The following is a 57,671-nucleotide window of genomic DNA, read 5'->3' as shown; positions in this document are numbered from 1 at the left end:
TATCCTCTGGGAATATGCTTCGATTGACCCGCCGACGAAACGATCAGGTCGCGATCGAGGCCTTACAACGCAATCAACTTTAGATCGTATTAATGGCCAAAGCCTTCCTCCAAGTCCGAGATCAGGCCGAAACAATTCGGCGACTACAGAATATACACGTTGGCCTTATTGTCAATTAAGCCATTGTATTTACTGAGGTCTTCAATTCCCAGAAAGCCCTTTCCTCCCCTATCATGATAATTCAAGACGCCGCCTGACGAGCCTCGCTCGGTGATCAGCGGTTGAATTCAAGACTTCAGATATCTTTGGCGGAGTTGGATGCGGGATCGAGGTCCGAACGGCAACATATGACTAGCGAAAGCTATCGCTAGCAACGGCGCTCGGTCGCACAAGGCCGTGGCTGTGATGGAGACATGCCCTGTTCGAGAAATGGGACCTACGGTTTCGAAGGCAGCCCGGCCTTAAACAATCCGACAAAACGCGCTAAAGCCGCGATTGGGATGAATAGACTAGCCACCATCAGTCAATTTGACGGGACAACTGGATTACTCATCCGGAGGGCCGTTGTCAGCCTTTCAACTTCCTATAGAATAGCAAATCCGGTTGCCGCGTCCCCTAGTTGTTAAAAGACCAGCACATGCTTCAACACGGTTTCGTAGCAGCCTACGGATACTTCCCGTTTGTCATCCTCTGCAGAGGGTATTGCATTTTTGGCTTCAATATTTCACGCTCGATGCAACTTCGAATTTCATCGACAGGTATAGCTCTCCTTAATCATACAGTATTGATCAATGAAGAACAAAATAGCAGACGAAGGCCTGGAGATAACGCGCTTCATCCTGGTTTGGTCAAGCCTCAGCCCAGTGTTCGTGCTTTGGGCGATTCGGGGCGTCAATGCGATCTCTGATTATTATTGGATACCGGTCTGCATCGGCTTGTTTCTGTTACCGTCCCTGATTCTTTGGGGGATATTGCAGCGGGGGCGTAATAGCGAAAACACAAAGACTATCCGGGTTTCGTCAGCCAAGGATCAGCGGGAGCACCTGCTCACTTACTTATTCGCTATGCTTATTCCCTTGTTTGATGCGAACACAGACGAAGTTCGCGATCTGACAGCGGTTGCCCTGGCGCTCGTGTTCGTCATGTTCCTTTTCTGGCACATGCGCCTCCACTACATGAACCTGTTCTTTGCCCTCTGGGGTTACCGAATATTTACAGTCGAGGCCAGGATTTCGACCACTGAAACGGACCGGAAGAGAGAGCGGCTCGTTACGTACGCGGTAATCTCGAGACGACATTTCATCCCAGACGACGACACAATAACGGGCTACCGCCTCGGTGGCCGTGTTCTCTTTGATAAGGCTTCAGATGATTGAGAATGAAATCGACATCGCCAATTTAGTGACCATGAATTTCGGCGTTGGCCTTCGAAGAAGTGGCAATATGTACTTTGTGCCAACGGATGCTGGCATGAAAGGTGCTCTCAAAGATATGATTGCCAGCACAGTCGGCGCGCTGAATGCAATTGAAGGCGCATGGCAGAAATATGATATTTCAGAAGATTACGGCGAACGGCGTCGCGTCTACTGCGAGCGGGACGACGAATATATGAAAGCGTTCTCGGAGCTTTTCGATGCCGGTACGTTGGATGATCTTACAAACCTGACTGAACACGTGAACGATATTGAATATTATTTCGCCGAGGTGACAGATAATCAAAAGCGAAAGATAGTCGGTGCCAGAAAGGCCACTCAATTTAAGGGAACGGTAAAGGCGAAAAACCGACTCGTTCGTATGGTCGACGATACCCTGTCGATCATCGAGGACGCAGTTTTCAAGCTCGACAACGAATTTGATGTCCTGATAACGGATGCCCATGTTTATATCGTGAACGATGCCAGAATGCAGCAGCTAGGCGACATAACCTCTCACGTTGCCGCAACGGCAAAAAATAAAGTCCAACATATAGAAGACACGATCAACTTCCTCGATCTTTCACGCATAAAAGAGAAGATTGAGAACCACCCAAGAGTAGCCCGCTATGCGGCGTCAATTGCGCAGAACCCTGCCTTAGGGAACTTTCAGCGCGCCAAAATAGAAGAACTCGCGGTCCAGCACGATATTGTGTTCAAGGAGCTAGACAACGGGAAACTACAGTGCCGCGTACAAGATGAGGCGAGGCTTATGGAGCTGCTGGACGCGCGACGCTACCATCTGGACTTGGCCAATAATGGGGGCGACCCATATCGCGCGACCGGCAGACAGAAAGTCTGACGTCGCATGCACATAACTCTCAACTTAGATCAAAGATGATGGATAAACCGCTGCCTTCTGCGTGACGCGCAGCGGGCCATTGCGGCTCATTTGAGTATTCCATATGTTGGCCGGCGGGACTGGTAGTCGCAACCCATTACGTCATCAAAATTGCAAAGCACACCTACTGGCTTCATAACAGAATGCAAAGCATATCATGAATCACGCCGCCCATAACAAGCTCGTATCCTTCATCTGGTCTATCGCGGACGACTGCCTCCGCGACGTCTACGTCCGCGGCAAATATCGTGACGTCATCCTTCCGATGGTCGTACTCCGTCGCCTCGACACTCTGCTTGAACCCACCAAGGCGGCCATTCTTGAGGAAGTTCGCTTCCAACGCGAAGAGATGAAATCAACGGAACTGGACGATGCGCCGCTCACGGCCGCATCCGGATACGTTTTCTACAACACCAGTAAGTGGACGCTGAAGCAGCTTCACGCGACCGCCACGAACAATCAGCAAATTCTGTTGGCGAATGTTGAGGAATACCTCGGCGGCTTCAGTGATAACGTCAAGGAGATCATCGGCCGCTTCAAGCTGCTAGAGCAGATGCGACACATGGCAAACAAGCAGGTGTTGCTCGACGTGCTCGAGAAGTTCATCTCTCCGTACATAAATTTGACGCCGCAAAACGTCGAAGACCCCGATGGCAACATCATGCCTGGCCTGTCGAACCTGGGCATGGGCTATGTCTTTGAAGAACTGATCCGGAAGTTCAACGAAGAGAACAACGAGGAAGCTGGAGAGCACTTCACACCGCGTGAGGTAATTCAATTGATGACGCATCTCATCTTCGATCCGATCTCCAATCAATTGCCGCCGGTTATGACAATCTACGATCCGGCCTGCGGTAGCGGCGGCATGTTGACCGAGGCACAAAACTATATCAAGGACCTTGAAGGGCCTATCGCGGCCAAAGGCGACGTGTATCTTTACGGCAAGGAAATCAACGACGAGACCTATGCCATCTGCAAATCCGATATGATGATCAAGGGAAACAACCCCGAGAATATCAAGGTCGGCTCCACCCTTTCTACAGACGAGTTCTCGGGCCATCGCTTCGACTTCATGCTGTCGAATCCGCCCTATGGCAAAAGCTGGAGCAGCGAGCTCAAATACATCAAGGATGGCAAGGATGTCATCGACCCGCGTTTTCAAGTTGAGCTAACCGACTATTGGGGTAACAAGGAAACGGTCGACGCCACGCCACGCTCGAGCGACGGCCAGCTGCTGTTTCTGATGGAAATGGTGGGCAAGATGAAGCCCATCGCCAACAGCGTAATCGGTTCGCGCATAGCCAGCGTTCACAACGGTTCCAGCCTGTTCACCGGAGATGCCGGCAGCGGTGAATCCAACATCCGCCGCTACATCATCGAAAACGACATGCTGGACACCATCATCCAGCTGCCCAACAACCTGTTCTATAACACCGGCATCACCACCTACATTTGGCTGGTGACCAACACCAAGTCCGAGGCACGGCGAGGCCGCGTACAGTTGATCGATGCCAACCTGATGTACCGCAAGCTCCGCAAGAACCTCGGCGACAAGAACTGCGAATTCGCGCCGGAGCATATCGAAGACATTATTGCCGCCTACACGGCCTTCCAGCCGGTTGAACGCCAACTTGATGCGAACGGCGACCCGACCGGCATCGCGGTGCAAATTTTCGACAACACCGATTTCGGCTATCACAAGGTCACCGTCGAACGGCCTGACCGTCGTCGCGCCCAGTTCAGCGCGGAACGGTTAGAACCTCTGCGCTTCGACAAGTCTCTGCGCGAGCCAATGGAACATCTGTGGGCCGAGCATGGCGACAAGGTGTATGAGCCTGGTTTCCTGAAGTCACAGGCTAAGGCAGTCCAATCCTGGTGCGCAGAGCGGGAGATCGCGCTCAACGCAAAGCAACGCGCCAAGCTTGTCGACACAGGACTCTGGCTGCGGCAACGCGAGCTGATCGGAGTCGGCCACCAGCTTATGCAGGCTGTGGGCACAGAGCAGACGGCGAACTTCAACACTTTCCGAGAACACGTCGGCAAGGTGCTGAAGGCCCGCAGGATCAAGCTGACCGCAGCTGAGAAGAACGCGATCCTGAACGCCGTCAGCTGGTATGCCGATGATGCGGAAAAGGTGATCGACAGCGTTAAGCGGTTTACCAGGGTGGAGCTCGAGGTTGTGGCAGCACGATTTGGTTGTCATATCGACGAACTTGGCGACTTCGGCCTTTATATTCAGCCTGATGGCAGCTGGCTCACCTACGAGAGTAGCGCCGATTTGCGTGATAGCGAGGCAGTGCCGCTCACGGATAGCATCCACCGCTATTTCAAGGCTGAGGTAAGGCCACACGTGCCTGAGGCCTGGATCAACCTCGACACGGTCAAGATCGGTTACGAAATCAGCTTCAACAAGTATTTCTATCGCCACAAGCCGCTACGCAGCCTTGAGGCTGTGACGCGGGACATTTTGGCGCTGGAGCAGAAGGCTGATGGCCTGATTGCTGATATCCTCGGGGTGAAGACCGCCGACCTGTCGGAGGCGGTTTGATGACCCTTGCCGCCTACTCCAAACATTCTGACTACAAGGCATCCGGTTATGAATGGGTCGGCGATGTACCCGCAGACTGGTCTGTCGAAAAGCTTGGAACCTGTCTGACCGCAGTATCTCGTAAGGGACGGCCCGACCTGCCCCTGCTTTCCATCACCCGTGAAGAAGGGGTGATTGAACGCGACGTGGACGACCAAGAGAGCAATCACAACTTCATTCCTGAGGACCTCAGCAATTACAAAGTGTTGCGGGCTGGTCAGTTCGGCATGAACAAAATGAAGGCCTGGCAGGGATCATACGGGATTTCCGCCCACACGGGCATCGTCAGCCCAGCCTACTTTGTGTTTGACATTACGCGTGAGGTCGATTCAGCCTTTTTCAACCGCGCCCTGCGCAGCAAGCTTTCCGTTTCGTATTTCGCTGCCGCGTCGGATGGCGTGCGCATAGGGCAATGGGACCTGTCCAAGACCCGTATGCGGGAAATACCGGTCCTGCTGCCGCCCTTGCCCGAACAGCGCGCCATTGCAGCGTTTTTGGATGAGAAATGCGCCAAGGTGGACGATGCCGTGCGGATCAAGGAAGAGCAGATCGCGCTGCTGCGCGAGCGGCGGCAGATTCTGATTCAACAGGCCGTCACCCGCGGCCTGAATCCCGATGCACCCTTGCGCGACAGTGGTATCGACTGGATTGGGCAAATCCCAGCGCATTGGGAAGTGAAGCGAAACTCTGTCCTTTTCCGTGAAATGAAGGTATCGGGCCATGTCGACTTGCCGATTTTGTCGGTGTCGATCCATAATGGCGTGTCGTCCGAGGAATTAAGCGACGTAGAGAACATCCGGTCGATCATCAAGATCGAGGACCGCACTGCCTACAAGGAAGTCAAAGTAGGCGATGTGGCATACAACATGATGCGCGCATGGCAAGGCGGCATCGGCGCGGTATCTGTCCACGGCATGGTGAGCCCAGCCTATGTGGTTGCTAGACCAAGCGCGGCGCTGGCAGCCGACTACTTCGAACTGCTCTATCGCGGCCCATCGTTCATTCGGCAGATGGATTCCGGCTCCAAGGGAATCACCGATTTCCGCAAGCGGCTGTATTGGGACGATTTCAAAAACCTTATGACGCTAGTCCCGCCGCGCGATGAACAGGCGGCGATTGTCCAGCACATTGCTCAAATCTCTAAAAAAACCGGCGATGCCGTTTCGATCAAGGAACAGCAAATTGCTACGCTCAGGGAATACAAGACCAGCCTGATTGACGCGACGGTCACGGGCAAAATCAAGGTGGCCTAAGGGGGGACTATGGTGAGCAACACCAAGGAAGTGGCTCTGGAACAGGCGATCCAGCGGTATCTGACTGGTACCACAACCGAGGATTTGGCTATCCAACCTGCGCCGGCAGAACCGGGCTACTTCCGGTTCGGCCAACCTTCTGATTTCGACGCTCGGTATGCGATCGACACAAACCTCTTCTGGGAATTTCTGGAGACCACACAAGGAAAAGAGCTGGCAAAACTGAAAGACCGCAGCCCCGTCGATTGGCAACGCAAGATACTCGAACGCTTTGACCGGCTAGTAAAGAAGAATGGGCTTCTGCATCTGTTGAAGAAGGGGCTTGCCGTCGATGACGCAGCCTTCACGCTCATGTACGCGGCCCCCCTCGCCAGCTCGGCGGCGAAGGTCCATGAAAACTTTGCAGCCAATATCTTCAGTGTTACCCGACAGGTCCGATATTCTGAAACAAATCCCGGCGAAGAGATCGACATGGTCCTTTTCGTTAACGGACTGCCGCTGATCACCGTAGAGCTGAAAAACGCGTGGACCGGTCAGACCGCACGCTATCATGGACAAAAGCAGTATCGCGACGGCCGTGATGCCACCCAGCCGCTTCTTCAGTTTGGCCGCGCGTTGGTACACATGGCCGTGGATACCGACGAGGTGTTCATGACGACGAAGCTTGCCGGGCCGGCCACCTTCTTCCTGCCCTTCAACAAGGGGCATAACGAAGGCGAGGGCAATCCCCCCAATCCCAACGGCCACAAGACCGCGTATCTGTGGGAAGAGGTGTTCACCAAGGAAGGCTTGGCCGGTATCATTCAGCACTTCGTGCTACTAGAAGGAAAGTCGACGGACCCTCTGGCCAAAAAGTCGATGATCTTCCCACGTTACCATCAGTTGGACGTCGTGCGACGGTTGTTGTCTCACGCTGCCACGAACGGCGTCGGACAAAGCTATCTGATCCAGCATTCGGCGGGTTCCGGAAAGTCGAATTCGATCACGTGGGCGGCGTATCAGCTAATAGATACCTATCCGGCATCTGCCAGCGTGGCGGGCGGAAAAGCGTTGGACCAACCGCTATTCGACAGCGTCATCGTTGTCACTGATCGACGTCTTCTGGACAAGCAGCTGCGTGACAACATTAACGACTTCTCCGAAGTCAAAAACATCGTCGCACCAGCCGTGCGTTCCGCCGACCTGAAATCGGCGCTTGAGAACGGCAAGAAGATCATCATCACGACGATCCAGAAGTTCCCCTTTATCATCGAGGGTATCGCCGACCTCAGCGACAAGCGCTTCGCAGTGATCGTTGATGAAGCGCATAGCGGGCAAAGTGGCAGCGCGCATGACAACATGAACCGTGCAATGGGCGGAGGCGATGCAGACCCGGACGAAGAAGACCCGCAAGATCGTATCCTGGCGGCGATGCAGTCACGCAAAATGCGGGGGAACGCCTCCTATTTCGCGTTCACGGCGACGCCGAAGAACACAACGCTGGAAAAATTTGGTGAGCGCCAGCCCGATGGGAGCTTCAAACCCTTCCACCTCTACAGCATGAAGCAGGCGATCGAAGAAGGCTTCATCCTGAACGTCCTGGCAAACTATACGACCTACAAGAGCTATTACGAAATCCAGAAGTCGATAGCGGACAATCCACTGTTCGACACCAAGAAGGCTCAGAAAAAACTCCGGGCTTACGTGGAGCGCAGCCAACAGACGATCAACACAAAAGCTGAGATTATGCTCGACCATTTCATCGAGCAGGTTGTGACGCCGAAGAAGCTTCACGGCAAGGCCAAAGGTATGGTGGTAACCCAGAACATAGAATCGGCGATCCGCTACTATAAAGCTTTGACGAAGTTATTGGCGGAACGGGGTTATCTGCTAAAGGCCTTGATTGCTTTCTCCGGCGAGAAAGAAGTCGACGGTGTAACCTACACCGAGGCCGAAATGAATGGCTTCCCAGAATCTGATACGAGGGGCAAATTCGACGAGGACGAGTATCGGTTACTGGTGGTAGCAAACAAGTACTTGACTGGTTTCGACCAGCCAAAGCTGACCACCATGTATGTCGACAAGAAGCTGCAACATGTTCTGGCTGTGCAGGCACTGTCACGGCTGAATCGCTCCGCTCCGAAACTGGGCAAGCGCACCGAAGACTTGTTTATCCTCGACTTCTTCAACAACGTAGCTGATATCAAGTCCGCCTTCGATCCATTTTACACGGTCACCACACTGTCGTCGGCGACGGATGTGAATGTGCTTCATGAGATCAAGGATGCGCTTGACGCCGTCGGCGTCTATGAGTGGCAAGAGGTAGAGGATTTTGTCGTCCGCTACTTTGCCGGCGACGATGCCCAGTTGCTGAGCCCAATCATTGATACAGCGGCCGATAGGTTCAATCATCAACTGGACTTGGCCGACAACGACAAAATCGACTTCAAGATCAAGGCGCGCCAGTTCGTGAAGATTTACGGCCAGATGGCGTCAATCATGCCATTCGAGGTTGTTGAGTGGGAAAAGCTCTTTTGGTTGCTGAAGTTCCTGATCCCGAAGTTGCACATCACGGACCCGGACCAGGACATGCTCGACGAGCTTCTGGAGGCCGTGGACCTATCGTCTTACGGACTTGAGAGAACCCGATTGAACCAAGACATCGAGCTTGACGCAACGCCAACGGAGCTTGACCCGCAAACCCCCAATCCTCGCGGTTACAGGGATGGCGAACAAGAGCGGGACCCGCTCGACGACATCATTCACACCTTCAATGAGCGATGGTTCCAGGGATGGGGCGCGACACCGGAAGAGCAACGGGTGAAGTTCATCAATGTCGTGAACGGCATCCGAGCGCACCCCGATTTTACCGAGAAATACGAGGGGAACGCCGACCCCTACAATCGCGGACTCGCGCTCGAGAAGATGATGCAAGACGTGATGCTTAGACGCCGAAAGGAAGAACTTGAGCTGTATAAGCTTTTCGCTTCTGATCCGGCGTTCAAAGCCGCCTGGAGCCAAAGCATCGAAGCGGTCCTAAGGACCGGCGTGTAACGGTTGATCAATTAAGCCGAAACGCAAACGCAATTGGAGCCGGCGAAGAATGTCAGTAACGACAACCGTTTTGTTTCAACGGCCGCAGCAGGAGATTGCGACGCTTATCCGCGATCGACTTTCCCGATCCGTCGCCACGCGTATTGTGACGGGCTTTGCTACGCCAGGCGGATTGGCTGAGATCGGCGCTCCGATACGAACGAATCCTGGCAGCCTTGAAACCTTCGTGATCGGCGCGTCGACGTATCCTGGATTTCAAGCGCTCGACAATCTTTTGGCCGCCGGCGTACCAATGGATCGGTTGCGCGTCCATTTGGGATTTAGTGCGCCTTCGGGCACGCCCAGGAACCCAGTGGTGCGCTATCATCCAATGCTGCACAGCAAAGTCTACTACATGGAATTGCCCGCTTCCAGCGCATGCGCATTCATCGGGTCACACAACGTGACGGCCTTCGCATTGGGCGGCAGCAACGGAGAGGCTTCGGTGCTTATTGAAGGTGATATGCGTGCACCCGAGTTCGCCGCTATTCGAAGCCATATCGATGAAGCGCAGAGACAGGCAACGCCCTATTCTCCAACCATGAAGGAAGGGTTTTCGTGGTGGTTTAAAGAGTATGTGGAGGGCCTCAAAGCAGAAATACGCATCCCGACCGACTGGGCGACAGTTCGCACTATTCTTGCGTTCTCACATGTTCAGGGAGGGCGCAGCCCAAGGGTCGGCGAAACAATTTACTTCGAAATCCCCGCCGGCATCAAGGAAATTGAATCACTCAAGACTGAAGTCCATTTGTTCCTCTACGACACCATGCCTGCCGATCCGATGAGCGCCATTAATACCGTTAGTAGCGCACGCAGACGCTACACATGTGAGACCATTGGAGTTGAAAACGGGCAAGGCAATCGAGAAGTATCAGTGGACTGGGTCATTGATGGTAGTTGGGCTCTCACTCCGGTGCCTTCCGCAACATTCCGCCCATCTACGCCCGCTGGCATGCAGCAGGTCCGCGCCAAGGTGGTCGCTACGTCGCTGCCATCTTACGAATATGCTTTCGAACGAGAGCGCCAGGGTTGGGACCCGGCATATTCTGAAATCGACGTAATAGATGTCTCGAAGTCGTCTTTTTCGGTGGATGTCGCCAAGCGTGAAGAGCGAGGTAATCGCCAAATTGATACATGGAGGCTCGTCACGTCGCTTGAACCTCGGTCTGGCTCGCAACCGGAAATCGATCAGACGGCCCTCAACCGCGCTACACCGGAGTCCGGAGCATTCATTCTCGTTTCCCTGCGCAGACGTCGATTCGGTGGCAAGTGACAGTTGAGGACCTCCTTGCCCGGCGATGAAATGCCGGCGGGCTCGCAACAGCCTTCGATGTACATTTCCTTTGCAATGGAATGTCCGCTGATGGTTCCGCCCGTGCAGACACCTCGGCATGGACGTGGTAGCCATATCCAGCGTTTGTGAAGACCTCGACGGAAACAAGTCCACCCCGCTCGATCTCGAAGACAAAAAGCAAGGGATTGCCGCTGTCGCTGAGGCAGGGCTCGGAATCACGGTTACTGCCACATACTCGGTCGACAAGAGCTATCAGCTTGGTGAATGTCAGCGTTCAACGTCGCGGAGAACCTGCCCGTAAGGGAAGAAACCAACCTTGCTGCCTCGCTCCCGAGATCGCCCTCGCTCGCGAACTGCTCGGCGATTTCAGCCGTTGTCGTCGGCTTTCCTGAGCGGCGCAGGATGTCGAGCACGGTGTGACGGTTGTTCCTGCCCTTGAGAAGTTCGGTGACGCGACCGCTCGCCGTTTCTCGGCACGAAGCGCGGCGTACCTTCGAAGGCGGCGCAGCCAGTTTGAAACTGGGGTCGTAAACCCTGATCACCGACTCGAAAGCGGATTTCTTAGCTTCGATGACGACGGTCTCGCGCCGCATCTCTTCCTTCTTGCCGTCGAGCTAAACCAACTTCGCTTTCAATTCGTCTACGACTTCCACCATACGCAACACTCCGAGGCACCCTCAGGAGATAGCATCAGCCTTCATCGGAATCCTGTGGCACTTGCTCCATAATGCCGCTTTGTTTGCTTTCTTGAGTACTTTCTTGTCAACGCCGCAATCGAAGCGGTGAGGCGGAGCCTGATCCCATAGATTACCAACAATGCATTATTTCACGCGGGCGAGGTTAGTGGTAGCCTTCCCTTGCGATCGCTTGCGACGTCGGCCAGACCGGGTGACATTCTACTGAACATTGCGTGGGGAACAGCTCGTGAGCAATTTGACAAGCATCACCACACTGCTGGCCGCGATCCTTTTGGCGGGTCTCTCCTTTTCGGGAGCTGCCGCCCAGGTAGCGCTTGACGATGCCTTCGCGCTCGGGGTTGTGCTTGACGGCAGATCAGAAAAGGAAAGTACCAAACGCGCCGTATTCAAAATGGTCAAGCTCGAGGCAGCGCACCAGTTATTCACTACGGACAAACCCTCCGCCATGAAACTTTTAGGGTTTGATCCAGCGAGAATGCCACCTGAATATGTGGCTGCTGGTCTAAAATATACTAAAGAGATGTTTTTCGAGGAATACTCGAAGAAAGTAGACGACGAGATCGCTGGTATCACCTTCGGTGACTTAGCGCTGAGCAAGGTCGCGAAAGTCGCATTAACTGGTGTCACGACGTATTATAGTGCGGGGGCGAGCCTTCTGCTTCGTAACACCTTGGCCGGTGGCTCCGCATTAGGCGCTGACTACCTCAATGGTATCGCGCTTCAGCAACCTGCGACGCTCTACGATTACGGCAACGAGGCCGTATTCGCAATTGCAAGACGTTCTTTTGATTATCAAAAAAGCGCCCCAATACTCGCCACCGAAATGAAGGCAACCCTAGTAAAATACGCAGACATCCAGTCCCTCGAAAAATTGAAGGAAACGCCAGAATACAAGGCGTTTGTAAACGAGAATGATCTGCAGGTAGTCGAGCACCGTGTAAAAAACTCCGAAGAGGCTATCGGCAACCTCGATAAAAAGATCGCTGATCGTATCTTTAAAGTATCTAAGTTGGAAAAGCAGAACCGTGAGCTGCTTCAGAAATTTCGAGCTGCACAAAATTCTGAAGACGTCGAAAAAACTAAAGCCGCGGAGGTCGCCCTCCGTGAAAATCAAAATGCTATACGTGCGATAAACGTCGGCTTCGCTGGGTTAGATGTATTCGCACGACTGATAGGCGCTCCAAAGCGGCAAATCCAAGCAATTCAGGCTACAGAGCGGGCCGCGGAGGCCATTTATGCCATATCGAAGGCAGCTGGGAACCCGATGACCTACATGGGCGGGTACTTCACGCTGGCCGCCGTCGCAATTTCTATGTTTCAATCCGGGGACAACAGTCAGGACGGTATCAGCACAATTCTTGTGGCTTTGAAACAGCTATCGGAACAAATTGATGAATTCCGAATGGAAATGGCCATCAGTTTCAATGCAATAGACGCCGGGTTGGCAAGAGGGTTCGCACAGCAAACTTCGTTGTTAGAAGCGATCAAACTCTATGAACAAGGGCAAACGCAAGAGCTCGTCCGACTATATGCGGCTGTTCAACAAACGCGCGAGGAGCTTCGCGCGGTGATGGACGCCTACGCCAAACGGCAACAAGAAGCGTTGTGGTCAGAATGTCTTAGCGTTCCGTTAGATGCCTCCAACCCAGCAGATGAGCAGCTCCTACGTCGCTGCTTAATTAATGCTCAACTCATGGCAGTTAGGTGGTCAAGTGATGACGTAAGCGTCGCCACAAGCATGTCCGATCTCGAAAGCAGCCTGTCTAAAGCGTCTGATACCGCACTGGCCCTCGCTCGGGTCACTCCCGTCTATGCGAATCTGAAGTTCAAAGGCAATTCTACCGTGGCCAATCCCCAGGCTTGGCTCTGGGGAGCAAACTTAACTGCGCAACTGTTAGAAAAGTATCCCGCGACATTCAAAGCCTCTTCCGTAGACAGCATTGATTCCGTCCTCGTAAAGGGAAAAGAAATACAGTATTTCTATCAAACATTATTTGCGTCACGGATTGTAAATCAGAATAAATACCATTTAGACACATCATTTATTATCGAAATTTTGCGCCAATATGTTTCGGCTTCTGAGACGTATTTGGAGACATTGTCTACTCAAATGAATAGAGTCGTATCCCCTTGGGTCGGCCCAGATCAACCTCTCCCGGAGGAGCATGTCTCCGTCGACGACATTGAAAGTGGACGCGCCTACCGGCAAGAAACCTCTCGCAGGGAGATCGATCAAAGGCGCAACGCGGAGATTGTCAACACATCATCAAACCGGAGGGCTGTACCGGGAAGAGGAGCTTTCAATCAGGATGTGTCCAAAGGCTTCTACACCGCGGCTACAGCGATGCTGCGGGCGTGTAGCGACATGAAAAAGACGCTTACCCTTCCTTCACCTCAAGATCGCGAAATTGGCCAAGCGTCATTTACGCCCGACTTAAACTTGTTAAACGGCAATGGGTTGAAGCTGGACTCGTCGGTGCTTACCCTGATTCCCAGACCAGCGCTTTGGCTGGAGCGCCTGAATCCTGGCCGTTTTACAGTAGAGTTATGCGTCGAGAACTATAGTGGCGCGTCGGCGTATAGAACTCTAAGAGGACCGGATAAACATGTGTATGTGTTTAACGTTAGCCTCACGGTCGATGTTCGCTTCGTGGTCATAGACCATCAACGCCCTGTTCAAGCACAGGGTATGAAAGTCGGCTCTGCAAAACTCTCGTTTCGATCGCAGCTTCCGCATAACCAGTTAAATCCCCAGTCTGGTTTGTATCCCGTCCTCACCCGCCTATTTCCAGGTTTTCGTGTATGGCCGGGTTTGCCGAAATACGACACCTCTATAGGGCCAGCGGCTGGCAAGCTGGACTACTATTTCGCGACTGCTGAACCGAATTCGAACGAGGCAATGAACCTTGCTTATGTTCGCGAGCTTGTCGCCGAAGAGCATCGAAAGTCCGAACGAACATTGATCGAAATGTCCAAGGTTGGCGACTTGGGCAAGAAGCGTTCCGATGTCCTAAGATGCTTTCGACAACTCATGGCGCTTCGGTTGCTAAACTCAGGAGGCATTCCCGAAGTTGATGCTTTTTTCAACGAAATGAGTTGGAGACTTTCGCTGTACCAGCCCGATCAATTGGACACCGTCCTCCTTCGCGGAGTTTCCCTCGGCGATGCGCTCCAGCGATTGTCGCTTCAACTGAGCAGACTCCAAGGGCGAGCTAGGACCATAAATGGGGTGCCACTAGGCGCTGTTACCTCCCCTGTGGATAGCGCGCTTCGCGAGCTGGAGTTGTTGAAGCAAGTACGTCAATTGAGTCAGTAGCAACGTAAGCCCCCGGTGAGGGCCGTCTTGCGAGGTTGATGCGAACATTGGAAGTCCTAGTGCAAACACTAGGAGTAGTCCTATGACCAAGCATCCGATTGAAGTCATCACGTCTGTGGAGCGCCGGCGGCGCTGGTCTCGCGAGGACAAAGAGCGGCTCGTTGCAGCCTGCCTTGAGCCTGGTGCGGTTCTTTCCGAGATTGCCCGTGCGGCCGGCATCCATGTGAGCCAGCTCTTTCGGTGGCGCAAGGAACTCTGCCGGATCGAGGAGCCGTCACTTCAGGTGGCGAACACCTTGGTGCCCGTGATCGTGTCGGAGGCCGCGCCGGCAGCCCAGCCCGCCGCCTTAGAAGCGCCAGCCCCATCGCAGTCCCGCCGGAAGCGTAGCGATGTGACGATTGAGCTGGGCCGCGGTCGTCGTGTCCGTGTGGACAGCGACATCGACACGGAGGCACTTGGCCGTATTCTCGATTGTGTGCTGGGGCGACGATGATCCCTGTTCCTGCTGGTGTGAAGGTCTGGTTGGCAACCGGCCATACGGACATGCGCAAAGGCTTTCCCGGTCTATCGCTAATGGTGCAAGAGACGCTGAAGCGCGATCCGATGTGCGGGCATCTGTTCGTCTTCCGCGGTCGTGGCGGTGGCCTAATCAAGGTCATCTGGCATGATGGCCAGGGAGCATGCCTGTTCACGAAGAAGCTGGAACGGGGACGCTTCATATGGCCGTCGGCGACCGACGGCTCGGTCGTGATTACCCCTGGGCAGCTCGGGTATTTGCTGGAGGGGATCGACTGGCGGATGCCACAAAAAACCTGGCGACCGACCTCAGCCGGATGAGCAAAAACGCTGGAATGACGGGGTCGAATATGATTCCATCAGTCCATGAACGATACGGCCGAACAGCTTCCCGACGACCTTGCCAGCGCACTTGCGGCCCTGGCGGCGGAGCGTGCCCTGCGTGTTGCTGCCGAGGTAGAAGCGGCGACTGCCAAGGCGGAAGCCGCAAGCGCAAAGGCGCTCGTATCGCACTCCGAGGCGCTGATCGCGCGGCTGAAGCTGGAGATCGAGAAGGTCCGCCGCGAGCTCTATGGCAGTCGCTCGGAGCGCAAAGCGCGGCTTCTCGAACAGATGGAACTGCAACTCGAAGAACTCGAAGCTGATGCAGGCGAAGACGAACTCGCGGCGGAGATGGTTGCCAAGGGCTCGACCGTCAGGGCCTTCGAGCGCAAGCGTCCTTCACGCAAGCCGTTTCCCGAGCATCTGCCACGCGAACGTGTCGTCATTGCTGCCCCAACAAACTGTTTCTGCTGCGGCTCGGCCAAGCTGTCGAAGCTCGGTGAGGATATCACAGAGACGCTGGAGGTCATCCCGCGTCAGTGGAAGGTCATTCAGACCGTGCGGGAGAAGTTCTCCTGCCGCGAATGCGCGAAGATCACCCAACCGCCAGCACCCTTCCATGTGACGCCGCGCGGCTTTGCCGGTCCGAACCTTCTGGCTATGATCCTGTTCGAGAAGTTCGCCCAGCATCAGCCGCTGAACCGTCAGAGCGAGCGCTATGCCCGCGAGGGGATCGACCTCAGCCTGTCGACGCTTGCCGATCAGGTCGGCGCGTGTGCCGCGGCCCTGAAGCCAATCCATTCGTTGATCGAGGCCCATGTCCTGGCCGCCGAGCGACTGCATGGCGACGACACGACCGTGCCGATCCTGGCGAAGGGAAAGACCGATACGGGCCGCATCTGGACCTATGTCCGGGATGACCGGCCGTTTGGCGGGCTGTCACCGCCTGCGGCTTTGTTCTACGCATCGCGAGACCGGCGACAGGAGCATCCCGAACGCCACCTGAAGACCTTCTCCGGCATTTTGCAGGCGGATGCCTATGGCGGCTACAATCCGCTGTTCAAGGTAGATCGCGATCCCGCGCCTTTGCGCCAAGCACTCTGCTGGGCACATTCACGCCGCAAGTTCTTCGTGCTGGCCGACATCGCCGCGAACGCCAAACGTGGCAGCAAAGCTGCGCCGATGGCGCTGGAGGCCGTCAAACGGATCGACGCTCTGTTCGACATCGAACGCGAGATCAACGGCCTTAGCGCCGAGCAACGACTGGAGCACCGAAGCAAGGACAGCCAGCCGCTCGTCGAAGAACTACATGGCTGGCTCCAAACCGAGCGGGCAAAGCTTTCGCGCAGTTCTCCCGTCGCCGAGGCGATAGATTACATGCTCAAGCGATGGGATGGCTTTACGTCATTCCTCGATGACGGCCGGATTTGCCTGACGAACAATGCTGCCGAACGAGCGCTCAGAGGCTTTGCACTCGGCAGGAAGTCATGGCTGTGTGCCGGATCGGATCGTGGTGCTGAACGTGCGGCGTTCATGGCGACACTGATCATGAGCGCCAAGCTCAATGACATCGACCCGCAGGCCTGGCTCGCCGACGTCCTCGCCAACATTGCGGACACGCCGATCAGCAGGCTGGAGCAATTGCTACCGTGGAATTGGATACCGAAGACGCTGAACGCTCAGGCGGCATAATCTGCGCTCCACAGTGGATGCCGACACCCCCTGCCGGATGGCTACCTCATAGGCCGACGCTATTGCTGAGCAGCCAAGCCTGATAATCCGCAAGATCGGTCGAGCGCACAGCACTTGTGCGGGGCTATTTGGTCCTGCCACGGCAAGGACAGGATAATGACGACGACGCTTCGAAACTACCATGCCCGGATGCAACGGGTCCTAGATCACATTGATCAGCATCTCGACCGCAATATGGACCTGGACGAGTTGAGCTGCGTGGCCGCCTTCTCCAAGTTTCATTTCCATCGGCAGTTCGCGGCGGCCTTTGGGCTGTCTGTGCATCGCTATATCCAACTCGTCCGCATGAAGCGGGCATCCTACAGGCTGGCCTACAGGGACGTAGACAGCGTGACCGAGATAGCGATGGATGCCGGCTACGAAGCTCCTGACGCCTTTGCCCGCGCATTTCGGCAACGGTTCAGCCAGTCGCCTTCGCAGTTCAGGAAATCTCCCGATTGGGAACCGTGGCTTGCCGCCCTCGGGCCTCTCAACCAAGCAAGGAGTAAGCTTATGCAAAGGACATTTGCAGCAAATGACATCGAAATCCGCGAGGTGTCTCCGACCCCTGTCGCGATCATGAAACACCGAGGTGATCCGGCAAGGATCGGCGACACGATCAAACGTTTCATAGCATGGCGCAAAGCCACTGGCCTGAATCCGAAGACCAGTTTGACTTTCAACATCTTCCATTCCGATCCGCGGGTGACGTCTCCGGACGAGTATCGACTGGACCTTTGTGTCAGCACTGATCAGCCGATCAAGACGAATGGAGAGCATATCGAGGCGGGCATGATCCCCGGCGGCCGTTGCGCCGTGCTGAAAGTCGTCGGCAATACTGATGATCTGGAGCCTGCCGCGCTTTACCTCTATCGCGATTGGCTGCCGGCCAGTGGCGAGGAAGCGAGGGATTTCCCCCTGTACTGCCAGCGTCTCACATTCTTTCCCGAAGCACCTGAACATGCGGCGGTGGCAGAGCTCTTCCTGCCGCTGAAATAGCGAACCTCTGTGGCGGCTTGTCCGTTTCTGTCCACGGCGGCGGACAAGCAGCTTTCAACCCGAAACTCCCGATCCGGCTAAACAGCGCGTTCGCTAAACGTGGGCATTCCATCAGGCGAAACCGTAGCGGCCTTCACCGGATAGTTACGTAGCAACATCAAATTTCGAATATGTTCATCAGAACTCGATTGCTGGCGGGGAGCTGACATCTCTAATAAGATCGGCCTATCGCTCCTTGTTCTATCGATGCCACCTCGTAGGTCGCAAGCAGCCACACAGGATTCGGCACATTCACCGGCTTCACCCTCATCAGCTTCAAAAGCCAGCGCGCCCTTCCTACGCCCGGAACCGGGACTCTCCAACGGCATCACGCTCACCCGCCAACGTGTCGATAATGCCGTTGGTTGGCCGTAGCCGCTCCCTCCGATTCTCGCCGGCAGCGAGAAAGGCCGCCTCATCGTTCCCAGCTGCAGCGCCTTTGTCGCGAGACGGAAAGTTCCGCAACTATAGCTCCAAGTCCACCGTAGGAGTGGGCTCCATTACGCCAGGACGCCGTCCCCTCTATTGGTCGCAACAGAAATGGCCTTGTCGTGCTGAAGCCCAGCCTGCACAAGTGCCGAAAAGAAGAGACCTGGACGCATAACACTCCGCGGCTCGGGTCGACTGGGACCTATGCCCGTTCCTACCATCGTTCCTGGCTGATGTTAATCGAGTGTAGGGTGAGCAATTTGCCAGAGTGAACGAGCTGTTGGATTCATGGCCGTCACTCAGCCAAATGCGGGTAGTGCGGATAGAGCCGAGCGGCCACGGCCTTCCTCACTGCAATGGCGAGCGCATCGTTGAAAATTTCCAATGTCCGCTTTGCCTCGTCCTCGGTCAGCCAGCCTTCGTCGATCCGCCAGAACTTGTAGAACAGCTCATCGAAGTCATACCGTCTTATCCAGAGTATGGTGGCCCTCACCTCCTCGTGTGTTTTCGCCGGCATCCTCAGCACCGATACTTTTGAAGCTCCCTCGTCCTGGTCGCTATTCCCCGTCAAGTACACCGCGATGTCTTCGTCGGCAATCAAAGCCAAACGTTCAATCTCCGTTCGAATACGGTCCGGCATCTGCTCGCATGCATCGTTGACTGCATCAAGGAAACGAGAATCCTCTGTGAAATCGATCCGCCACTCCACGGGGTTATCCCGCCAAAAAATGGTTTCGGACGCCGCGCTCCAGTCGTTTCCATCTAGCAGGCCCAGCAAGCGCAGGAGTGACGCAACCGCCGGATTGGCGTAGGCGGCCCACTTCTCGTACCCGGGCGGCTGATGGAGACTTTCGTTACCCGCTCCGAGCGGTTGCTGTTGGCTGATGTCTTCGGACGACAGAAAAGTGATCAGCCCGTTCTGAGCCGCGAGAAAGAGGACCACAACCGCCACATCGTCGCAGCGGGGCAGGATAGCGGGTACCACGGGGTTTTCGCGCGGCACCGCTCCATCAGTGGTCTCGTCCGCCTGGCCCAGCGCGACAAGCGTCTCGCAAGCGATCTGATAGGCGGTCACGAAATGATGTTCCCATCCGGATTCGCGACTGCCTGGGAGATTCCCCGAGAGGAACTCGATGACCGGTCCAAGCCACTCAACCGTCGGCGGCTCGATTGTTCCGCCCCGCTCGTCTTCCGCGGTTTTCGCGAGACGCGGCATGAAAACCGGACGGTCGAGAAGACCTTCCATCAGATCGCCGAGCTCAAAAACGACCTCTAGGGTCTTCCAATAAAGTCGTGTGTCGCCCAGCAACCCGACTTCAGCAATTTCCCTTTCGGAGGCGCTCGCCAGTCCCCGCAACGAGCGAGCCGGAACAACGAAGGAAGTGGCGTTGGCGAATTCGACAACGACTGTTCCGGCCCGTCTGTCGTAGCGAACATTGCGCGGTGGTGGATGGGACATGCGAACTCCGACGCTCGAGGTGGTTGTTGATCTACAATTCGTCACCCGGGTCGGGATCGGCGTCGGGCGCGCGGTCAAGGATGGGCAACGCGGCGTCTACAATTTCGCCTTTTGGTGCCGGATTCGGCGCAACCTCGACCACCAAATTTGGATCGAACCCGGTCGCCTCCTGCGGATAGCCGCGCGCATTCGAGACGATCCTGGTGTTGCCGAGCACATAGTCGTTTCGGTGATGCAGGTGGCCGTGCACCCATAGGCTGGGCCCGACCTCGCGGAGCAAATCTTCCATGTCCGAAGCATAACAGGCGCTGAGTGGATCGTGCCGAAAGGCCAGGTCGATCGAACGTGGCGATGGGGCATGATGGGTGACGACAACCGTCGTCTTTATTTCTGCATGCTCCCGAAGCTCAGCATCGATGAAATTGCGGGTTTCGATGTGCTTCTGGTAGGCGTCGAGCGGTCTGAATTTGCGAAACGGTCTCTTTGACAGCTTGATTTTCTTGAAGTCATTCATTCCATGCAGGGCGTACGACATCGCAACGGCGGGATTTCGGCCAAAGACCCTGAAATCCGTCCACAAGGTCCCGCCGACGAACCTGACACCGCCAATCTCACAACAATCGTTCTCGAGAAAATGAAGGTTTGGAAGGGCGGAGGCGTATTCGCGCGCATCTCTGACGCTCTCCTCCAGAGAGGCTCCATAAAAGTCGTGATTGCCTGCAACGGCGACCACCGGAATGTGCCGCGCGAAAGTCTTGGCCAACCAACGAAGGCCCGGAACAATGCCTTTGATCGCAACGTCGCCAGCACAAACAATGACGTCGACGCCCTCGGGCAGAGTCCGCAAAAAAGGCTCTCCAAATTCGAGATGGAGGTCGCTGATGATCCAGAGCTTCATGGGTGTTCTCCCCTCATGAACTCCGGCGTGCCGAAAATGCCGCTCACCAGGAGGGCGATCTCGTGATCCACACCGAGCCGCTTCCAATGAAGCCCCGTGCCACCGATCACCTGGACCTCGGCAATGTCGCCCTCGGGCACATCGACCAGGCCCTGCAACGACCGGGCCGGAACCGTGAAGGTCGAGCCGTTGTCGAACTCGACGACGATCTGTCCTGCGGTCTGATCATAACGGGCCGCGCTTGCGGTCGGGCGTTGCAATCTCGGTTCATCGGTCCTGGCCCCTCCGATCACAATGCGGCATCCGGGCGGCTGGAAGCCAATTTCGTCAAGAGCCGATCCCAGGGATTTTTCTCGGTCCGGTCCGGACTTGCCGCCGCGATGTGTCAGCCTTCTCGAGCGCTTTGCCATCATCTAAGTCCCGTCGCGCTGATAGGGAGCTTCGCGTGGGTCAGGCTCGTTTAGAAACTCAAGAAATCCATCGATGTCCATCAATGCATGTCTCCGAACGGGCCAACTTTCTCCCTGAATCTCTCATCCCAGTACTCGGCGTCGACGCGTGTTCCGAGGCTGTACCAACGAGACATTGTTCTCGCGACGCCGCGTTTCATATCGAGATAAAAGAGCTGGCTCGAGTACGCTGGTCTTCCGTCTGAGATGTTCGGGTGTCCCACAGGGCGGCCGATAAGGCAGGGAGCCGTTCGTCTTCCCAAAGCCCAACTGGTCATGGCGACTTGCGGCGATATCCCAGCTGGCTCCTGATCAATGTTCTCGAGGTCGTCAGCGAGACGCCGTAGCTTCTCAATGAGCATCGCCCGTGACGCTCCAAACCATGCGCAAGAGGCCGAATCATCGTGTTGCATATAGACCCTCGAATCATTGCCCTCTTTTTTTAGGGCTATTGGATTCTTATAGACTCCATTAGTCTCATTAAAAGGCCCCATGAGGTATTTATTGACAATTTTCTTGGAGACCTTTTTTTCGAGTGAATGAGGATACCTGCCCCACCCGACGCACTTCGGGTCGCACGCGCGCTTTTGAACCTCCCGCAGCGGCGGGCGGCGGAGAGCGCTGGTGTGCCGCATAGATACCTCACGACCGTCGAAACCAGCGCCTCTCGCGCCAATGCGAATCTCGAATTGGTGGACTTCTACGCCTCGAAGGGGATCGAACTTCTTGGCGAGGCCTTTATAGGGAAAGCAATCACTCGCGCTGGTGCCAGATGGACTGCGCCTAATTCACCCGATGCTAGCAAAGCTGCGAAAGAGAAGTTTCATGCCGAAGACTCTCGGGTCTCTTTCCGTGCTGCGCGAGCGTTGCTGAACAAAGGGCAGGAAGAAATCGCGGAAATGGCGGGCTTGAGCAGGGCTACGGTGAAAAGTCTCGAGTCTGGCAAAAACTGGGCGGAATCTCACCAAACACTCTTGAGTTTCTACGAACGTGCTGGCGTCGAATTTACTGGATGGGGCGATCCAATAACTGGCCAGTATTTCGGCGTGGGAGTGAGGTGGAAAGCTGAGTACCCCTTAGTCGACGAAGTCACACTTCAGCGCACCGGGCTCTAAAAAGGTCGCGAACGCCTCTCGACACCGCGAGTTCAACAGGACAAATGGTTGCAATACGAGCATCTAGTTCTAATCCGCCACGGGTCACATCCCTGTTTCCCGTGAGATAAACTTAGCAAAAACATACGCTTAATGCAACAAATTCTTCGCCGGTTCAACGCCTCGAGCATTTTTCCAATTTTTTGGCCGCGGCTGCGCCGATTGAGCGCTACGCGCACTTTTTTGTTTAAACCGGGGCTGCCTGCCCCTCACCCCCGGGGATATTGGGCAGCTTAGATAACTGAAAGCTTAGTTGGCTGCGTCATAATACCGTGACACGGATGGATACCTGTGTGTCTGTGGACTACAGGATTGGAGGGGGGGAAAAGGCATGGTCAATAATCTCTGGGTGATGATCACCGCCGTCTGCGTGGCCATGGCCGTGATGATGGCGGCATCGAAACCGCTGATGACCTTCGTGTCGAAACATCCAACCGTGGTCATTCTCTGCCTTGGTTTTCTCCTGATGATCGGCTTCAGCCTGATCGTCGAAGGCTTCGGTTTCCACCTGCCCAAGGGTTATCTCTATGCGGCCATCGGCTTTTCCGTGCTGATCGAGGCGGCAAACCAGCTCGGCAGGCGCAACCGCGAAAGGCGCATCACCGCCGGCGACATGCGCGAGCGGACCTCCGACGCCATCCTGCGGCTTCTGGGCGGCCGGGTCGGTGAACAGCCCCTTGGCGAGACCGCCGATCTTATCGCGGAACAGGCGACCCGTAGCGATCTGTTCAAATCCGAGGAAAAAGACATGATCCGCGGCGTGCTGACGCTTGCCGAACGCCCTGTCGTTTCGATCATGACGCCACGGACGGAAATAGACTGGCTGGATGTCGATGCCGATCCCGACACTCTGAGAAACCGCCTGCTCGAACTCGACCATTCCCGTCTGATGCTTGCCCAGGGCAGACTGGACTCCTTCCTCGGCGTCGCCGCCACGAAGGACCTGCTGCGCGATCTTCTGCGGGATGGAAGACTGAACCTCGAAAGCTCTCTGCGGCAGCCGCTTGTCGTACACGAGAGCGCCACCGCCTTGCAGGTCATGGAACAGCTGCGCAAATCGCCGCTGCAGATGGCCGTCATCATCGATGAATATGGCACGCTTCAGGGGATCACCACCCCGACGGATATTCTCGAGGCGATCGCCGGCGAATTCCCGGACGAAGGCGAGGAACTGCTGATTTCGGAAAAGGCCGAAGACGGTTCCTGGCTTATCGACGGCGCCGTCGATGTCAGAAGGGCATCCTACCTTCTCGACATCGACCTTGTGGACGATGCCGACCGTTATTCCACCGTCGCGGGCTACATCCTGTGGCGTCTCAATCGCCTTCCGGAGGTCGGCGAGCGTGTTGCCGGAGACGGGTTCGAATTCGAGATCGTTTCCCGTTCCGACAGGAACATCGAGAAAGTCCGGGCGTGGAACAATGCGCTTCATGAGGCGTGAGCCGGGGGAACCCGGAACTCAGATCGAGGAAAATCTCTCTTCCGTCATGCCGGGCTTGACCCGGCATCCAGTCACGGCGCGTCTGCGCCGTGAGAAACAAGTCTTTTGCGATCAAGGACTTGATCGCACTGGACCCCGGATCTAGTCCGGGGTGACGGGGTGCGGATGCTACGGCTTTGCCAAACGCATGAGTCCTGCGAAACCTAATCAGCAGTCGCCGCCATCTTTAATGCGCGGCATCGATCATGGTAATCCACCCGGCGGCACGGCGGGCGGCATCCGCAAGCACGGGCTTCGGCGCCTTGTACCATTCGTTTTCCGGCAATTCGCGCTTCACGCGAACAAAGCTGATGGCATCGTCGAGCGTCGGGAATTCCACCGGCAACGTCAGGTGCAGAAAGAGCGCAACGACGGCGACGGAGCGCGAACGGCCGCCGCGGCAATTGATCAGCACGTTGCCGCGCTCCCGCCGGGGATAAGACGGCTTGTCCGGCAGGATCTGCTCCAGCGCCGCCCGCAGGATGTAGTGGGCCGCAACCATCTGGGTATCGGGATTTCCATCGCCATCGATCAGGCCGATCTTGTAATAGCGGATTTCGCCGGGTCCATAGATGCTGCCCTCATGATCGGAAACGATCTGCGGCTGTTCCACGAAATTGAAATCCAGATTGACGGCGCAATTGACGACGGTGGTGATGCCGTTATCGCGCAGAAGCTTGAGATCACTGGCGCCTTCCTTGCCCGAAATGAAGAGATCGACGCCATAAAGCGGATGCCGCTCATAGATGCGACTGAGCTTCGGCAACTCGCCGGTTTCCTGTTCTCGGGATAGGGTCTTTTCCGGTTGCGGCATGTCATGTCTCCATCGGCGCCGATGTGGCCGCCGTCATGTCTTTGCTTGTTCAGGCGTTGGCAGCCGTCTGGCTTTGCCGGATCGCTGCTTTGGCGATGCGGCTTGCGGATATGGACCGCGCCACCCGCTGCAATGTCGGGTAATTCGCCCCCTCGCCCGTGGCGATATAACCGGGGCAGAGAAAATCGGCAGAACCCTCCGCCACCTTGCCGAGCGTCAGCGGCTCATAGGTTCCTCCCGCATTCTTCAGAATGAGAATGGCGGCGGCCACATCCCAGGCATTGACGCCGAAACCGGTAGCCGCATCCGTCCAGCCCGCCGCAACATGGGCGATGCTGAGCGCGGCGCTGCCAGGCCGGCGCAATGTCGAGAAGGTCTCGACAAGAGCGCCGAAATTGGCGAGCGCCGCTTCCCGCCCATCCAGCCGGAAATCACGCGAGACAGGATAACCTGTGATCAAGGTCGCCCGGGTCTCGTCTGCAACACTGCGGGAGCGCAGCTTGTCTCCGTCCAGATAGGAAGCCTCAAGATTGGCGGAAAACATCTGGTCCGCCGCGGGATCATAGACCACGCCGGCAACGGCCTTACCGTCGATGACGGCGGCAATCGATACGCACCAGAAGGCAAGGCCGCGTGCGAAATTCGCCGTGCCGTCGATGGGATCGACATACCATTGCACCTCGCCGCTGCCGATCTGGCCGCCCTCTTCACCCATGATCGCCGAATTGGGTTCCCGTTCGAGAATGACGGCGCGGATCGCAGCTTCGGCGCGTTTGTCGTGAATGGTGACGATATCGTGGAGATCGACCTTGTAGTCGACGGCCATGTCCGATCGGAATGCCGCCAGCAGCGGATCGCGCACGGCACGCGCCGCCGCCTCGGCTATTTTCATCAGCCGCGCCGAGCGGGAAAGCGCCTCCTCGTTTTCAGGTTTATGTTCGGTCGAAGAAGGGCTTTGCATCGGCATATCCAGTCTGTTCGTTCTCAAGGGAGGGACCGGCGCGGCAGGGGCCGCGCCGACCGGGATCATTTCCTGTAATTGACGCGCCAAATATCCTGCCATTCCTCGCGACGATCGAAATCGTTGAGGCCAGTGGCGGAATCATACCCCATCAGCCTGTCGGCAACCTTCATCAGTCCCGAAGGCTCGTCAGCCGGCATCTTGATGTCGATGTTGGTCGGCAGCTTGCCGTCCTTCATCTGCGGGGCGATGCCCTCTTCCGTCAGGACGTAATGGACGAAAAGCTTCGCCATGTTCGGGCTTTTGGTCTTCGACGCGATCAGCCCAAGCTTGATGTAGGTCCAGCCAACCCATGGATCGAGACCGGTGCAGAGGCCAAGCTTGTAGCCCTTGTCGGCATTGTCGCGGAACTTGGCCGAGCTGAGCAGGCCGAAGAAGGGTTGCTTCTGGCCGGGCGCACCAACGGCCTCCGCCACGGGGTCGTCACCATCGGTGGCAAGCGGGCCGTTCTGCGCCAGCGCCTTGATCCAGGCTGCCGCGGCGTCCTTGTCGATATCCTTGCCGAAATGCGCCTTGTAGGCGGCCGCCACCTTTTCATTGCCATGGGCTTCGAGCTGGTTGAACCAGTCCGTATAGGTGCTCTTGCTCAAGGGATCGACCATGGCGACCTTGCCTTTCCACTTCGGCTCGGTCAGTTCCCAGATGTTGCTCACCGGGCATTTGTCATAGGCTTCCGTATTATAGGCCCAGACATTAGCGTTGGTGGAAATTGCCAGCGGGTTCTGGAACTGCGCCGGGATCTTCGCCACCATGTCGCCCGGCAGATAATTCTCAACAAAACCCGCCGGCAGAAGCTGCGCGAGCGCCGATGGCGCATCGGTGATAAGCACCACATCGCCCTGCACGTTGCCGGACTGGCTTTCGCGGATGATCATCTCCAGCTGGCTGTTGGCGGACACCTTCACGCCCGTCGCCTTCAGCCCGTATTTGGCGCTGAACTTGTCGGCCATCTCCACGATCTTGCCGGTGCTGTCGTAGATATTGATCGGCTTTTCCTGCTTCGCGGCCGCCAAAATCGCATCGAGATCGAAGGCTTCTTCGGCCGTGGCACTCATTGCGGATAAGCCTGCAACGACAGTCGCTATCGCCGTCATCGATAAAAATCTGCTTCTTCTCATCGTTCCCATCCCAAGGAAAAGGCGAGGCAGGCTCGCGCCCGCCCTGCCGTTATTTTTTGTAGTTCACACGCCAGAAATCCTGCCAGCCCTCACGCTTGTCGAGATCGTCGGCCGCCGTTGCAGCATCGAAAGCCATCAGCTCGTCGAGATGATCGGCAACCTTCGAGGGTTCATCCGCCGGCAAGGCGATTTTCGTGTTGCCGGAAATCTTGCCGTCCACCGTCTGTGGCGCGATGCCCTCTTGCGTCATCAGGTAATGCAGGAAGAGCTTTGCCGCATTCGGGCTTTTGGTCTGCCCGGCAATCAGGCCGAAGCCGGGATAGAGGAAGCCGGAAAACGGCTTGACCCCGCTGCAAAGACCGAGCTTCAGCCCCTTGGCCTCATTGTCACGATACTTCGCCGCCGAGGTAATGACGAAAAAGGGATCGGTCTGCCCCGGAGCGCCCGCCGCATCGGCAACCGTGCTCGAATCCGTCAGTAGGGGAGCGTTTTCGGCAAATGCCTTCACCCAGGCGGCCGTCGCGCTTTTTTCACCCGTTTCCAGCTTCTTGCCGTAAAGGTCCTCATAAGCCTTGGCGACATCGGCATCGTGATGGGTTTCGATCTGGTTGAACCAGTCGGCGTAAAGCGGCTTGTCGAAAAGATCGAGCATGGCAAGCTTGCCCTTCCAACGCGGCTCCGTCAGTTGCCAGATGTTGGTGACCGGGCATTTGTCGTATTTCTCGGTATTATAGGTCCAGACATGCGGATCCGAGACGACAACGAGCGGGTCGCGCAGCTTTTGCGGAATATCGCTTTCCATATCCGGCGGTGACCAGCTGGTGGCAATGCCTTCCGGCAGAAGTTCCCCCATCGCGGAGGCGACATCCGTTGCGACGCTGACATCGCCGACGACATTGCCGGCACGATGTTCGCGGATCATCAGCTCGACCTGCGTTGCCTCGTTCACTTTCTTGCCGCTCGCCTGCACGCCATATTTGGCGGTGAAGGCCTGAGCGGTATCGACGATCTTGCCGGTCACCGCGTAGACGGTAATCGGTTTTTCTTTCTTCGCAGCGTCGATAAGCGCATCGAGATTAAAGGCGTCCTGCGCATGGGCAGCGCCGCCAAGCGAAAGCGAGAAGAAGAGGCTGAGTGCGGAGGCGGCCATCCGCCGCCGCTCGCCGCCATATCGGTTCTTGGTCATGATAGTCACTGCGTCGTTCCCCCGTTACTTTTTGTAGTTCACGCGCCAGAAGTCCTGCCAGGTTTCGCGCGCGTCCCAGTCTTCAAGGCTGGTGGCCATGCTGTAGGGCAGAACGCGATCAAGCACGGCGCCAATGCCGGAAGGCTCGTCGGCGGGCAGTTTCACGTCTTTGTTGGTGGACATCTTGCCGTCGATCGCCTGTGGCGCGATGCCTTCCGCGGTCATGACGTAGTGAATGAAGAGCTTTGCCGCATTCGGGCTGTTCGTGCCCTTGGTGATCAGGCCGACGCCCGGATAAAGCCAGCCGATCCACGGCTTCAGCTCCTTGCAGAGGCCGAGTTTCATGCCCTTGTCGGCATTGTCTCGGAACTTCGCCGAGCTGATGAGGCCCATGAAGGGCGCCTTCTGGCCGGGCGTACCAACGGCCTCGGCCGCCGCCGCATCGGCATCGGTCAGAAGCGGCGCGTTGGCGGCCAGCGCCTTCACCCAGGCCGCCGTCGCGCTTGTCTCTGCGGTCTCGAGTTCCTTGCCGTAAAGCGCCTTATAGGCCGCCTTCACCTCGCCATCGCCATGCGCTGCCATCTGGTTGAACCAGTCGACATAGGATGCCTTGCCGAGCGGATCCTGCATCGCCACCTTGCCCTTCCACTTCGGGTCGGTCAGTTCCCAGATGTTGGAAACGGGGCATTTGTCGAAAAGCTCGGTATTGTAGGCCCAGACGTTAGCGCTTGTGACGACGGTGAGCGGATCCTGATATTCCGGCGGAATATTGCCGGCGAGATCCGGCGGCAACCAGCTCTCGACAAAACCCATTGGAATAAGCTGTGCCATCGCCGCCGGCGCATCGCTGATGATCGAGACGTCACCCTGAATATTGTTGGCCCGCGCCTCGCGAATGACCATTTCCAGCTGCGCGGACGCCTTTACCTTCGCGCCCTCTGCGCCCACGCCATATTTTGCGGCGAAGTTCTTCGCCATTTCCACGATCTTGCCCGTGCTGTCATAGACGGTGATCGGCTTTTCCTTTTTGGCAGCCTCGATCAGGGCATTGAGGTCGAAAGGCTCCCCCGCCTTCGCCACGCCGCCAAGCGTTGCGGCAATTGCCGTTGCACACAGGAGACGGCAAAGGCCGCCCGTCATTTTCCGCTTCATACTGCTCCTCCTTCAGCAAGCGATTGTCAGTCTTTTCGTCGTTTTCAGTTGTAGGAACTGCTCCTCAGCACCGTGTCCGCCTCGGTGATCCGCTGCCCTTTGGCGTCGAAGACATGCAGGGCCTCCGGCGGCACGTGGAAAAACACGCGGTCACCGCTGTCGATGCGCGGCAGGGCATGGGTGGTCAGGAACAGCGTGTGGTTCTCGCTCCTCAATTCGAGAATCCAGCTGCCACCTGTCGGAAGCACGCCCGTCACCGTCATTTCTCCAAAGAAGCTGCCCTGCGGCACATCCTCCCGCCTTGCCGCATAACCCATCGCCTCCGGCCGCATGCCGACCGAGGCAATGCCACGCAGTTGCGGATAACGCGTTGTGAAATAGGCCTCCGCATTGTCGGCGATATCGGACACCCCAGGCTGGCCGAAGGTCAGGATATTAATCGGCGGGCTGCCGACAAATTCGGCGACGAAGCGATTGGCCGGACGGTCGTAAATATCGTTGGGCGTGCCCATCTGCTGCAGCGTGCCCTCGTTCATCACCGCAATGGTCGTGGCAAGCGTCATGGCCTCCCACTGGTCATGCGTCACGAAGACGATGGTGGTCTTGAACTCCTTGTGCAGCCGCTTCAGCTCGGCGCGCATTTCCAGCCGAAGCCGGGCATCGAGGTTGGAGAGCGGCTCATCCAGAAGCAGCACACCCGGATTGACGGCAAGCATGCGGGCCAGCGCCACACGCTGCTGCTGCCCCCCGGAAAGCTGCGAGGGATAACGGTCGCGGTACTTGGCGATGTCGAGCGCCTGCATGACGCGCTCGACGCGTGCCTCCCGCTCGGCTTTCGGCAGCTTGCGCAGGCGCAGGCCGAAATCCGTGTTGCGCTCGATGGTCAGATGCGGCCAGAGCGCGTAGCTCTGGAAGACGAGCCCCATTTCGCGCTTTTCCGGCGGCACGAATATGCCGTCATTGACGGAATCTATCACCCTGTCGCCGACACGGATTTCACCGCCGGAGAGGTTTTCAAGGCCCGCGATCATGCGCAGCGTCGTGGTCTTGCCGCAGCCGGAAGGGCCAAGCAGGCACATGAATTCGCCGTCGCGGATTTCGAGATCGAGATCGGAAACCGCATTTGCGGAATTCACGCCGTAGTTCTTCTGCGCCCCGCGCAGGTTGATGGTAGGCATCAGCTTCCAAGTCCTTCTGCAAGATTTGTGCGGGTCAGTTTCTGGGCCAGCAGGGTGCCGAAATAGGCAATGCCGGCGATGATCAGCACCACGGCGTTGGCGGCCTGCGTATAGTGGTAATCGACCAGCCGCAGCGAATAGGTGGTCAGAACATCCGTGCTCGGCACGGCGAGGATCACGAACAGGCTCAGGCCCTTGATGCCCGAGATGAAGGGCAGCAGAACCCCCGTCACCAGCGATCCCTTCTGGATCGGGATGACGATCGAGATCATGCGGCGGAACCAGCCGGCACCGGCAATCTGGGCCGCCTCTTCCGGGTCCTTTCCAAGCTGTGTCATGGCCGAAATGCCGGCACGCGAGGCATAGGGCATCTGGTCGGCGATCAGTGCGAGGATAAGGATTGTCACCGTGCCATAGAGTGCCGGCATCGGCCCGCGTGGCACCGCAAACAGCGAGAGATAGGCGGCGGCAAAGGCGATGCCCGGCACCAGATAGGGCAGGAACGTGACCTGACGCAGATAGACCGAGAGCGCCCGCACCGGCGTACGGATGACGACATAACCGACGAGCAGGCCGAGGACACCCGATGTGAGCGAGGCAAGGCCGACGATCATCATCGTGTTTTTAGCCGCCGCCCAGAGATCGGGGCTCAGAAGAACGCCGGTCTGCAAGGCCACCGTGTTGAGATTGCTGCCAATCCAGTAATCGAGCGTGAAATTTTCGAACGTGAACCTGGCCGGCATCTTCATGACGGTCGAGAGGGCGAGTGTAAGCAAAGGCAGGCCAACGCTGAGAATGAAGACAGCAGCCGCAAAGCCCGTTGCCGGAAGACGCATCTTGCCGAGACGGCTTTGCCGGTTCATGGAACCCTTGGAGCCGATCGTCACGAAACGCCGGGCTTCGCGAACGAGGCGGGCATCGATCATCAGCGTGATGATGCCGATGAGCATGATCGAGGCCGCAACGACACCGGCAACACCGGTCTGGCGCGAGGCAATGCTGCGGAACAGCGATGTCGACAGCACCTCGAACTTCACGGGAAGGCCGAGAACATAGGGTACGCCGAATTCGCCGAGGCACTTTGCGAAGATCAGCACCATGGAAGAGAGCAGCGCCGGGCGCATCAAGGGCAGGATGACCTGCAAAGCCACCTGATAACGATGGGCGCCAAGAATGCGGGCCGAATCCTCCAGCTGCGAGTCGAAACGGCGCAGCGCCGAGCCGAACAGCAGGATGACGAAGGGTGTGTAATGCAGGGCAAGGATGATGGTGATCGGGAAGCGCCCATAGGCCACCCAGTCCGGCGGCGTCAGCCCCATCGCCTCGAACCAGCCCGGCTGGCCGCCAACGGTGCGGTTCTTGAACAGCGTCGTCCAGGCGAGCGCAAAGGTCCAGGCGGGCAGCATGTAGGGCACGATCAGCGCGGTTGCGAACCAGCGGCGACCGAACATATCCGTGCGGCTGATAAGCCAGGCAAGCACCGTTCCGATAATGAGTGAAAGCGCAATCGCCCCGAAGGCTACTGTCAGCGTGTTAAATAGCGGTCGCCAGAAAAGATCCGTCGCGACGGGCGAGAAGAACGCCCTGTCGAGATAATAAAGCGTGAGATCACCGACATCCTTGCCGAGACGCCGTTCGTGGCCGAACTGGACCCGGACGGCATCGAGCACAATCGAGATGATCGGAACGACGATCAGATAGGTGAAAAGCAACGCCGTCAGCACGCCGATGAGCGTCGTCGGCTCCCTGAGCGCGACCTTGACGCGATAGCGCCAGGCCTGCCATGCCGAAGGCGCGGTCGTCGGGGGACGCCCCAGTGCCTCCGCCTTCGTTGATTCGCTTAAAAGAGCCATTATTCCTCCCCATATGGCCGCAACATTGCTCCGACACGCTGGCAAGCTTCTGCCTGCGCGCAACCTGCGGGACAGGCGGCGCGTGCGTCGAACATGAGCAATGTGTCAATGCTTCAGCAGCGGGCATCCGGCCCGCAAGCAACGATGATCCAGCTCCTCCCGGAAACATCGCCGGCAAACAAAACGTAGAATAAAAATTCCATATAATGCTTGACCTTGGAATGCATGATCCATCCTAAACGGTATTTTGTCAACGAAAAAATGCACACGCGATCATTGATTTATATCTTTGTTTTTAAACGGTTTTATTAATCTAGTTTTGCATATTTTTATATCGTCTGGCGCGCAATCGTCTTTTCCCACGGAATGGAAATGGAAAGGACGATATATTTGCAGGAGAAAGCGAGCATCGCCCCTGCCTGAGCAGGAGCGCGTCGCACCTGAAATATTCCAATTGGAATAGTCGGCCCTTCAGGCCTGTGATATCAGACATGAGGTTTCGCAAACGGGGGAGTTGAATGGCGAGAGGGTTCGTGACGGCCGAAGAGGTGGCAAAAAAGGCTGGTGTCTCGCGCTCCGCCGTGTCGCGCACTTTCACCCCCGGCGGCAGCGTATCGAAGGCCGTCCGGCGCAAGGTGCTGAAAGCCGCGCATGAACTTGGCTACCGCGTCAACCGTCTGGCCCAGGGCCTCAACAATGACCGCTCCAATCTCATCGGGGTGGTCGGCGCCAATCTCAGCTCGCCATTCATTTCAAAACAGCTCGATCTTCTCAGCATCGGCCTTCTGCGTCGCGGTTTGCAATGCCTGCTGCTGAACGCGGCCGATGCACGCAAGGATATCGCGCCGCTGATCGAACTGCTTTTCGAGTTTCGCGCCCAGGCCATCGTCGTTCTCTCCGGTGAGCCGCCCGCTTCTATCGTCGACGAATGCATCGCCAATGGCGTGCGCCTTATCCTCATCAACCAGCGTCTCGACCGGACCGATACGAACATGGTGTTGAGCGACGATTCCCACGGCGCCGATCTCGCCGCCATGCGGCTTGTGGCGGCAAAATGCAGGAAGGTCGCGGTCGTTTCCAGCGGCAGCCAGACACCGGCACAGTTGCGCCGCGCGGCCGCCTTTACCCAGCGCATGACAATTGAGGGCATCGAAGTCGTTCCATGGTCGGGCGGGCCGACAAGTTATGACAGCGGTTATCAGGCCGGTTGCGAATTGCTGAAGGACAAGACGATAGACGGCGCCTTCTGCGTGACCGATCTGCTTGCTCTCGGTTTCATGGATGCAGCCCGGCTGGAAATGGGCCGCCGGGTGCCGGAAGACGTGTCGATCGTCGGTTTCGACGACATTCCGCAGGCGGGCTGGAAAAGCTATCAGCTAACAACCGTTGCCCAATCCTTTGACGCGCTGACCGAGAAGGTCCTGACCGCGCTTGACAGCGACGAGCCCGAGACCCGGCTTCAGGTCGTGCCCGTTGAGATGGTCGAGCGGATCACCGCGCGCTAACCCGCCTGCTTGATCCGGCTTTCGATCAGAAGACCGCTTTCATCGAGGATCGGATGGGCGACAGCGGCGATATGGGCGTTGATGCGTTTCAGATCGCGCAGCATGTCGAGATGCACGGAGCTTGTCTGGATGCTGTCGGCCCGGCCATCGCGCAGGCGCTGGAGATGGCGCTCCGATGACTGTTTTTCCAGCCGGCGCACATCTTCCTTCACCTCCACAAGCCGTCGGGCAAGGTCGGCATTGCGGGTGGCGAAAACCGATTGCGCCATGCGGATATTGTCGAGCGTGATGGAGAAAAGACGTTCGAGTTCGCTTTTACCGTCATCGGAAAATCTGAGGCCGAGACTGATCTTCTTGGCGATTTCCGGACGGATGCCCTTCTCGATGATATCGCCGATATGTTCGAGATTGATGGCATATTCGACGATATCCATCGCGCGTCGCTCGTCCTTCTGGCACAAACCATCCTGGCCCACCTTCGAGACATAGACCTTGATGGCATGCTGGATACTATCGACCCGGCCTTCCAGCGTGCTGATATCATTGAGTTTCGAAAGATCGCTGTCGTGCATGGCGTCGCTCGCCTGACGCAGCATGCGCTCGATCAGATCGCCGACCAGCATGACCTCGCGGCTCGCGCCGGCAAGGGCCGCAACCGGCTGGCCCAGATCATGAGTGTCGAGATAGCTGCGGCGGCTCTCGGCTCCCTCTTTTTCCGGCAGCAGCGCAGTCGTCACCCGCAGCAACAACGGTGATAGCGGCCATGCGATGACGGCGACCGCAAGATTGAAAAGGAGATGCGCATCGACCGCCAGATTGGCGTGCGAGAAAGGCGACATGTCGAGCAGTGCCGCGCCGTATCCGGCAAGCGGCAGGGCTGCGACACAGCCGGTAGTCCGGACGATGAGGTTGCCAAGCGCCACCCGGCGCGCCGCGACCGGCGCCTTCAACGTCGCCAGCACCGGCGGAACCGCGCCGCCAAGATTGGCACCGAGCACCAGCACGATGACGAGGCTTGTTTCGATGCCGCCGCTTGCCGCAAGTGACAGGATGAGGACGACGATGGCAAGGCTGGAGGATGCCAGCACGGCCAGCACCGCGGAAAAGATCAACGCGACCGGCCAGGCATTGCCGAGCATGGAAATGAAGAGGTTAAGCGCCGGCGACTGCCGGATGGGATCCGTCGCCGCAGAAAGAAGATGCAGGGAAAGCAACATCAGGCCGACACCGGCAACGGCAGCGCCCGCACCCTGCCGTTGCACCGACTTTCCACGCAACAGGACGACACCGGCAAGGATCAACATGGGCGACAGCCAGCCAAGACCGAGCGCGACAATCCACGCCGTCGTGGCGGTACCGACATTGGCGCCGAGCAGCACGATCTGCGCCATCGCTGGTGCGATGAGATCTTTTTCAACGAAGGAGGCAACCATCAGCGCCGTGGCTGTCGAACTCTGCAGTGCAATCGTCGCCACGAGGCCGGCGATGAAGGAGCGAAACCCGCCGCGCGTACCGGCGGCAAGCCCGACGCGAAGCTTCGCGCCAAAGGCACGCGACATTCCGTCCTTGATCTGCCCAAGACCGAAAAGCAGCAGCGCCACCGCACCGAACAGATTGATGCTGACAACGACCGATTCCACTAGATCACCTCGCCTGTCCTGCTTGCCGCCACTTCCCCGAGGAGCCGTTGATATGCCCCGTTCACATCGTCGATTGCGGCGAAAAAACCTTCGGATCACACCGCAATGGATTGACGTTGTGGTGTGAGACGGAGTTCCAGATGCCGCGAACCGCCTTCGGCACGGTCGAGAAACAGCCCAAGGGCACCGAAGAAGATTTCGATAAAACTCTTGACCGAACCGTCGTGGTGATCGGGCTCACGGCCAAAACGATCCGCCAGCGACCGGTAAAGGGAAAGCCGTTGAGGCGCGATATGCGCAAGCGCCAGGCCCGCGCCCTGACGCAGGCAATACCAGTCCGCAATAAGTTCGAACATCGGCAGATCGGAGCACAGCTCGGCATCAAGCGAGGCAAGGCTCTTTTCACCAAGTAGGCCGATAACCTCGGATACGGTTTTATCCGCAATCGCCGCCACGATCCCGGCTGGCCACTCCTTGGTGAAATAACGATGCCGGATCAGCGCGCGTTTGTGGCCGAGCAGAAAATCACCGTAATTGCCCGCCGCAAACGCCCGGTCCTCGTCATCACCGGCCAGTGCGGTTTCCCGCGCATAACCCCGGCAAATGCGGCTGTTTATCGGCAGGGAGGCCATTTCCACCGTCTCGACGGACATCTCGTGCTGCGCGGGATGGACGACCTTGAAGGCGGGCGGAAAGGCGACCAGAGACGGCACGGCGATATTGGTGAGCGAGGTTTCGCCCTCCCCGCGCCGGGTCACACCTTCCACATGCAGGTGCCCGCTGAAATGAACTTTAAGCCCGGCCTCAACCAGCGCATCCTCAACCGCCTTGCGCGGCGTGCGACGCACGACGTTGGTTTCGCCAAACAGCGCACTTTCGGCACCGCTTGCGCCATCGAAGGGATCGAGCGCCGGATAGTGGGAAAAGCCGAGCAAAGTCTTGCCAAGCGCCTGTGCCCTCTCGCGCACATCGGCAATCCAGTCGATGATGAAGGGTTTGCAGCGCAAAAGCGCGTTCCAGCCGCCGGAAGTACTGTCGGTAAAGGCAGCTTCCTCCCCCGTCTCGAAAGTGCCGTCGAGCGGCTCGAAAATATTGGCGTCGATCATGAGCAGCCAGAGACCCGGCTCCGGCTCAACCAGATAGGATGCATCCATCAACCGGTAGACATTGCGTCCATCGGGCGAGCGCACCTCGTAGAGACGGTCTTCCGCCGCATCGGAAAGCCCGAACGGTGTTTCCCAATGCAGATAGTCCGGCTGGCGGAAATATCCGAAAGCCGCCATCGGGCCAAGGCCAACGGGGTAGCCTTCGCAATACATCCGGTCGCTGATCACGACCCGATCACCGGCCCGCCGCGCATCGCTTGAAACGGAAAGGCATTTGCCGTTCTCCGTCAGAAATTCCTTGGTATGATGCCGGCCACGCGGGCCGAAAATATCGTGGTTGCCGGGCAAAGCATAAAAGGCGGTGCCATGGGCATCGCGATGACGCTCCAGAATGCCCTTCAGCGTTTCGGATGTCGCCCGCTGGCCATCGTCGGTATAATCACCAAGCAGCACCACATGGCGGATGCCCCGCTGCCGCACTTCTTCGAGTGCAGCATGCAGCGCATCGGCGCTTTCGTTGAAAACACGGGTGGATTCGCGCGTATCCGACCAGCTGCGCATGGTGATGCGCTCACCACCGATCTCTATGCCGGGGAAACCGAAATCAGCCGCCGTGTCATGAAAATGGGCATCGGCAATGACGGCGACGGAGGGAAGCGTGCGTTTCAGCATGATTGAACAGTCTTTCTGCCTTCGACCATGTCGATCCAGTCGGAGGCGCGGCGGGCGGCGGCATAAAGCATCGGTTTCGGCGTCTCGAACCATTCGTCCGGCCGCAATTCCCGCTTCGTGCGGATCACCGCCAGTGCATCGTCAAGGGTGGGATAGAGGTGCGGCTGCTGCTTGTGCAGGAAAAGCGCCACCAGCGAGACCGAACGGCTGCGCCCGCTGCGGCAATTGACAAGCACATTGCCACCATCGGGGAAAGGATAGGTTTCGCGCTTCGGCATGGTCTGCCGCAACGCGCCGTCGAGAATATAATAGGCTCCCAGCATCATCGTGTCCGGGCTGCCCTCCCCGTCGATAAGACCGAGCTTGTAATAACGGATATCGCCATAACCCACAGCGCGCCTGTCGCCCTCTTCCGCCGGCGCCTGCACCAGATTGATATCCAGATTGACGGCGCAGTTGACGACGGTGGTAATGCCGTGCCGGCGCAGGAGCCCAAGGTCGCTCGCACCATCGCTGCCGCCGATATAAAGCGCAGCATTATGCGGGCCGAGCCCTTCCGCAATCAGGCTGATCGCAGGCCGGGCATAAACGGGTCCATCCATGTCATTCCTCCACATGCACCAAGCACCCTCCACGGAGGGGTGCCCGTCTAAATTCAGGCCGATAGGGCCTGCTGCCGATCCGAAGGCTGCCGCTCTGCCAATGGTATCTTCGATGCCTGGCTGACGCCGCTCGCAACGCCGCCAGCTGCGGCCAGAACCGGCCCACCATCTTCAAGACTACCAATCTCCAGGAAAGGGCAGACATCGCCGCCAGCTTCGCTGACGAGTAACAGTCCCGCAAGACAATCCCATGAATTCATGTGCAATTCGAGATAGGCATCGGAACGGCCATCGGCCACATAGGCAAGCGCCAGCGCGCCGGAACCGGCGCGGCGCACATTGGCACCCATATCAAGCAGGTTCTTGACGACATCGAGATAGGTGGCATTCGCGATACGGGTCGACCAGCCCATTTCGATAGAGGCCGCATCGAAACGCTCCGTTTCAGCAACCCGGATGGGCTGTCCGTTGCGCGTTGCCCCCTCTCCGCGCCGGGCGAAATAGAGCTCATCGAGAGCCGGATTGTAGATCGCGCCGAATTCGGTTTGCCCGTTTTCGACATAGGCGATGGAGATGCAGAAATGCGGAATGCCACGGGCGAAATTCGCGGTGCCGTCCACGGGATCAACGACCCAGACGCGATCACCGATCACACCGCCGCCCTCTTCACCGAAAAAACTGTCCTCGGGAAAGCAGGCCGAGATCGCTCCGCGAATATGCGCTTCGGATGCCGCATCCGTCACCGTCAGAAAGTCCTGCGGACCCTTCATCGAGAAGCTGCGTGTCGCCTCGCCCTGAAAGCCCTTCAGCACCAGCTCCCCGGCGGAAAGAATAACGCTACGGCACAGTTCGGCACGGGCTGCCAACGTATCCGGATAGGGCATCGAGTCCATGCGAAATAACCATCTCTATAAAGGTTGAACACGCGTTCATATTGCACACGTGTTCAGTCTTTTCAAGCGCGATTTTTAGACGGGCCGCCTATAGGGTTTCATAGCAGCCAGCCGTGCGTCCCGACAATCGGTTTGCCACAACATCCACCATGCGCGATGGAACGGTTTTGCCTTGCGGGAGTTCATCTCTGGCAACCCCAAGCAGGAGGAAGAAAAGTGGATCACACCAATCACGTACGCCTCGTTGAAACGGAACTGACCCCGTCCGTTCTGGAAGGTGCCACAGTTTATGGCGCAGATGACCACAAGGTCGGCAAGGTCGATCATGTCCATGGCGTTGGCGCTGGCAGCACTGCAATCATCGACGTTGGCGGCTTTCTCGGCATCGGCGCAAAGCCCGTCGCAGTCCCGCTCAGCGACTTGGATTTCATGCGCGACGAGGATGGCGATGTCCACGCGGTCACCTCATGGACCAAGGACCAGCTTAAGGAGATGCCTGAGCACCGCCATTAATCTTTAAAAAACGCCCGGCTGCCAGCCGGGCGTTTTTCTTTGTCTTACCGGGCTACCCCGTTGTCACCCCCAATATAGCCGAAGGCCCGATTGTTCTGCCGAGAGATGGAACGCTTCAGCGTATCGAGCATTTTCATGACGCTTAAAAAATCGCGCGCAATGTAGTTCAAGGGGACAGTGATTGAACAACCAGATACAGGCCACTCCGCTGAGCATCGACGACGTCACCGTCATCGATGACGAGAAGGTCAAAAAGGCGGTCACGGCAGCCGCTCTCGGCAACGCGATGGAGTGGTTCGACTTCGGCGTCTACGGTTTCGTCGCCTACGCCGTCGGCAAGGTCTTTTTCCCGGATGCTGCCCCCGCCGTTCAAACCGTGGCGGCGCTCGCAACTTTCTCCGTTCCCTTCCTTATCCGCCCATTGGGGGGCGTATTTTTTGGCGCCATGGGTGACAAATTCGGGCGTCAAAAAGTCCTCTCCCTGACAATCATCATCATGGCCGCGAGCACCTTCTGCATCGGCCTTATCCCCGGTTATGCCACCATCGGCATATGGGCACCCATTCTGTTGCTGTTATGCAAGCTTGCCCAGGGGTTTTCCGTCGGCGGCGAATATACCGGTGCCGCCATTTTCGTAGCGGAATACGCGCCTGACCGGAAACGCGGCTATCTTGGCAGCTGGCTCGACTTCGGCTCAATCGCCGGCTTCGTCCTTGGCGCGGGGCTCGTCGTGTTGCTCAGCACCGCAATGGGCGAAGCCAAGTTCCTCGACTGGGGCTGGCGCATTCCGTTCTTTCTGGCAGCACCCCTCGGGTTGATCGGGCTTTATCTCCGCCACGCGGCGGAAGAGACGCCCGCCTTCACCGAACGCCTGCACCGGGCCGAAGAAGAAGACCGGCAGTCGCTGAAAGAGCGGCCCATGGTTCCCATCGCCGAGATTGTCAGCCAACATTCCCGGTCGCTGGCAATATGTATCGGCATGGTCCTCGTGACCAACGTGACCTATTACATGCTGCTCACCTACATGCCGACATATCTGTCAAAAACGCTGAATTACAGCGAGGATCATGGCGTCCTCATCATCATCGCGGTGATGGTTGGCATGCTGTTCGTCCAGCCCGCCATCGGGCTTTTGAGCGACCGCATCGGGCGCAGGCCGTTTCTGGCGGTTGGCAGCACGGCGATCCTGTTTCTCTCGCTGCCGGCATTTCATCTGATCGCCAGCGGGCAGGTTGTTCAGATTTTCTTCGGACTGCTCATCCTCGCGGTCGCGCTCAATTGCCTGATCGGGATCATGGCATCCACCCTGCCAGCGCTCTTTCCAGCCCGCATCCGCTACAGCGCTCTGGCTATCGCATTCAATATCTCGATCATCGTGGCCGGGCTGACGCCGACACTCACCGCATGGCTGGTGGAGGTCACGGAAAATATCTATATGCCGGCCTATTATCTCATGGTGGCGGCCGTCTTCGGCATCGCAACGACGTTTTTCCTCAAGGAAACCGCCAACCGGCCGCTTTATGGTGACACACCGAATGCGTCGAGCCGAAAGGAAGCCAAATCGCTTCTGGCAGAGCAATATCTGCACATCGAGAAAAGCGTCGAGGAGATAGACGACGAGCTGCTCAAGCTTGAGGAACAGAAGGAAATTCTTCAGGCAAAACGCAATCAGCTGGTTGGTAAGCACCCGGATCTGACCTGAGCGGGATATCCAGTCCTGAGACAGGATGCGCGGCAATACATTTGCACCCCGCGCATCCCCTAAACGTCAGACGGCGAGGAACCCGCCATCGATGGGCAACACCGCGCCGGAAATCATGCTGCTATCATCTGACAGAAGCAGTGCGATGCTCTGTGCCACGTCTTCAGCCTCGGCAAAGCGCTGCAGCGGATGGCGAACCATCATCGGTGCGCTCTTGGCCGGATCGTTCCATGCTTCGGCAGCCAGTTCAGTCAGCGTGATGGTGGGTGCGACAGCGTTGACGCGGATGCCATGCGGCCCAAGTTCCTTGGCGAGAACGCGGGTCGCGCCTTCAAGCCCGGCCTTCGACGCGGCGTAGCAGAGATGATCCTGAAAACCGCGATGACCGGCAATCGAGGTGATGTTGACGATTGCGCCACCCCCACCCTTTGCAACGCGGGCGCGGGCGAATTCCTGGCAGGTGACGAGTGCTGCACGCAGGTTGATGCCGAGCACGGCCTCATACCCTTCGTCGCTCATATCGAGCACGCTTTCGAGCACGTTGATGCCCGCGCTGTTGATGAGAAAATCGCACGGACCCGCCTCGACCATCGCGGCCCGCGTCGCCGCAACATCGGCGAGATCGACACGGATCGAGCGGCCGCCGATTTCGCTTTTCAGGCTGTCGAGATCGGACTGCGTCCGGCTGATTGCCACGACGTCAGCGCCACGCGCAGCCATCAGGATGGCGCAGGCGCGGCCGATGCCCTTGCCTGCGCCGGTGATGATGACGGATTTTCCGGAAAACTGCATGGAATCCTCGTTATTTTGCGGCCAATGCGGCCGGATAATCTAAGCTTGTGACGCGGTTCAGGAATGGCTGGCGGAGCGAATGGCACGCGCCGCATCCTGCAAGGCCAGAAATGCGTCGTAACGCGACTGGTGAACCTTTTGAAAAGCAGGGTCAGGCGCCGCACAGCTGGCGATCCGCGACATGGCGGGCATCGCCGCCATCAGGTCCGGATAGGTTCGCGCAGCAACCGCGCCAAGCATCGCAGATCCGAGAAGCACCGGTTCTTCGCATTCGGTCAGTTCGACGGGAAGCCCCGTTGCGTCCGCCAGCAATTGCCGGGCAAGTGGATGAGCGCCCGCCCCGCCGCTGACGCTGACGGTTTCCACCGGGGCGCCGTTGCGGGCCTGCGTCTCGATGATCTGGCGAAGTCCGTAACCAAGGCCGAGAAGGCCCGCCACATAAAGCGCGACGAGGGAATCCACGCCGGTCTCCATGCCATAACCGGCAATGACCGCGCGGGCATGGGGATCGGCGAAGGGAGCACGGTTACCGAGAAACTCCGGCACCACATGAAAATCCTCGGCGATCCCGACTGCGGCGGCGGCGGATGCGGCAAGGTCAAGAGCGCGGTCGGCAAGCCATACCGGCAAGGCTTTGCCTTCCTTCCCGGCAAGCGCCTTTGCCTCGGCAAAGGCCGGGTGCAATTGCACCAGATAATCGATGGCGGCACCGGCGGCGGACTGGCCGCCTTCATTGAGCCATGCGCCGGGAACCATGGCGGAATAATAGGGGCCCCAGACACCCGGCACGAAGGCGGGTTCGGCGGTGGTCGTCATGGTGCAGGAAGAGGTGCCGAAGACATAACCGAGGCATCGCGATGCATCACCGCCCGCAGCCACCGTGCCAACGCCACCGGCATGCGCATCGATCAGGCCTGCGGCAACGGCGGTCCCCGCAACCAGCCCCATGGCTTCCGCGGCTTCTTCCGTCAAGCCGTTGCCCAGCGCCGTGCCGGGATGGACGACGCTTTCACCGATACGGCGGAAACCCTGCTCCGCCAGATCGCCAAGCCCGATGCGGGTGAAATATTCCGCGTCCCACCGCTCCTCATGGGCGAGATAAGTCCATTTGCAGGTGACGGTGCAAGCGGAGCGATCGAGCGCGCCTGAGGCTTTCCAGGTGAGGAAGTCCGTCAGGTCGAAGAAGTGCTCGGCGCGAGTATAGATGTCCGGCCTGTTTTCGCGGAGCCACAGCAGCTTGGGCGTCTGCATTTCCGGGGAAATCCGGCCACCGACATATTTCAGAACGGCATGTTCGCCGACATTGATCCGCTCCGCCTGTTCGACGGCGCGGTGATCCATCCAGACGATGATATCGCGTTCGGGATGATCCGGCGCGCCGACCGGAAGGGTCTCACCATCAGGCCCGCGCACGACGAGTGAGCAGGTGGCATCGAAACCGATGCCAACCACGGATGAAGCATCTATGGCAGCCTGCGAAACGCTTTCCCGCACGCTGTCGCAAACGGCCTTCCAAACCTCACCGCTCGATTGTTCGGCGATGCCGCCGTCCTCACGGTGCATCGTGATCGGGCGCTTGGCGGTGGCCAGAAGCCTGCCCGCCACATCAAAGACACCGGCACGGGCAGAGCCGGTACCGACATCAACGCCAATCAGGTAGGAAGCCATTTGCGATACTCCTTGCGGCAGGCGGTTACACGCGATCGAAGTTGGTAGGCAGCACCAGCATGTCACGGATGGTGACGGTGCGCTTGCGGGTCAACATATAGACCACCGCATCGGCCACTTCACTCGCATCGATAAGGCTGCCCGATTCCTTGGCCTTGCGAAGGTTCTCTTCCGGCCAGTCTGCCAGAAGTGCGGAAACGACGGGGCCGGGAGAGACCTGCGCGACGCGAACGCCGTGGGGGATCATCTGGCGGCGCATGCCCTGTACGAAGCTGGTGATTGCCCATTTCGAACCCGAATAGACCGGCTCCCAATAGGTCGGGAAATGTCCGGCGATCGAGCAGGTGACGACGATGTCGCCGGTCTTGCGCTCCGACATATGCGGGACGACGGCCTGTACGTTCTTCATGACGGCATTGACGTTGAGGTTCAGCATCTTGTCGATGGCTTCCGGCGTCGTTTCGGTGAGGTCACCGCCAATATAGGTGCCGGCATTGCAATAGAGGATGTCGATATGATCGACCTTCTCCAGAATTTCCGGGATCATGGCATTGCAGCTATCGGCATCCAGAAGGTTCGTCACCTGCGGGATGGCACGTTCGCCGAGCTTGCCGGCGAGTTCATTCAAGGCTTTCTCGTTCCAGTCGACCATGACCACGGTCGCGCCCTGTTCCAACAGGGCTTCAGTGGTGGCCAGCCCGATACCGGATGCGGCGCCGGTGATGACCGCGATCTTGCCTTGCAGCGATTCAGACATTTAATTCTCCTGCGTTTTTTAAAGAGGTTCCGGGCCGGCTCAGCGCCATTCGCGCCCGATATAGATGGCAAGCAGGATGATGGCGCCCTTGATGACATCCTGCAGATAGGGGTTGATACCCACGAGATTGAGACCGTTATTGAGGATGCCGAGCAGCACCGCACCGATAAGCGTGCCGAGGATCAGGCCCCTGCCGCCTGCAATCGCCGTGCCGCCGAGAACAACCGCCGCAATGGCGTCGAGCTCAAAACCGACACCTGCGTTGGGCTGACCGCTCATCAGGCGGCCGGTGAGGATGAGCGCGGCAAAAGCTGCCGTGACGCCCGAGATGCCATAGACCGCAAGCTTGACGCGCTGGGTCTTCACACCCGAAAGACGGGCCGCCAATTCATTTCCGCCAAGTGCATAGACATGGCGACCGAAAGCCGTGCGCTGCAACAGCACCCAGGCCACGGCATAAATCACCACCATGATAACGACTGGCACCGGAACGACGCCGATGCGGCCGACGCCGAACCAGGAAATCCAGCTCGGAATGCCGCTGACCGGGTAACCGCCGGAATAGATGAGGCCGAGACCGCGCGCCATTCCCATGGTGGCGAGCGTCACGATGATGGCGGGCATCTTCCCCCAGGCGACAAGCGCCCCGTTGAAGATACCGATGCCGAGACCGATGAAAAAGCCAGCCGGCAGAGCAACCGCCGGAGACAGGCCGGTATTTACCATCAGGCCGGCCGACAGCGTGCCGACAAGCGCCATGACCGCGCCGACCGAAAGGTCGATGCCACCGGTGAGGATGACGAAGGTCATGCCGACGGCGAGGATGCCAACGACGGAAACCTGCCGCAGCACGTTCATGATGTTGTTCACGCTGAAGAAATTGTCGCTCGCAAGCCCCATCAGGATCGATACGACAATCAGGCCTGCCAAAGGCAGGGCGAGCGGTGAGCGCAAGAGGTTGCCCAAACCAAAACCGCTCGTTTTCGCGGCAACGCCGGTGTTTGCATCAAGCGACATGTTCAACCCTCCCGGTGGTGGCATTTGTCATTATTGTTTCCGAATTGATGTCTTCGCCTTCAACGGTGGCGACGATGCCGCCGGAACGGAACACGCAGACGCGGTCCGACATGCCGATCACTTCCGGCAGCTCCGAAGAGATCATGATGATCGAATGGCCCTTGGCGGCAAATTCGCGCATGAGCGCATAGATTTCCGCTTTCGCGCCGACATCGATACCGCGTGTCGGTTCGTCGAAGATCAGTACCCGCATGTCATGGTTCAGCCAGCGGGCGATGACGATCTTCTGCTGGTTGCCGCCGGACAGCGTGTCGACGCGGGCAAAGGGCCCCTGCGCCTTGACCTGCACCTGCGCCATGGCCTTCTTGGTGTATTCCAGCTCTTTTTTCAGGTCGATGAACCAGTGAGCCTTCGGATACTTGCGATAGTTGTTGAGCGAAATGTTCTGCAGGATGGAGAAGCTGGTGATCAGCCCTTCTTCCTTGCGGCTTTCCGGAAGCAGGCCGATACCGCGCGCCAGCGCCTCATCCGGTCCGGAAAAACGCGTGTCCACGCCATCCACCTTCACCTTGCGGCGGGAAGCGGAATGCGCACCCAGCATGGCGAGTGCCGTTTCCGTGCGACCGGAACCGACAAGACCGGCAAAGCCGAGTATTTCGCCTTCCCGTAGCGAGAAACGCGAGACCGGGCCGCCTCTTTTCAGCTGAAGCTCTTCCACCTCGATGACGTTGCGCGCGGAAGCATCAATCTTCGGCTTCGGCGGGAAGCTAGCCTCGATGCGTCGGCCGACCATCATTTCCACCAGCCGGTCATTATCGACCTCGGAGGTGAGGCAGGAACCGATGAGTTCGCCATCGCGAAGGACCGTGATGCGGTCGCAGATCTCGAATATTTCCTCAAGATGGTGGGAAATGAAGATGATCGCGACACCCTGACGCCGCAACTCGCGCATGACCTTGAAAAGATGCTCGGTCTCTGAGGGGGTGAGCGTCGCCGTCGGCTCGTCGAGAACGAGAATGCGCGCATCCAGCGACAGCGCCTTGGCGATTTCGACAAATTGCTGCTGGGCAACGGAAAGGCGGTGCACCGGCACATCGAGCGGAACGTCGACAGCCAGACGGCTCATGATTTCGGCGGCCCGCTTGCGCATGGCGCCTTTGTTCAAAAGGCGCAGCGGCCCGCGGATTTCGCGGGCAAGAAACATGTTTTCCACGGCATTGAGATAGGGGATCAGGCTGAATTCCTGAAACACGATGCCGATACCGGCGGCAATCGCCTCGTCATAATTGGCAAAACGGCGATCCGTTCCGTCGATGCGGATCGTTCCCTCCGAAGGCTGCAAAATGCCGCAGAGGATCTTCATCAGCGTCGATTTACCCGCGCCGTTCTCTCCCAGAAGCGCATGCACCTCGCCGGGGCGCGCCTGAAGGTCGACACCGCGCAAGACCTCGATCTTGCCGAAGCTTTTTCTTATTCCATTCAGTTCCAGCATTTCACCCTCCTCGATGGTCGGGACTTGTCCCGCCCCCACACAAGGTGGGGACGGGACCTGGGAGGAATTCTTACCAGCTGAAATCGCCGGCGTTCTTGCTGTCAACGACCATGACGTCGATCGGCACTTCCTTCGGAACGACGCGCGCACCCCACTTCTGGGCAAGCGCCATGGCAAGACCAACGCGCACTTGATCACGCGGGAACTGCGCGGTGGTTTCGATGAAAGGGCCACCATCGGCAATTGCCTTCACAGCTTCCGGAGCACCGTCTACCGAGGTCAGCTTGATGTCCTTGCCGGAACCCTGGATCGCAGCAAGCGCACCCATTGCACCGCCATCGTTGACCGAGAAGATGCCGGCGAGGTTCGGACGGGACTGGATCATGTTTTCGACGACACCCAGGGCAACGGAGCGGTCCTGACGGCCGTTCTGTGTGTCAACAAGCTTGATCTCCGGGAATTCTGCAAGCGCTGCCTTGCAACCTTCGACGCGCTGCAGGATCGGCACGACAGGAATACCGTCGAGGATAGCGACCTCACCCTTGCCGCCAAGGGCATCGCCGAGATACTTGCACGACTGGTAACCCGCGTCGCGGTTCTTCGAGCCGACGAAGGTGTCGACCGGGCCGTTGGCGTTGGCGTCAACCGCAACGACCGTCACGCCGGCAGCCTTGGCCGCATGCACGGCGGCTTCGATGCCGGCGCTGTCGGTCGGGTTCAGAAGCAGGATGTCGATCTTCTGCTGAAGCATGTCTTCCACGTCGGAAATCTGCTTTGCCACATCGTGGCCGGCGTCCGTGACGACAACGTCGGCACCGATGCTTGCCGCGGCTTCCTTCAGCGCTTCCTGCATCGACACGAAATAGGGGTTGTTCAGCTCCTGGAACGTCATGCCGATCTTCAGCTTTTCCTGCGCCAGCGCCGGAGCGGCCATCATTGCAACTGCGGCTGTCGCCATCAGGAATTTCGATTTCATTCTCATTGTAACTTCCTCCCGTTTGGAAAGTTTGGGCAATAAGGGCCCGTTTCCGGACAGTCCTCTGTCCGAATTGGTGAAAAATCTACGATGTATTGGTGGTTTAATCCGCCATGACCGCCGCCTTCTGGGCCGCGAATATGGTCCGGAACCTCGATGGCGACATTCCCTTCAACTTCAGGAAATGCCTGTTGAAATTCGAAAGGTTGGAAAAGCCCACATCATAGCAGACTTCCGCCACCTTCACGTCCTGATCCGCCAGAAGCATCTGGCAGGCGAGATCGATGCGCAATTGATTGCGATAGCGCACCAGCGTCGTGCCCGTATGGCGCTTGAAGGCGCGGGAAAAGGCGCTCGGGCTCTGGCCCACCATGTCGGCGAGATCGATTTCCTCGACCTGTTCGGTCAGGTGCTGGCGCAGATGCGACAAAGCGCGGTTGATGCCGCTGTCGCCAATGCCGGTCAGATCAAGCTCATAACTCAGGCTCGCCAGCACCTCGGGCGCAGGGGCATTGACCAGAAGGTCGAGAATTTCCCAGAAAAGCGCCAGACGCGTCAGGCCCTGGGCCTCGATCAACCGAAGGATCAGCGGGCGAACACGATCGCTCGTCTCGTCGTCAAACAGAATGCCGCGGCGGCTGCGGTCCAACAGGGCACGCACCACGTCCATCTCGGACATGGACGCGCAGGCATCCTCGATAAAGGTCTCCGGAAACTGGATCACGAGAGAGCGCGTCGGAACGATCTCGTCCGGCTCGATCTCGCTGATCCAGTTCTGGGGGAGATTGGGACCGGTCATGATGAGCTGACCGGGGCCGAAACGACCGACGAAATCGCCGATATAAAACGTGCCCGATGTCGCCACGACCAGATGAATTTCATACTCAGGATGGTAATGCCAGCGCACGGTACGGAACGGATAGCCATGCCGCCAGGCGGCGAAGGATTCGCCCTTGCGGATGTGCACCAGTTCCAGATCGGGCTGCATCAATATTCCTCCCTTCAGTCACGTCCGCCGCATTCACGGAGAAAGCCATTCCTCTTTATGGCCCGTCCCTAAGCGTTGGCGGAGAGCATATGGCCTGCCGCGCAGAGTTCCACATCATGCCGGGGAAATTGCTGATACTTTTTTGACTGTTTTTTGTCGAGAATTGAATAGTGCGCTGCGGATGCTGCAAACAAAGCCGGCGGTTGCGCCGATTTTCCTGCGCAATTTTGCGTGATACGCCCATATAATGCGCATGAGGGAAAGGGATGTGATGAATTTTTAGAGCGCGATCCACCGATCACCGGCAGTTCGCGCTCATACTTTTCCGCAGGATATCTGCCGCTCGATCATCAGCGGCCGATTGGCCGGAACAGCTTATTGCGGCATCAGAATTTGCAGTTTCACATCCGTTTCCCTTGCCTCCACCGCACGGTCAAAACCGGCGATGCTGTCTTCGAAAGGAATGGTCGCGGAGATCAAAGGCTTCAGATCGACCTTGCCGGAGGCGATAAGGGCGACCGCCCGGTCATAGACATTGGCGTAGCGGAAAACCGTCTCCACCCGAAGCTCCTTGGCCTGCAGGCCGACAATATCGACCGGAACGGGATCGACGGGCATGCCGACGAGGACGATCGCGCCACCGGGACGCGCCAGTTTCGCCATGCCCAGTATGGCGGGTGCAGCACCGGAGCATTCGAAAACGATATCGCAGCCCCAGCCTTCCGTCGCAGCCGCAACCGCTTCGGCGAGGTTGTGCTCGCGGATATTGACGGTTTCGATGCCATCATAGGCGGCGATGATATCCAGCTTCGGCTGGGCAAGATCGGCGACGATCACCTTGGCGCAGCCACCCGCGAGCGCAGCCAGCGCCACCATCATGCCGATCGGGCCGGCGCCGGTGACAACGGCGATATCGCCGGGCTGGATGCGCGCTCTCAGCGCCGCCTGCATGCCGATAGCGAAGGGTTCAACCATGGCGCCTTCGGCAAACGAAACATTGTCGGGCAGCTTGTAGGTGAAGGTTGCGGGGTGAATGACTTCCGGCGTCAGGCAGCCATGGACAGGAGGGGTCGCCCAGAAGCTGACGGCCGGATCGACATTGTATATGCCAAGCTTGGACGCGCGCGAGGTCGGGTCGGGAATACCCGGCTCCATGCAGACACGGTCGCCCGCCTTCAGATGCGTCACCTCGGCACCGGTTTCGATCACCGTTCCCGAAGCTTCATGGCCGAGCACCATGGGTGCGTTGACGACGAAATGGCCGATTTTGCCATGGGTATAATAATGGACGTCCGAGCCGCAGATCCCGACCGTGTGCGTGCGGATGCGCACATCCTTCGGTCCGAGCTTGCCGGCAATGTCAAACTCCCTGAGCGAGAGCTTTCCTTTTTCTTCGAGCACCAGTGCTTTCATCTCATCCTCCGTCGTTTGCGATGCGCTTTCGCAGCGAATTCAAACAGCGTGATGCGGTGCAACTTCGGCAAAAGTAAACAGAAATCGGCCGAATCAGCCGGTTTTTCTTCAAGGAGGAAAAACTGTATCGAGGTGCCCGGAATTTCTCATCATCCGCGATGCTCTGCCGCTTTTTCAGAAATTGAAGGACGACGTGATTCGCTCGCCACACCCCCGATCGCTTTGGCTCACAGCCCACGAAACAGGTTCGCGGAGACACTCACATCCTTTCGCCGGGCAACTGGCTTGCCTGTTTCACCCAGTCGATGAATTGCGCTTCATCGAATGCGCCCTCGTGAATATCGAGGTAACGAACTTTCTGTTGTTTGGAAGTGCCCGGCGGCATCGGCTGCAAAGATGCGCCGTCAAAGAAGGTAACCTTGACGTATTTGGTAAAACAATGGAGGGCGAGGAACCAGACATCATCCTCACTGCCGTAAAAAGGCGAGTTCCACTTCACCGCCTTGCGCACGCCAGGAACGGTGCTCTCGATCAACGCGTCGATCCGGGCTCCGACAGCACTTTTCCACTCGGGCATGGCCGCGATATAGGCCTGCACCGGCGCATTACCATAACCCTTAGCAATCTGGGGATTGCCGCCAGAAAGAAGCTTCGGCGCCGCATCCGCCGGCTCGGTCTTCGCGATATCGGCAGCTTTGTTCGACTTCCTGTCGACCATCACGTCCACCTCGTAGCGTTCGTGCTCATTGACGATCTCGCCGGCCGGGTGGGCCAGCGTGAACAGCAAATGTACACACGGTCGTCAAGACGAGCCAGTAGAGAATGAGGCCACGGCCCTATGCGACCAGCACGAAGTGCCCTTCGCCGGCTTCTTCGTAAACGCGCTTCGGCGGCACGTAGTCGGCGGCGCGGAACGGGCTCTTGATCTCCTCATTGGAAATCCGCCGCGTCTGCCGGCGAGATGGATCGGCAATCGGCACCGCTGCCATCAGGCGTTTGGTATAATCGTGCTGGGGATTTTCAAACACCGACTGGCGCGAACCGATTTCGACGATCTCGCCGAGATACATGACGGCGACGCGGTGACTGATACGCTCCACAACAGCCATATCATGGCTGATGAAGAGATAACCGAGGCCGAATTTTTCCTGCAGGTCGAGCATCAGGTTGATGACCTGCGCCTTTACCGAAACGTCGAGCGCGGAAACGGATTCGTCGGCGATCAGGAGTTTCGGTTCCAGTGCCAGAGCACGCGCAATGCAGACGCGCTGGCGTTGGCCGCCGGAGAATTCGTGCGGAAAACGATCCGCCATCGAGGCGGAAAGGCCGACCCGTTCCAGGAGATTGCCGACACGCTCGCGCGCTTGCGCAGCGCTCGCCAGCCCATGGGTGACGATGGGTTCGGCGATCGCCTGGCCGATGCGGATGCGCGGGTTGAGGCTTTCGAACGGATCCTGGAAGATCATCTGTGCTTCACGGCGAATATCGGCAAGCTCGCCTTTACCGGCTTTCAGCACATCCTTGCCGCCGATGCTGACCTTACCAGAGACGGGATCCGTCAGCCGGATGATCGAGCGGCCGGTAGTGGACTTGCCGCAACCGGATTCGCCGACAAGCGAGAGGGTTTCGCCCTGCCGCAACTCCAGCGAGACCCCTTCGACAGCATGAATGCGGCCGATCGTCTTGCGCAGGAAACCCTGCTTGATCGGGAAGCGGGTGATCAGATTGTCGACCTTGAGGATTGGCGGCGTATCCCGCTTGACCGTATCTTCCGTCGGCTTGACGGGCTGAATCTCGCCGGTTGCCATGTCCACCAGCGGGAAGCGCAACGGGCGGTCCTTGCCCGTCATCGAACCGAGCTGCGGCACGGCCGACAGAAGGGCCCGCGTATAGGGGTGGCTGGCGCCGGCAAATAGATCATGCGTCGTGCCGGTTTCAACCTGCTCACCGCGGAACATCACCACCGTGCGGTCGGAGATTTCAGCGACCACACCCATGTCGTGGGTGATGAAGAGCACCGACATGCCCTCCTCTTCCTGCAGGGTCTTGATCAGTTCAAGGATCTGCGCCTGAATGGTGACATCGAGCGCCGTCGTCGGCTCGTCGGCAATCAGCAGCTTCGGGTCGCAGGCAAGTGCGATGGCGATGACAACGCGCTGGCGCATGCCGCCGGAAAAATTCATCGGATATTCGTTGAGACGCGATTTCGCTGAGGGAATGCGCACCTTCTCCAGCAGCCGCACGGCTTCGGCTTCCGCCTGCGCATGCGACATGCCGCGGTGCTGCACCAGAACTTCGGTGATCTGCTGGCCGATCTTCAGGACCGGATTGAGCGATGTCATCGGTTCCTGAAAGATCATGCCGATGCGGTTGCCGCGGATTTTCTGCATGGCCTCGAGCGGCAGAGACAGGAGATCCTTGCCCTCGAAATCGATACGGCCGGTCACCCGCGAATTGCCGGGCGACAGAAGCCGCATGATCGACATGGCCGTGACGCTCTTGCCGGAACCGGATTCACCGACGACGGCGACGGTCTCCTTCGCATTGATGTCGAAGCTGACATCGTTGACGACATTGCGCCATTCGCCGCCGACGCGGAAGGCCGTGTTGAGGTTGGAAATCGACAGGATCGGATTGGTCATTGGTGCGGTCATGGCATCAGCCCTCCCGTCGCGGATTGAGAATGTCGCGCAGGGCATCGCCGATCAGGTTGATCGCGACGATGAGCAACAGCAGGACAAGGCCCGGAAAGAAGCTGATCCAGTAATCACCGGAAAGCAGATATTCAAACCCGTTCGAGATCAACAGACCGAGCGAGGGCTCCGTCACCGGCAGGCCGATGCCGAGGAAGGACAGGGTCGCTTCCAGCATGATGGCATAGGCGACGCGCATGGTGGCGACAACGATCAGCGGCGGCAGACAATTGGGCAGAATATGCCGGAAGAGAATGCTGCGGTCCGGCAGCGCCATGGAGCGGGCCGCGTCCACATAGGCGCGCTTGCGCTCCACCAGCGCGGAGCCGCGGATTGTGCGCGCATAATAGGCCCATTGCGTGACAACCAGCGCCAGAATGATCTTGTCGACGCCCTGGCCGAGAATGGCGAGGAAGATCAGCGCGATCAGAATGGCCGGGAAGCTGAGCTGGATGTCAACGATACGCATCAGGATGGAATCCAGCCGGCCACCGGCATAGGCGCTGATAAGGCCGATGGAAGCACCGATGACGAGTGCAATCGCCGCACTCGAAAGGCCGACGAGAATACTGGTTCGCAGGCCATAGAGAATGGCGCTGAACAGGTCGCGGCCCTGCGTATCCGTGCCGATCAGATAGGTCAGGCCCGACATGCTTTTCGAAAGCGGCGGCAGGCGGCCATCCATAATGTCGAGCTGGGCGAGATCGTAAGGGTTCTGCGGCGCGATCATCGGCGCGAAAACGGCCGCGAGGATGAAGACCGTCACCAGCACGATGCCGATCAAGGCGAGCTTGTCATGCAGCAGCGCATAAACGACTTCCCGGCCCGGCGAACGGGAGGTCGCGCGGGTATCGGTGTTTGCGGTGGCGTGAACCGAAACGGTCGGGGACTTGCTGTCGGTCATCACGAATTCCCCTCAAGACGGACGCGGGGGTCGACCAAGGAATAGAGAATGTCGACCAGAAGATTGATGACGCTGAACATCACGACGGTGATCATCAGATAGGCGAGGATGACGGGGCGATCGAGAACGCCGATGGCGTCGATGATCAGCTTGCCCATGCCCGGCCATGCGAAGATCGTTTCGGTGACGACGGCGAAGGCGATCAGCGAGCCGAGTTCGAGGCCGATAACGGTAATCAGCGGGATCAGCGTGTTCTTCATGACATGCACGGTGACGATCCGGCGCTCCGTCAGGCCCTTGGCCCGGGCGAAACGGACAAAATCGAGCTGCATGGTTTCCATCACGCCGGCGCGGGTGAGGCGGATGACGAGCGAAATCTTGAATAGCGCCAGATTGAAGGCCGGCAGCAGAAGATGCGACAGGCCGTCCAGCGTGAAGAGGCTTAGCGGCACACCGAGCACGGACACGGTATCGCCGCGGCCGGATGCCGGCAGCCAGCCCAGATACACGCTGAAGAACATGATCATGACGAGACCGATCCAGAAGGTCGGCAGGCTGAAACCGAGGATGGAGAAGGTCATGATCGACTTGGAAATGAAGCCCTTCGGCTTCAGGCCGGCATAAACGCCGAGTGGAATGCCAATGACGAGCGCCATGAAAAGTGCAACAAAGGCAAGTTCCAGCGTGGCGGGCATGCGGTTCAGGATCAGCGTCAGCGCCGGCTGGTTGAACACGAAGGAATTGCCAAGATCGCCCGAGAGCGCGCGGGTCAGGAACAGCCAGTATTGTTCCCAGACCGGCTTGTCGAGACCGAAGGACTGGATGACCTGCAGCCGTTCAGCCGGCGTCGCGGTCGGGCTCAGCAGCACGTCGACCGGATTGCCGACGAGGTAGAGGCCGGCAAAGACCAGAACCGACATGACGAGAAGGGTGAGCACGGTCTGCATCGACCGGCTTAGGATATATCCGCTCATGATCTTGAGCCTCCCGGTGTTTGTCCGCCGAGCGCTTCGCCGCCATGGCGGGCGATGCGCTCGATCAGCAATTCGATAAAACCGGTCTCGTCAATATCGGTGACGACGGTGGCATTGGCCGCCCGGTCCATCTTCCTGTAGAAATCGGCATAGGTATAACCCATTGTCAGGCCGGTGACCTGTACGCCGACAAAAGCTTCGCAACTGTTGAAAAGTTCGGGGCGGATCAGCCAGGCGATCGTGGTCGCATCGTGGATCGGCCCGCCCGGGCGACCGAAGCGTTTCACATCGCTGCGGTCAAAGGTGGAGAACAGGTTGAACAGCGCACCACCCGCTTCGCCGCCGGCGCGGAATCTTTCAAAATGTTCGGCCGTGAACAGCGCCTTGAACGTCATGTCGAGCGGCATCAGCACGATCGGCACACCAGACTGGAAGACGATCTCGGCGGCATGCGGGTCGGCGTAGATGTTGAACTCCGCCCATGGCGTGCGGTGGCCGAGCGCGGTAAAGGCACCGCCCATGGCAACGATCCGGCCGATGCCGCGCGCGACATCCGGATGCTGGACGAGCGCCAGCGCAATATTGGTCATCGGCCCGATGGCGCAGATGGTGATCTGTTTGCCGGCATCTACTGCGGCGCGTGCGGTTCGCACGATGAACTGCACCGCATTTTCTTCTTCCGGCACAATCCCGCCGGCCTTGACCAGCGCATCATCGAAAGCGCCGATGCGGGCATATTTGCCGAGCACCTGCTCGCGCACCAGCGGCCCGCTGGCGCCGGCATAAACCGGCACGCCGCGCCTGCCGCTCAGGCCCACCAGCTTGCAGGCATTGACGACGGTGTCGTGCAGCGGCACGTTGCCGGCAACGATGGACAGGCCCAGAACGTCAATCTCCGGCGAGGCGAGCGCCATCAGGATGGCGGCGGCGTCATCGACGCCGGGATCCGCATCGATGATGACCTTATGCTCTTTCATGCCACCACCTTTTCGGCGTAACGCGACAGCCGTTCCAGGAAGAAGGCGATGACGCCCTCGGCATCAACCCTGGTGACGATGTCGGCATTGGGTTCGAGGCCGCTCTTGCCATACCAGTCGGCAATCGTCTGTCCCATGCAGAGTTCGCTTTCATATTCGACGAAGACCCGCGCCTTCTGTGTTTCGAACAGATGCGGCGCAAGGATATAGGCCATGACCAGCGGATCATGCAGCGGGCCGCCGCGCGAGCCGTAGCGGGGAACGTCATTGCGGTCCCAGAAGGCCATCAGCTCGGCCAGCGTCTGCGAAATGCGACCGCTGACGCGTGAAAACTCGGTGACATGTTCCGGCTTCAGCATCACCTGATGGGTGGCATCAAGCGCCAGCGCGACAATCGGGATGCCGCTTGAAAACACCACGTGCACGGCGTGCGGATCGGCCAGAACATTGTATTCCGAGGTCATCGTGCGGTTGCCGGGTTCGCGATAGGCACCGCCCATCATCACGATGCGCTCGATGCCCTCGGCGATCTGCGGCTTCATGCGCAACGCGACTGCGACATTGGTCATCGGGCCAAGGCAGCAGAGCGTGATACGCTCGCCCTTTTCAGCCGCCCCGCCCAGCGTTTCGATCAGGAAATCGACGGCGGACATGGTTTCCACCTTTTTGGCAGGCTCCGGCAGAACGGTGTTTCCGAGCCCGGTCTTGCCGTGGAACTGGCCATGGATCGGCTCACGCAGCATCGGGCGGAAACAGCCGGCATAGACCGGAATATCGGTTCGTCCACCGAGCTCGCAGACCTGCAGGGCATTGCGCACCGTCCGCTCCAGCGGCTGGTTGCCGCAGACCGGCGTGATGCCAAGGATCTTGAGTTCCGGCGACACGAATGCGGTGAGGAGCGCAATGGTGTCATCGATACCGGGATCACAATCGACGATGATCGAAATCGGCTTCATTCTCAAATGCCTTCAATGTGTGGTGTGGGATGGGAAAAAACTCAGAGCGCGCCGACATCGCGCAGCACGTCGGCGATTTCCGCCCGTGCGGCTTCTCCGAGCGGCAGTTGCGGATGGATCGGCGCCCCAACGGCGAAACCCTGCAGCTCAAGCGCCGTCTTGATGCAGGCGGCAATCGAATATTTCGCGAAGATCTCGTTGACCTTCCACATCGGCCGCTGCATCTCCATCGCCAGCATCCAGTTTCCAGCCCTTGCGGCTTCATAGAGCGCTATGCTCTGCCGGGGCACGATGCAGGCGGGTCCCGCCATCCAGCCCACCCCGCCAATCATCATCACGCAGACCGGAATATGCGCGGAGGCGGCAAAGACCTGCATTCGTCCACGGGTTCGTTCGATGATGGAAAGCAGGCGGCCGGTATTGGTCGAGGCGTCCTTGATGTAGCGGATATTGTCGATGTGGCTCAGCCGTTCGATCACCGGGAGAGAGAGATCGGAACGCTGGAACTGCGGATTGGTGTAGAGCACCACCGGCCGCCCTTTGGCCGCTTTCGCGATTGCGGTGAAGTAAGCTTCCACACCCTCGTCGCTGACCGGGAAATAGGCTTCGAGAATGGCCAGAATTCCATCCGCCCCCGCTTCCACCATATATTCGGTCTGAGCCACCGCATCGGCGGTCGAGGTCGACGCCACGCCGGCGACAACGGGAACCCGGCCGCGATTGGCCGAAATCACCGTGTCGACGACGCAGCGTCTCTGCTCCTGGGAGAGATAGGCAAATTCGCCGGTGCTGCCGAGCGGCGCGAGGCCGTGAACGCCCTCGCCGATCAGATGATCCACCAGATCCGTCAGCACACCTTGCATCACCTTGCCGGATGCATCGACCGGCGAGACGAGATAGGGAAATACACCGCTGAAAGACATGGCGGATCGCTCCTTTTTTCGGATCAGTTCGGCTTCACGTAGTAGGGAAGCGTGTAGCCATCCGAGCGGCCGGCATAGCTGATGTCGCTCTTCACCGCCCAGGTGTTCGCCAGATAAAAGACCGGGATGACGCCGAGGTCGCCCATGGCGACTTCGGTTGCCTTGCGCAGCAGTTCCT

General features: G+C 58.2%; 46 protein-coding genes and 1 pseudogene (1 of these 47 cut by a window edge). 16 read left to right on the top strand and 31 right to left on the bottom strand.

The window, feature by feature from the left end; translation table 11 throughout:
- Nucleotides 1-791 precede the first annotated feature (791 nt).
- The 6 genes from OK142_RS18350 to OK142_RS18325 all read left to right on the top strand — a co-directional run bounded on the left by OK142_RS18350 (nucleotide 792) and on the right by OK142_RS18325 (nucleotide 10,498).
- Entirely contained in the window at nucleotides 792-1,376 is a 585-nt protein-coding gene (locus tag OK142_RS18350) for a KwaA family protein (RefSeq protein ID WP_498684435.1), read from the top strand.
- A complete protein-coding gene (locus tag OK142_RS18345) occupies nucleotides 1,369-2,274 on the top strand; it encodes a Kiwa anti-phage protein KwaB-like domain-containing protein (RefSeq protein WP_498684433.1) in 906 nt (301 codons plus the stop codon). The genes OK142_RS18350 and OK142_RS18345 overlap by 8 nt, the downstream gene beginning before the upstream one ends.
- 196 nt (nucleotides 2,275-2,470) lie before the next feature.
- Nucleotides 2,471-4,861, top strand: a complete 2,391-nt coding sequence (locus OK142_RS18340) for a type I restriction-modification system subunit M (protein ID WP_498684431.1) — start codon at nucleotides 2,471-2,473, stop codon at nucleotides 4,859-4,861.
- Nucleotides 4,861-6,153 carry a hypothetical protein gene (locus OK142_RS18335; RefSeq protein WP_498684429.1) on the top strand — a complete coding sequence of 431 codons (1,293 nt, stop codon included), beginning with the start codon at nucleotides 4,861-4,863 and terminating at the stop codon, nucleotides 6,151-6,153. The genes OK142_RS18340 and OK142_RS18335 overlap by 1 nt, the downstream gene beginning before the upstream one ends.
- A gap of 9 nt (nucleotides 6,154-6,162) precedes the next feature.
- Nucleotides 6,163-9,186, top strand: coding sequence for a type I restriction endonuclease subunit R (locus OK142_RS18330; RefSeq protein ID WP_498684428.1), 3,024 nt, complete (start codon nucleotides 6,163-6,165; stop codon nucleotides 9,184-9,186).
- Nucleotides 9,187-9,235: 49 nt separating this feature from the next.
- Nucleotides 9,236-10,498: a phospholipase D-like domain-containing protein gene (locus tag OK142_RS18325; protein WP_498684427.1), complete on the top strand. Its 1,263-nt coding sequence runs from the start codon at nucleotides 9,236-9,238 to the stop codon at nucleotides 10,496-10,498.
- 242 nt (nucleotides 10,499-10,740) lie between these two features.
- Here the strand turns inward: OK142_RS18325 and OK142_RS18320 are convergent, their stop codons facing one another.
- Nucleotides 10,741-11,112 (bottom strand): hypothetical protein, encoded by a 372-nt coding sequence (locus OK142_RS18320; protein ID WP_498684426.1) that lies wholly within the window; start codon nucleotides 11,110-11,112, stop codon nucleotides 10,741-10,743.
- Nucleotides 11,113-11,443: 331 nt separating this feature from the next.
- Here OK142_RS18320 and OK142_RS18315 point away from each other — a divergent pair, with 331 nt between their 5' ends.
- From OK142_RS18315 to OK142_RS18295, 5 genes are all read left to right on the top strand, one after another.
- On the top strand, nucleotides 11,444-14,533 hold the full coding sequence (locus OK142_RS18315; protein ID WP_498684424.1) for a hypothetical protein: 3,090 nt from the start codon (nucleotides 11,444-11,446) through the stop codon (nucleotides 14,531-14,533).
- A gap of 82 nt (nucleotides 14,534-14,615) precedes the next feature.
- Complete coding sequence (tnpA, locus tag OK142_RS18310; RefSeq protein ID WP_173995492.1) at nucleotides 14,616-15,026, top strand: IS66-like element accessory protein TnpA; 411 nt, start codon at nucleotides 14,616-14,618, stop codon at nucleotides 15,024-15,026.
- Entirely contained in the window at nucleotides 15,023-15,370 is a 348-nt protein-coding gene (tnpB, locus tag OK142_RS18305) for an IS66 family insertion sequence element accessory protein TnpB (RefSeq protein ID WP_173995491.1), read from the top strand. The genes tnpA and tnpB overlap by 4 nt, the downstream gene beginning before the upstream one ends.
- Nucleotides 15,371-15,415: 45 nt before the next feature.
- Nucleotides 15,416-17,062: an IS66 family transposase gene (gene tnpC, locus OK142_RS18300; RefSeq protein WP_498684423.1), complete on the top strand. Its 1,647-nt coding sequence runs from the start codon at nucleotides 15,416-15,418 to the stop codon at nucleotides 17,060-17,062.
- 156 nt (nucleotides 17,063-17,218) lie between these two features.
- On the top strand, nucleotides 17,219-18,100 hold the full coding sequence (locus tag OK142_RS18295) for an AraC family transcriptional regulator (protein WP_498684421.1): 882 nt from the start codon (nucleotides 17,219-17,221) through the stop codon (nucleotides 18,098-18,100).
- 763 nt (nucleotides 18,101-18,863) lie between these two features.
- On the opposite strand, the gene OK142_RS18290 is transcribed toward OK142_RS18295, so the two are convergent.
- The 3 genes from OK142_RS18290 to OK142_RS18280 are packed head-to-tail and all read right to left on the bottom strand — an operon-like array spanning nucleotide 18,864 to nucleotide 21,338.
- A complete protein-coding gene (locus tag OK142_RS18290; RefSeq protein ID WP_498684420.1) occupies nucleotides 18,864-20,027 on the bottom strand; it encodes a hypothetical protein in 1,164 nt (387 codons plus the stop codon).
- 31 nt (nucleotides 20,028-20,058) lie between these two features.
- The gene (locus OK142_RS18285) at nucleotides 20,059-20,925 is read right to left on the bottom strand and encodes a metallophosphoesterase (RefSeq protein WP_498684418.1); all 867 of its coding nucleotides are present in this window, start codon (nucleotides 20,923-20,925) and stop codon (nucleotides 20,059-20,061) included.
- Complete coding sequence (locus OK142_RS18280; RefSeq protein WP_498684416.1) at nucleotides 20,922-21,338, bottom strand: DUF2442 domain-containing protein; 417 nt, start codon at nucleotides 21,336-21,338, stop codon at nucleotides 20,922-20,924. Before OK142_RS18280 ends, OK142_RS18285 begins: the two co-directional genes overlap by 4 nt.
- A 662-nt stretch (nucleotides 21,339-22,000) precedes the next feature.
- Between OK142_RS18280 and OK142_RS18275 the strand changes: the two genes are divergently transcribed.
- A complete protein-coding gene (locus tag OK142_RS18275; protein ID WP_498684412.1) occupies nucleotides 22,001-22,489 on the top strand; it encodes a helix-turn-helix transcriptional regulator in 489 nt (162 codons plus the stop codon).
- A 367-nt stretch (nucleotides 22,490-22,856) separates the two neighbouring features.
- Nucleotides 22,857-23,969 (top strand): annotated as a pseudogene (locus OK142_RS18270) (hemolysin family protein); the annotation flags it as partial.
- A gap of 226 nt (nucleotides 23,970-24,195) precedes the next feature.
- Here the strand turns inward: OK142_RS18270 and OK142_RS18265 are convergent.
- The 7 genes from OK142_RS18265 to OK142_RS18235 all read right to left on the bottom strand — a co-directional run bounded on the left by OK142_RS18265 (nucleotide 24,196) and on the right by OK142_RS18235 (nucleotide 32,330).
- Nucleotides 24,196-24,822 carry a dual specificity protein phosphatase family protein gene (locus OK142_RS18265; RefSeq protein WP_035226912.1) on the bottom strand — a complete coding sequence of 209 codons (627 nt, stop codon included), beginning with the start codon at nucleotides 24,820-24,822 and terminating at the stop codon, nucleotides 24,196-24,198.
- Nucleotides 24,823-24,871: 49 nt separating this feature from the next.
- Nucleotides 24,872-25,789: an inositol monophosphatase family protein gene (locus OK142_RS18260; protein ID WP_498684410.1), complete on the bottom strand. Its 918-nt coding sequence runs from the start codon at nucleotides 25,787-25,789 to the stop codon at nucleotides 24,872-24,874.
- A gap of 59 nt (nucleotides 25,790-25,848) precedes the next feature.
- Nucleotides 25,849-26,937, bottom strand: a complete 1,089-nt coding sequence (locus OK142_RS18255) for an ABC transporter substrate-binding protein (RefSeq protein WP_498684459.1) — start codon at nucleotides 26,935-26,937, stop codon at nucleotides 25,849-25,851.
- Between the two features lie 73 nt (nucleotides 26,938-27,010).
- Nucleotides 27,011-28,147, bottom strand: a complete 1,137-nt coding sequence (locus OK142_RS18250; RefSeq protein ID WP_498684408.1) for an ABC transporter substrate-binding protein — start codon at nucleotides 28,145-28,147, stop codon at nucleotides 27,011-27,013.
- 24 nt (nucleotides 28,148-28,171) lie between these two features.
- Nucleotides 28,172-29,299 (bottom strand): ABC transporter substrate-binding protein, encoded by a 1,128-nt coding sequence (locus OK142_RS18245; protein WP_498684406.1) that lies wholly within the window; start codon nucleotides 29,297-29,299, stop codon nucleotides 28,172-28,174.
- Nucleotides 29,300-29,343: 44 nt separating this feature from the next.
- Nucleotides 29,344-30,477, bottom strand: coding sequence for an ABC transporter ATP-binding protein (locus OK142_RS18240; protein WP_313616963.1), 1,134 nt, complete (start codon nucleotides 30,475-30,477; stop codon nucleotides 29,344-29,346).
- A complete protein-coding gene (locus tag OK142_RS18235; protein ID WP_498684403.1) occupies nucleotides 30,477-32,330 on the bottom strand; it encodes an ABC transporter permease in 1,854 nt (617 codons plus the stop codon). Before OK142_RS18235 ends, OK142_RS18240 begins: the two co-directional genes overlap by 1 nt.
- Nucleotides 32,331-32,848: 518 nt before the next feature.
- Here OK142_RS18235 and OK142_RS18230 point away from each other — a divergent pair.
- Nucleotides 32,849-33,835 (top strand): LacI family DNA-binding transcriptional regulator, encoded by a 987-nt coding sequence (locus OK142_RS18230; RefSeq protein ID WP_035243119.1) that lies wholly within the window; start codon nucleotides 32,849-32,851, stop codon nucleotides 33,833-33,835.
- On the opposite strand, the gene OK142_RS18225 is transcribed toward OK142_RS18230, so the two are convergent.
- The 4 genes from OK142_RS18225 to OK142_RS18210 all read right to left on the bottom strand — a co-directional run bounded on the left by OK142_RS18225 (nucleotide 33,832) and on the right by OK142_RS18210 (nucleotide 38,748).
- On the bottom strand, nucleotides 33,832-35,475 hold the full coding sequence (locus OK142_RS18225; RefSeq protein ID WP_498684401.1) for a Na/Pi cotransporter family protein: 1,644 nt from the start codon (nucleotides 35,473-35,475) through the stop codon (nucleotides 33,832-33,834). The two genes, OK142_RS18230 and OK142_RS18225, sit on opposite strands and share 4 nt — an antisense overlap.
- Nucleotides 35,476-35,570: 95 nt before the next feature.
- The gene (locus OK142_RS18220; protein ID WP_498684399.1) at nucleotides 35,571-37,253 is read right to left on the bottom strand and encodes a metallophosphoesterase family protein; all 1,683 of its coding nucleotides are present in this window, start codon (nucleotides 37,251-37,253) and stop codon (nucleotides 35,571-35,573) included.
- On the bottom strand, nucleotides 37,247-37,855 hold the full coding sequence (locus tag OK142_RS18215; protein WP_498684397.1) for a dual specificity protein phosphatase family protein: 609 nt from the start codon (nucleotides 37,853-37,855) through the stop codon (nucleotides 37,247-37,249). Before OK142_RS18215 ends, OK142_RS18220 begins: the two co-directional genes overlap by 7 nt.
- A 53-nt stretch (nucleotides 37,856-37,908) precedes the next feature.
- Complete coding sequence (locus tag OK142_RS18210) at nucleotides 37,909-38,748, bottom strand: inositol monophosphatase family protein (RefSeq protein ID WP_498684395.1); 840 nt, start codon at nucleotides 38,746-38,748, stop codon at nucleotides 37,909-37,911.
- Nucleotides 38,749-38,964: 216 nt separating this feature from the next.
- Between OK142_RS18210 and OK142_RS18205 the strand changes: the two genes are divergently transcribed.
- Both OK142_RS18205 and proP read left to right on the top strand, forming a co-directional pair.
- Nucleotides 38,965-39,261, top strand: coding sequence for a PRC-barrel domain-containing protein (locus OK142_RS18205; RefSeq protein WP_078052845.1), 297 nt, complete (start codon nucleotides 38,965-38,967; stop codon nucleotides 39,259-39,261).
- Nucleotides 39,262-39,442: 181 nt separating this feature from the next.
- Nucleotides 39,443-40,963, top strand: a complete 1,521-nt coding sequence (proP, locus tag OK142_RS18200; RefSeq protein WP_498684393.1) for a glycine betaine/L-proline transporter ProP — start codon at nucleotides 39,443-39,445, stop codon at nucleotides 40,961-40,963.
- 66 nt (nucleotides 40,964-41,029) lie between these two features.
- Here proP and OK142_RS18195 read toward each other — a convergent pair whose 3' ends face one another.
- From OK142_RS18195 to OK142_RS18120, 16 genes are all read right to left on the bottom strand, one after another.
- Nucleotides 41,030-41,755, bottom strand: a complete 726-nt coding sequence (locus OK142_RS18195) for an SDR family oxidoreductase (protein WP_003498880.1) — start codon at nucleotides 41,753-41,755, stop codon at nucleotides 41,030-41,032.
- Nucleotides 41,756-41,812: 57 nt separating this feature from the next.
- Nucleotides 41,813-43,423 carry an FGGY-family carbohydrate kinase gene (locus OK142_RS18190; protein ID WP_498684391.1) on the bottom strand — a complete coding sequence of 537 codons (1,611 nt, stop codon included), beginning with the start codon at nucleotides 43,421-43,423 and terminating at the stop codon, nucleotides 41,813-41,815.
- A 25-nt stretch (nucleotides 43,424-43,448) separates the two neighbouring features.
- Nucleotides 43,449-44,180 (bottom strand): SDR family oxidoreductase, encoded by a 732-nt coding sequence (locus OK142_RS18185; protein WP_082184971.1) that lies wholly within the window; start codon nucleotides 44,178-44,180, stop codon nucleotides 43,449-43,451.
- A 39-nt stretch (nucleotides 44,181-44,219) separates the two neighbouring features.
- A complete protein-coding gene (locus OK142_RS18180; protein ID WP_498684389.1) occupies nucleotides 44,220-45,197 on the bottom strand; it encodes an ABC transporter permease in 978 nt (325 codons plus the stop codon).
- The gene (locus OK142_RS18175) at nucleotides 45,187-46,689 is read right to left on the bottom strand and encodes a sugar ABC transporter ATP-binding protein (protein WP_003498873.1); all 1,503 of its coding nucleotides are present in this window, start codon (nucleotides 46,687-46,689) and stop codon (nucleotides 45,187-45,189) included. The genes OK142_RS18180 and OK142_RS18175 overlap by 11 nt, the downstream gene beginning before the upstream one ends.
- Before the next feature lie 70 nt (nucleotides 46,690-46,759).
- On the bottom strand, nucleotides 46,760-47,671 hold the full coding sequence (locus tag OK142_RS18170) for an ABC transporter substrate-binding protein (RefSeq protein ID WP_080600415.1): 912 nt from the start codon (nucleotides 47,669-47,671) through the stop codon (nucleotides 46,760-46,762).
- Between the two features lie 97 nt (nucleotides 47,672-47,768).
- Entirely contained in the window at nucleotides 47,769-48,653 is an 885-nt protein-coding gene (locus tag OK142_RS18165) for a helix-turn-helix domain-containing protein (protein ID WP_137039551.1), read from the bottom strand.
- A 375-nt stretch (nucleotides 48,654-49,028) separates the two neighbouring features.
- On the bottom strand, nucleotides 49,029-50,066 hold the full coding sequence (locus OK142_RS18160; protein WP_498684388.1) for an NAD(P)-dependent alcohol dehydrogenase: 1,038 nt from the start codon (nucleotides 50,064-50,066) through the stop codon (nucleotides 49,029-49,031).
- A 259-nt stretch (nucleotides 50,067-50,325) separates the two neighbouring features.
- Nucleotides 50,326-50,784 (bottom strand): DUF1801 domain-containing protein, encoded by a 459-nt coding sequence (locus OK142_RS18155; protein ID WP_313607419.1) that lies wholly within the window; start codon nucleotides 50,782-50,784, stop codon nucleotides 50,326-50,328.
- Between the two features lie 118 nt (nucleotides 50,785-50,902).
- Nucleotides 50,903-52,708, bottom strand: a complete 1,806-nt coding sequence (locus tag OK142_RS18150; protein ID WP_498684457.1) for an ABC transporter ATP-binding protein — start codon at nucleotides 52,706-52,708, stop codon at nucleotides 50,903-50,905.
- Between the two features lie 16 nt (nucleotides 52,709-52,724).
- Nucleotides 52,725-53,663 carry an ABC transporter permease gene (locus OK142_RS18145; protein WP_035225792.1) on the bottom strand — a complete coding sequence of 313 codons (939 nt, stop codon included), beginning with the start codon at nucleotides 53,661-53,663 and terminating at the stop codon, nucleotides 52,725-52,727.
- The gene (locus OK142_RS18140) at nucleotides 53,663-54,637 is read right to left on the bottom strand and encodes an ABC transporter permease (RefSeq protein ID WP_137039548.1); all 975 of its coding nucleotides are present in this window, start codon (nucleotides 54,635-54,637) and stop codon (nucleotides 53,663-53,665) included. The genes OK142_RS18145 and OK142_RS18140 overlap by 1 nt, the downstream gene beginning before the upstream one ends.
- A complete protein-coding gene (locus tag OK142_RS18135) occupies nucleotides 54,634-55,614 on the bottom strand; it encodes a nucleoside hydrolase (RefSeq protein ID WP_498684381.1) in 981 nt (326 codons plus the stop codon). The genes OK142_RS18140 and OK142_RS18135 overlap by 4 nt, the downstream gene beginning before the upstream one ends.
- Complete coding sequence (locus OK142_RS18130) at nucleotides 55,611-56,570, bottom strand: nucleoside hydrolase (protein WP_498684380.1); 960 nt, start codon at nucleotides 56,568-56,570, stop codon at nucleotides 55,611-55,613. The genes OK142_RS18135 and OK142_RS18130 overlap by 4 nt, the downstream gene beginning before the upstream one ends.
- A gap of 41 nt (nucleotides 56,571-56,611) precedes the next feature.
- Nucleotides 56,612-57,493: a dihydrodipicolinate synthase family protein gene (locus OK142_RS18125; protein WP_498684377.1), complete on the bottom strand. Its 882-nt coding sequence runs from the start codon at nucleotides 57,491-57,493 to the stop codon at nucleotides 56,612-56,614.
- 23 nt (nucleotides 57,494-57,516) lie between these two features.
- Nucleotides 57,517-57,671 carry the final stretch of an ABC transporter substrate-binding protein gene (locus OK142_RS18120; protein ID WP_498684375.1) on the bottom strand. The gene runs 1,396 nt beyond the window's last position, so 155 of the gene's 1,551 nt are visible here — the last part of the coding sequence; its start codon lies beyond the right edge, outside the window; the stop codon is at nucleotides 57,517-57,519.

Source organism: Agrobacterium sp. BT-220-3 (assembly GCF_025910175.1).
GTDB classification, from domain to species: domain Bacteria; phylum Pseudomonadota; class Alphaproteobacteria; order Rhizobiales; family Rhizobiaceae; genus Agrobacterium; species Agrobacterium oryzihabitans.
Note: the sequence above shows the minus strand (reverse complement) of the source record. Positions and strands in the feature narration are given on the sequence as shown.

Coding starts and splice junctions, on each gene's coding strand:
- OK142_RS18265 (WP_035226912.1), bottom strand. CDS start 24,822: ATGCCGCAACCGGAAAAGACCCTATCCCGAGAACAGGAAACCGGCGAG.
- OK142_RS18220 (WP_498684399.1), bottom strand. CDS start 37,253: ATGCTGAAACGCACGCTTCCCTCCGTCGCCGTCATTGCCGATGCCCAT.
- OK142_RS18280 (WP_498684416.1), bottom strand. CDS start 21,338: ATGATGGCAAAGCGCTCGAGAAGGCTGACACATCGCGGCGGCAAGTCC.
- OK142_RS18180 (WP_498684389.1), bottom strand. CDS start 45,197: ATGTCGCTTGATGCAAACACCGGCGTTGCCGCGAAAACGAGCGGTTTT.
- OK142_RS18215 (WP_498684397.1), bottom strand. CDS start 37,855: ATGGATGGACCCGTTTATGCCCGGCCTGCGATCAGCCTGATTGCGGAA.
- OK142_RS18320 (WP_498684426.1), bottom strand. CDS start 11,112: ATGCGGCGCGAGACCGTCGTCATCGAAGCTAAGAAATCCGCTTTCGAG.
- OK142_RS18335 (WP_498684429.1), top strand. CDS start 4,861: ATGACCCTTGCCGCCTACTCCAAACATTCTGACTACAAGGCATCCGGT.
- tnpB (WP_173995491.1), top strand. CDS start 15,023: ATGATCCCTGTTCCTGCTGGTGTGAAGGTCTGGTTGGCAACCGGCCAT.
- OK142_RS18195 (WP_003498880.1), bottom strand. CDS start 41,755: ATGCAGTTTTCCGGAAAATCCGTCATCATCACCGGCGCAGGCAAGGGC.
- OK142_RS18230 (WP_035243119.1), top strand. CDS start 32,849: ATGGCGAGAGGGTTCGTGACGGCCGAAGAGGTGGCAAAAAAGGCTGGT.
- OK142_RS18150 (WP_498684457.1), bottom strand. CDS start 52,708: ATGACCAATCCGATCCTGTCGATTTCCAACCTCAACACGGCCTTCCGC.
- OK142_RS18155 (WP_313607419.1), bottom strand. CDS start 50,784: ATGGTCGACAGGAAGTCGAACAAAGCTGCCGATATCGCGAAGACCGAG.
- OK142_RS18245 (WP_498684406.1), bottom strand. CDS start 29,299: ATGAAGCGGAAAATGACGGGCGGCCTTTGCCGTCTCCTGTGTGCAACG.
- OK142_RS18170 (WP_080600415.1), bottom strand. CDS start 47,671: ATGAGAATGAAATCGAAATTCCTGATGGCGACAGCCGCAGTTGCAATG.
- OK142_RS18235 (WP_498684403.1), bottom strand. CDS start 32,330: ATGGCTCTTTTAAGCGAATCAACGAAGGCGGAGGCACTGGGGCGTCCC.
- OK142_RS18125 (WP_498684377.1), bottom strand. CDS start 57,493: ATGTCTTTCAGCGGTGTATTTCCCTATCTCGTCTCGCCGGTCGATGCA.
- OK142_RS18285 (WP_498684418.1), bottom strand. CDS start 20,925: ATGAAGCTCTGGATCATCAGCGACCTCCATCTCGAATTTGGAGAGCCT.
- OK142_RS18290 (WP_498684420.1), bottom strand. CDS start 20,027: ATGTCCCATCCACCACCGCGCAATGTTCGCTACGACAGACGGGCCGGA.
- tnpA (WP_173995492.1), top strand. CDS start 14,616: ATGACCAAGCATCCGATTGAAGTCATCACGTCTGTGGAGCGCCGGCGG.
- OK142_RS18295 (WP_498684421.1), top strand. CDS start 17,219: ATGACGACGACGCTTCGAAACTACCATGCCCGGATGCAACGGGTCCTA.
- tnpC (WP_498684423.1), top strand. CDS start 15,416: ATGAACGATACGGCCGAACAGCTTCCCGACGACCTTGCCAGCGCACTT.
- OK142_RS18250 (WP_498684408.1), bottom strand. CDS start 28,147: ATGACCAAGAACCGATATGGCGGCGAGCGGCGGCGGATGGCCGCCTCC.
- OK142_RS18325 (WP_498684427.1), top strand. CDS start 9,236: ATGTCAGTAACGACAACCGTTTTGTTTCAACGGCCGCAGCAGGAGATT.
- OK142_RS18210 (WP_498684395.1), bottom strand. CDS start 38,748: ATGGACTCGATGCCCTATCCGGATACGTTGGCAGCCCGTGCCGAACTG.
- OK142_RS18185 (WP_082184971.1), bottom strand. CDS start 44,180: ATGTCTGAATCGCTGCAAGGCAAGATCGCGGTCATCACCGGCGCCGCA.
- OK142_RS18130 (WP_498684380.1), bottom strand. CDS start 56,570: ATGAAGCCGATTTCGATCATCGTCGATTGTGATCCCGGTATCGATGAC.
- OK142_RS18260 (WP_498684410.1), bottom strand. CDS start 25,789: ATGCCGATGCAAAGCCCTTCTTCGACCGAACATAAACCTGAAAACGAG.
- OK142_RS18255 (WP_498684459.1), bottom strand. CDS start 26,937: ATGACGGCGATAGCGACTGTCGTTGCAGGCTTATCCGCAATGAGTGCC.
- OK142_RS18165 (WP_137039551.1), bottom strand. CDS start 48,653: ATGCAGCCCGATCTGGAACTGGTGCACATCCGCAAGGGCGAATCCTTC.
- OK142_RS18175 (WP_003498873.1), bottom strand. CDS start 46,689: ATGCTGGAACTGAATGGAATAAGAAAAAGCTTCGGCAAGATCGAGGTC.
- OK142_RS18350 (WP_498684435.1), top strand. CDS start 792: ATGAAGAACAAAATAGCAGACGAAGGCCTGGAGATAACGCGCTTCATC.
- OK142_RS18140 (WP_137039548.1), bottom strand. CDS start 54,637: ATGAGCGGATATATCCTAAGCCGGTCGATGCAGACCGTGCTCACCCTT.
- OK142_RS18160 (WP_498684388.1), bottom strand. CDS start 50,066: ATGAAAGCACTGGTGCTCGAAGAAAAAGGAAAGCTCTCGCTCAGGGAG.
- OK142_RS18135 (WP_498684381.1), bottom strand. CDS start 55,614: ATGAAAGAGCATAAGGTCATCATCGATGCGGATCCCGGCGTCGATGAC.
- OK142_RS18345 (WP_498684433.1), top strand. CDS start 1,369: ATGATTGAGAATGAAATCGACATCGCCAATTTAGTGACCATGAATTTC.
- OK142_RS18340 (WP_498684431.1), top strand. CDS start 2,471: ATGAATCACGCCGCCCATAACAAGCTCGTATCCTTCATCTGGTCTATC.
- OK142_RS18240 (WP_313616963.1), bottom strand. CDS start 30,477: ATGCCTACCATCAACCTGCGCGGGGCGCAGAAGAACTACGGCGTGAAT.
- OK142_RS18190 (WP_498684391.1), bottom strand. CDS start 43,423: ATGGCTTCCTACCTGATTGGCGTTGATGTCGGTACCGGCTCTGCCCGT.
- OK142_RS18145 (WP_035225792.1), bottom strand. CDS start 53,663: ATGACCGACAGCAAGTCCCCGACCGTTTCGGTTCACGCCACCGCAAAC.
- OK142_RS18330 (WP_498684428.1), top strand. CDS start 6,163: ATGGTGAGCAACACCAAGGAAGTGGCTCTGGAACAGGCGATCCAGCGG.